At 33.4% G+C, this 57671-nt stretch carries 32 protein-coding genes (1 of these 32 running past the window's edge); all 32 read right to left on the bottom strand.

The window, feature by feature from the left end:
- Positions 1-425: the start of a family 78 glycoside hydrolase catalytic domain gene (locus tag EC396_RS05565; RefSeq protein ID WP_129365713.1), read on the bottom strand. 2338 nt of this gene lie to the left of the window's left edge; only the first 425 of its 2763 coding nucleotides appear in the window; it begins with the start codon at positions 423-425; its stop codon lies beyond the left edge, outside the window.
- Positions 425-3205: an alpha-L-rhamnosidase gene (locus EC396_RS05560; protein WP_240665644.1), complete on the bottom strand. Its 2781-nt coding sequence runs from the start codon at positions 3203-3205 to the stop codon at positions 425-427. Before EC396_RS05560 ends, EC396_RS05565 begins: the two co-directional genes overlap by 1 nt.
- Positions 3206-3226: 21 nt before the next feature.
- On the bottom strand, positions 3227-3664 hold the full coding sequence (locus EC396_RS05555) for a hypothetical protein (protein ID WP_129365712.1): 438 nt from the start codon (positions 3662-3664) through the stop codon (positions 3227-3229).
- 128 nt (positions 3665-3792) lie between these two features.
- Positions 3793-4743 carry an alpha/beta hydrolase gene (locus EC396_RS05550; RefSeq protein WP_129365711.1) on the bottom strand — a complete coding sequence of 317 codons (951 nt, stop codon included), beginning with the start codon at positions 4741-4743 and terminating at the stop codon, positions 3793-3795.
- 124 nt (positions 4744-4867) lie between these two features.
- Complete coding sequence (rhaM, locus tag EC396_RS05545) at positions 4868-5185, bottom strand: L-rhamnose mutarotase (RefSeq protein ID WP_129365710.1); 318 nt, start codon at positions 5183-5185, stop codon at positions 4868-4870.
- A gap of 117 nt (positions 5186-5302) precedes the next feature.
- Positions 5303-6526, bottom strand: coding sequence for an alginate lyase family protein (locus EC396_RS05540; RefSeq protein WP_164975211.1), 1224 nt, complete (start codon positions 6524-6526; stop codon positions 5303-5305).
- A gap of 199 nt (positions 6527-6725) precedes the next feature.
- Positions 6726-8168, bottom strand: a complete 1443-nt coding sequence (locus EC396_RS05535; protein WP_129365708.1) for a sulfatase — start codon at positions 8166-8168, stop codon at positions 6726-6728.
- 384 nt (positions 8169-8552) lie between these two features.
- On the bottom strand, positions 8553-11018 hold the full coding sequence (locus tag EC396_RS05530; protein ID WP_129365707.1) for an Ig-like domain-containing protein: 2466 nt from the start codon (positions 11016-11018) through the stop codon (positions 8553-8555).
- 57 nt (positions 11019-11075) lie between these two features.
- Entirely contained in the window at positions 11076-12539 is a 1464-nt protein-coding gene (locus tag EC396_RS05525) for a sulfatase (RefSeq protein WP_129365706.1), read from the bottom strand.
- A gap of 14 nt (positions 12540-12553) precedes the next feature.
- A complete protein-coding gene (locus EC396_RS05520; RefSeq protein WP_129365705.1) occupies positions 12554-13399 on the bottom strand; it encodes a hypothetical protein in 846 nt (281 codons plus the stop codon).
- 24 nt (positions 13400-13423) lie between these two features.
- The gene (locus EC396_RS17830; protein WP_164975210.1) at positions 13424-14626 is read right to left on the bottom strand and encodes a hypothetical protein; all 1203 of its coding nucleotides are present in this window, start codon (positions 14624-14626) and stop codon (positions 13424-13426) included.
- A gap of 132 nt (positions 14627-14758) precedes the next feature.
- Positions 14759-16525, bottom strand: a complete 1767-nt coding sequence (locus tag EC396_RS05510) for a sulfatase-like hydrolase/transferase (RefSeq protein ID WP_129365704.1) — start codon at positions 16523-16525, stop codon at positions 14759-14761.
- Positions 16526-16571: 46 nt separating this feature from the next.
- Positions 16572-18728 (bottom strand): beta-xylosidase, encoded by a 2157-nt coding sequence (locus tag EC396_RS05505; RefSeq protein ID WP_129365703.1) that lies wholly within the window; start codon positions 18726-18728, stop codon positions 16572-16574.
- A gap of 215 nt (positions 18729-18943) precedes the next feature.
- Positions 18944-20527, bottom strand: a complete 1584-nt coding sequence (locus EC396_RS05500) for a RagB/SusD family nutrient uptake outer membrane protein (protein WP_129365702.1) — start codon at positions 20525-20527, stop codon at positions 18944-18946.
- 12 nt (positions 20528-20539) lie between these two features.
- Positions 20540-23581 (bottom strand): TonB-dependent receptor, encoded by a 3042-nt coding sequence (locus EC396_RS05495; protein ID WP_240665643.1) that lies wholly within the window; start codon positions 23579-23581, stop codon positions 20540-20542.
- Positions 23582-24439: 858 nt separating this feature from the next.
- Positions 24440-25489 (bottom strand): DUF5627 domain-containing protein, encoded by a 1050-nt coding sequence (locus EC396_RS05490; protein ID WP_129365701.1) that lies wholly within the window; start codon positions 25487-25489, stop codon positions 24440-24442.
- 45 nt (positions 25490-25534) lie between these two features.
- Positions 25535-27244 (bottom strand): RagB/SusD family nutrient uptake outer membrane protein, encoded by a 1710-nt coding sequence (locus tag EC396_RS05485; protein ID WP_129365700.1) that lies wholly within the window; start codon positions 27242-27244, stop codon positions 25535-25537.
- A 26-nt stretch (positions 27245-27270) separates the two neighbouring features.
- Positions 27271-30315 (bottom strand): SusC/RagA family TonB-linked outer membrane protein, encoded by a 3045-nt coding sequence (locus EC396_RS05480; protein WP_129365699.1) that lies wholly within the window; start codon positions 30313-30315, stop codon positions 27271-27273.
- 46 nt (positions 30316-30361) lie between these two features.
- Positions 30362-32230 carry a RagB/SusD family nutrient uptake outer membrane protein gene (locus EC396_RS05475; protein ID WP_129365698.1) on the bottom strand — a complete coding sequence of 623 codons (1869 nt, stop codon included), beginning with the start codon at positions 32228-32230 and terminating at the stop codon, positions 30362-30364.
- A gap of 11 nt (positions 32231-32241) precedes the next feature.
- A complete protein-coding gene (locus tag EC396_RS05470) occupies positions 32242-35385 on the bottom strand; it encodes a TonB-dependent receptor (RefSeq protein WP_164975209.1) in 3144 nt (1047 codons plus the stop codon).
- Between the two features lie 542 nt (positions 35386-35927).
- Positions 35928-37577 carry a hypothetical protein gene (locus EC396_RS05465; protein ID WP_129365696.1) on the bottom strand — a complete coding sequence of 550 codons (1650 nt, stop codon included), beginning with the start codon at positions 37575-37577 and terminating at the stop codon, positions 35928-35930.
- A 12-nt stretch (positions 37578-37589) separates the two neighbouring features.
- A complete protein-coding gene (locus tag EC396_RS05460) occupies positions 37590-39020 on the bottom strand; it encodes a BNR repeat-containing protein (protein ID WP_129365695.1) in 1431 nt (476 codons plus the stop codon).
- Positions 39021-39032: 12 nt separating this feature from the next.
- Entirely contained in the window at positions 39033-41906 is a 2874-nt protein-coding gene (locus EC396_RS05455) for an alpha-L-rhamnosidase (protein ID WP_240665642.1), read from the bottom strand.
- A gap of 247 nt (positions 41907-42153) precedes the next feature.
- Positions 42154-43206, bottom strand: coding sequence for an L-rhamnose/proton symporter RhaT (rhaT, locus tag EC396_RS05450; RefSeq protein WP_129365694.1), 1053 nt, complete (start codon positions 43204-43206; stop codon positions 42154-42156).
- A gap of 313 nt (positions 43207-43519) precedes the next feature.
- A complete protein-coding gene (locus EC396_RS05445; RefSeq protein WP_129365693.1) occupies positions 43520-45904 on the bottom strand; it encodes an alpha-L-rhamnosidase C-terminal domain-containing protein in 2385 nt (794 codons plus the stop codon).
- 110 nt (positions 45905-46014) lie between these two features.
- Positions 46015-46431, bottom strand: a complete 417-nt coding sequence (locus EC396_RS05440) for a sulfatase/phosphatase domain-containing protein (RefSeq protein ID WP_129365692.1) — start codon at positions 46429-46431, stop codon at positions 46015-46017.
- Between the two features lie 98 nt (positions 46432-46529).
- Positions 46530-49289 (bottom strand): family 78 glycoside hydrolase catalytic domain, encoded by a 2760-nt coding sequence (locus tag EC396_RS05435; RefSeq protein ID WP_164975208.1) that lies wholly within the window; start codon positions 49287-49289, stop codon positions 46530-46532.
- Positions 49290-49519: 230 nt separating this feature from the next.
- On the bottom strand, positions 49520-50944 hold the full coding sequence (locus tag EC396_RS05430) for a sulfatase (RefSeq protein WP_129365690.1): 1425 nt from the start codon (positions 50942-50944) through the stop codon (positions 49520-49522).
- Between the two features lie 36 nt (positions 50945-50980).
- Positions 50981-54238 carry a glycosyl hydrolase gene (locus tag EC396_RS05425; protein ID WP_240665641.1) on the bottom strand — a complete coding sequence of 1086 codons (3258 nt, stop codon included), beginning with the start codon at positions 54236-54238 and terminating at the stop codon, positions 50981-50983.
- A gap of 110 nt (positions 54239-54348) precedes the next feature.
- Complete coding sequence (locus tag EC396_RS05420; protein ID WP_129365689.1) at positions 54349-56724, bottom strand: family 78 glycoside hydrolase catalytic domain; 2376 nt, start codon at positions 56722-56724, stop codon at positions 54349-54351.
- 205 nt (positions 56725-56929) lie between these two features.
- Positions 56930-57229: a glycosyl hydrolase gene (locus EC396_RS05415; RefSeq protein WP_129365688.1), complete on the bottom strand. Its 300-nt coding sequence runs from the start codon at positions 57227-57229 to the stop codon at positions 56930-56932.
- An 88-nt stretch (positions 57230-57317) separates the two neighbouring features.
- Positions 57318-57671: fibronectin type III domain-containing protein (locus tag EC396_RS05410; protein ID WP_164975207.1), on the bottom strand; the 354-nt coding region annotated here is incomplete at its 5' end.

The following is a 57671-nucleotide window of genomic DNA, read 5'->3' as shown; positions in this document are numbered from 1 at the left end:
TTGTTGTTTAACAAGCCCAATTCAAATGAGTTTATTGCACTCCATTCAGATGCCACATTGTCTTGGTTCCAATACTTTACTTGCCAATATACTTTTTGACGAGAATTTAATGCTTTACCTGCATATTGAATAAATGTTGATTGACTGCTTTCTTGTTTGTTAGAATCCCACAAATCGGCATTGTTTGGTAAAAGCGCTTCACTACTTGCGACTACTATTTGATAAGCTTTTTGATTTTTAACAGCATCAACAACTGGTAATTGCCATGAAAATGTAGGTGTAACATCATAAAAACCCAATGGATTTTTAAATCCTTCTGAAACAATTAATACTTCAGATTTTGAAACATATTGCTCTTTGCAAGATACAAACAAGCATAAAATAGTTAAAAACGTAACTGAGTAAAAAGATGATTTTAAATTCATTATTTAATTTTTGATTGAAATTTATAAGTTCCTGGTTGTGCAACTAATTCAAATGAATTTGTTGCTTTGTTTATTAATTTTATAGCTGTATTATCTTTAAACGTTTTACCATTTAAAAGTAATTTTTCTGAAGTATTTGCTGGAATACTAATTTTTGCTGAAGTATTTGGCGGTATCACAACATCAAGAATAAAGTCCTCATTTTCAATTTTCCAAGACGTAGACACTTTACCATAAGGTGTATTTAAACTTGCAGAAGCCGATGTTAAAAACTCGGTATTTGGTTGTGGTGCAATTCTAATTAATTTATATCCTGGCTCCAAAGGTGCAATACCTGCAATACGCTCATACATCCATTGCCCCACAGCTCCGTAGGCATAATGATTTAAACTATTCATTCTTCCAGGGTTGTAGCCTTCTGTTTTGCTATAACTATCCCAACGTTCCCACATTGTTGTTGCTCCTTGATGTATAGAGTAAAACCAAGATGGATATGTTTCTTTAAAAAGAATTTTATACATTAAATCTATCTCCTCCATTTTATCCAAAACTTTTGGCAGCAATGGAGTTCCCAAAAATCCTGTTCTTAAATGGTTATCTGCTTTTTTAATTTCTTCTAATAAGTGCTTTTCGGCTTTTGCTTTAGTTTCTTCATTTAACAAATTAAAATCCAATGCTAACAAATAGCTTGTTTGCGTACTTTGCCCCTTTTTCAATGCTCCGTTTTCATCAAAAAATTCCTTTTCAAAAGCTAAAGCAATTTTCTTATATAATTCATAATATTTTTTAACATCATCAGGTTTATTTAATACTGCAGCTATTTTAGAAGCCAAATTTGCTGAATGAGCAAAAAAAGCTGTACCAATAAAGCCTTTATCTGTATCTCCTCTTTGTCCATCTTTTCCTGATTTTGCTGGATATGGTTGTAACCAATCTCCAAAAGAATTCATATTTGAAATGTAATCTTTGGCTTGCGTTTCATGAAAACCAATCCATTTCTGCATCATATCATAATTTTCTTCAAGCACGGTTTTATCTCCTGTAATATTGTAAATATCCCAAGGAATTATAACAGCTGCATCTCCCCAGCCCGAACTTGCCATGTTATTTTGTAATACATCTGGCACTATATAAGGAATTAAACCATCTTCGTGTTCCGATTGTGTTTCTTTTACACTTTGCAACCAGGCTGTCCAAAATGCATGAACATCCACATTAAACATGGCTGTAGGCGAAATAACCTGCGCATCACCTGTCCACCCTAAACGTTCATCGCGTTGCGGACAATCGGTAGGAATATCAAAAAAGTTACTTCTTAAACCCCAAGTTATATTGCTTTGTAGTTGATTTAATTTTTCATGTGAAGAAATAAAACTTCCATTAGCTTCAACATTAGAATATTGAACTAGCCCTTTTACCCAATCTAAAGATGGTTCTTTTGAAGCGTCAAAACCACTCAATTCTACATATTGAAAACCGTGAAATGTAAATTTTGGTGACCAAGTAATTGTGTTATCTTCTGAAGCAATATAATAATCGGTTGACAATGCAGAGCGATAATTAGCTGTATAAAAAGAACCATCTGGCGCTAACATTTCAGAAAAACGAATTTTAAGCGTATCACCTTTTTTCATTGGTACATTTACCAAAGGTACCCCCAACATGTTTTGTTTAAAATTAAACACTACTGCTGTATCACTTTTTGAAACAATTTCAGCAGCATTTAATGTGATTTTATGCTTTACCGTTTGATGCCTTTTTGGTTCTAATTTTACTGTTGCATCTATTGCGTCAACCTCAACGCTTTCCCACTGTTTATCGTCAAAATTATTGTAAGTCCAGTTTGGCATTTCAAGATTTGCATCGTAGGTTTCACCATCGTAAATACCCGCCAATCTAATTGGACCGTTGGTAGTACCTTTCCAAGTTTCATCTGAATAAACAACTACTTTAGAACCATCTTTCAATTCAATTTCAAGCTGACATAAAATTTTTGGTGAAGCAAAATTATTGTAAACAGACTTACCTCTACTTATTCTTCCTGAATGCCAACCAGAAGCCAATTCAACCGCTAAGGTATTTTGTCCAGATGCTAATAGTTTTGTAACATCATACGTAATTGTTTCTATACGTTTGTTATAAGGTGTCCAACCCGGAGGCATTACATCATCGCTTACATTTTCTCCATTTAAATGCACATCAAAAACTCCTTTTGCGGTAATGTATAATCTTGCTGCAACCACTTCTGAAGACAGTTCAAAACCCTTTCTAAGATATTGCGGACGGTGCATTAAAAATTTTCTAACGCCTTTTATGCTGTCTTTTGCGGTATTTAATCCAACCCATTTGGCTTTCCAATCGCTATTATTTAACAAGCCTAATTCAAAGGAATTGATTTCACTATATTCTGAAACTTTATTATCTTGATTCCAATAACGTACTTGCCAATAAACTTTTTGACGAGAATTTAATTTTTTTCCTTCGTATTTAATGAAAGTTGATTGATTGCTTTGTTGCTTTTTAGAATCCCATAAATCTGGATTATTTTGCAAAAGAGTTTCACTAGTTGCCACTATTATTTGATACGCCGATTGACTTTTTACCTCTTTTAAAACTGGTAACTTCCAAGAAAAAGTAGGTTGCGCATTGTAAAATCCTATTGGATTTTTAAATCCTTCAGAAACTGTCAATTCTTCAGATTTTAACAATTGTTGTGCTTTAACGTGAAAAGCCATAAACAATACGAATGCACTAAAAATTAAAATGTTTTTTACTTTCATTTTTATAATATATTATGTTCCTTAAACAATTTCAATAGTACAAACATCATCAACAAAACGTACAACACGTGGTGTTAAACAAAAGTCTTCACCAGGTTGAGGTTGTTGATTGTATGGTTCTACCAACAAATACTCAGCCATACTAGCTGTAAATAAAGGCCCTACTGTTTTATCGGCCATATACAAAAATGGAAAAACCGATTCTTGACACCTACCGTGAATATCTCCACAAGCATGGCAATACAAAGCGCCATTAGAAACAGGATCACTTGAATTGTTAATTTGATCACGAATCATAGCGTCGCACCAATTAGTTAATAGGCTTAATGAAGCTATTTCAAATTTGGTTGCGCTTTCCGACTCTCCTTTTTTATGATTAATAGCCATACAAGCATAAGTAGGCAACATCAATCCTACCCCGTCAACTACTGAAAAATGCATAAAAGAGCGTCTTTCCATCTATAAATTCAATATTTATTAATTGCGATAAATATCTTTAAATCTAAGAAAAATTGTATCCTGTACTGTAGGGTTTTACATAAAAACCCTACCAGTTTATGGGCAAAAAAGTGTAGTTATTTTTTTGATTAATTTTTAAACAGATTGGTCTCTGTATATAACCATTTTTCGAGATCAAGCGTCCAATCAACTCCTGTTTTTTCAAAATTTAAACCAAATCCGTGGCCGCCCTTTTCCAATTGTACATATTTGTATTTTATGCCATGTTCTTTTAAACTTTCACAATAAATCAGACTGTTTTCATAAACTACACCTGTATCATCTTTAGCATGTATGATATAAGTTTGAGGTGTATTTTCACTTACTTTATTTTCCATAGAATAATAATCTAACAAAGATTGATTCTCTGATTTATCGGCTAAAAGTCTTTTGTACGAACCTTTATGACGATACGGTAAATTAAACGAAATAACAGGATACATTAAAATAGAAACCGCTTGTTTTAGATCTTCTGAATTTACATTGGGTGCAATAATTTCGTTTTTTAAATTTGCTAAAGAAGCTGCTAAATGTCCTCCTGCCGAAGAACCTATAACAGCTACTTTATTTTTATCTATAGACCAATTGGTTGCGTTTTGATGAATAATTGACAGTGCTTTTTGAGCATCGCACAAGGGTACTTTTTCTTGCGAATTCACAATTAGTGTATCTGGCAATCTGTATTTTAATACCGCAACCACATTAAATCCCATTTTAAGAAAACGTTGCGCCATACTTTCTCCATTATTACTTCCAATAGTTACGTTAGCATAACCACCTCCTGGACAAAATAACAAAGCTGCGCCATTATTTTTTATATCCTTATTTCGATATACATAAATTGCTGGTTCTGAAATTTGAGTATAGCGTATACCCGCTTCATCCAAAGTTTCTTTTAAAGTAATATGTTCTTTATTGAAGGGAATTTCTCCATCTTTCCAAAGATTGATGGTTTCTATTGTATAATCTTGTGAAAAAGTATGTGTACATATAAAAATAAATACAAAAATTAATCGTATTTTATTAATAAACAAGTCCATTTTTTTAATTTTAATTGCGTTGTAGAAGATACAATATAATTTTTACTTATAACACACGTAAATAACTCACAAACAATTTTTTACCAATATTAAAAATAAAACACAAACTTTAAACCCACTTCAATTAAGGCATAAAAAACACCTCTTCTAACGGAATTGAAACTGGTGAATTGTCTGGATTAACTTCCATAATATCAGCCATAAAATCCCACCATTTTTTTACAATTTCATTAGATGCTAAATCTTGAGAGCCTCCCTTTCCTGAAACTTTTTGAAAAGCAAAAAGCGTACTGGTTTCTTCATCTAAAAAAATTGAATACTCGCTTACACCATTATCTTTTAGAAGTTGTCTTAATTCTGGCCACAATTCATTATGACGTTTTGTATAAGCTTCTTTTTGACCTTTATTTAATTTCATTTTAAATGCTAATCTTTGTTCCATTTTAATATTATTTTATGTTTTATTTAATCGATATCTCGTCAACTTCAAACTTAATTTTAAACTCACTTTTTATAATTCTTCTGAAGTTGATTTTTCCATTTTTTATAATTTATAGGTTTAGTTACAAAAATATAATAATGAAGATGCTTCAACATCTTTGTCTAAACCAATTTTACAATACGCTTCAACATTAAATTCACTACCCGCCAATACAAACAGTTGTTTTAATTTATGCTGCGCTTTATCTAAATCACCTATTTGTTTGTAATTCCAATCTTTTTTACCTTCGGCATAAGGCTTTAAAAACTCATAGGCTTTTTTAATACTTGCCCCATTTTCAGCTTCGTAATTCCATAAATCTACATTTACTTTTTTTCCTAAAAAAGCAAGCTCTGTAAATCCTTTTAAATTCATAGTGCTATACGACATTGCCTTTGTACGCTCCAGTTCATGTGGTTGTTCACCGTTTGGTTGAATTTGTTTAGCAATGCGCAATGTTTTAACCGCTTCTAAAACTTCTTTAGCTTCATTATCCCTATTTAAAAACAACAATATACTTACAATTTGAGTGTCATAATGTGTGGCATGATTGTTTTTAGTGTTTTTTTCAAAAATGCCATTTTCACTAGTTTGAAGCCAATTTAAATAATCTGAAAACCACAAGCGAAGACTTTTACTGGTTTCGGCATCCATTTCTTTACTCAATTCTAAAATTTCAATAGCAGCTATTATATTTGTAATTCCAGCAAACTCTATAATACCAATTCCGCGACCTGTATTTAAACCAGGAATACCCTGCGCAAAATCAAGATTTGGATTCATTTTAGTGTCTTCATTTACAAACCAAACTTTTAATAATTCCAATGCTTTTTTAGCATATTGTTTTTTATCTGAAAAAAAATAAGCCATTGCCAACGTATTGGTATTGTGAAACATTTTATCTTTTGTTGTTTCATCAGTACTAGTTCCGCGAGTTAGTGGATTTATCTCTCCATCTCGTCTAATCCACGGTAAACCATCTGATTTATTTGGATCTGGCCACCAATAAGGCCCCAAAGAAATATAGTCGTGTTTACTGCCACTTGGCGGAATTTGAGTTTTATCTACTACCGAAAAAGGACCTTCATGCAATGCTTTATCTGCATCCTCCAGCAATTGTTTGTACAATGAAGAAAACTGGGTTGAATTCTTATTTTCTTTTACATAAACAAGTTTGTTATAATCTAAAACCGACAATGTTTTTTTAGCCGAATTTTGTTCAATTTGTGCATTTGTTTTAAAATTGATAGCTATCAATATAAATAAACTAACAAAGCATATTTTAAAGGTATTTTGAATCATGGTTGTTTTTATTTTTTTCTGAAAAAAAAGCATTCTACTTAAGACATTACATACTTCAATATTACGTATCAACAATAAAAAAACTGTCCTGCACATTACTGTAGCATTTTGCAATAGCATAAAAAAAATCAAAAGAATTTAATTTTACACAAATTCTTTTGATTTTTTAAAATACAAAAATTAACACCTTAAAATTAAACTATTTATCGTTTTGTGGATAAGATGACCTCTTATCTAAAGGGAACTGTATTTCGAGTAATTTCATCATTTTAAGCACCTCATTGTTATAGTTTGGATCTTTTGCTAAGTTTTGTGTTTCTTCCATATAATTTTGCTTACACAAATAAAGCTCTTGATCAATTGCCTTTTGCGCTTTATTATCCCACCATTCGGTATATCTATATTCGCCATTGGTACAAGTAAATCCCATGGTATTTTTTCCTCTTGGATATAAACTATAAGCACCTTTACTCCAATCCGCATTTGGATTGTCTAATAATGGCACAAGACTTTTACCCTCTATGGATGGCGTTTCAAAACAACAGGCTTCTGCAACAGTTTTAAACAAATCAACATTTTCAACCAAAGCATTTGATTTTTGATTTGTTACCCTGTTTTTGTAACTTGTTTCTCTACTAATAATAAATGGCACATTTACATCAATTTCAAAATTGCTATGCTTACACCAAGCACCATATTCGCCTAATTTATAACCGTGATCACCCATCAGAATAACAATGGTATTTTTACGTAAATCAAGTTCCTCCAATGCCTGCATCACTTTACCAATTTGCGCATCGCTATAACTTACAGATGCATGGTAACCATGAATCAATTCTTTTGTAAGATCATCATCTAAAAGTCCTTCTGAAGGTATCCCATAATAACCGCGTAACTCACCCCAATTTGTAAGCGCAAGTCTGTACATATCTTTGGGAGCTAATTTTGCTGGAACATTAAACTGTTCTCTATTGTATAAATCCCAATATTTTTTTGGAGCGTTAAACGGAAGATGAGGTTTGGTTAAACCTACAAACATCAAAAACTTTTCATCTTTAACTTTTTGAAGTATTTCAATAGCGTGGTTTGCTGTACGCCCGTCTTTATAAGCTTCATCAGCAACATCTGCACATTCAAAAGCAGGTCCATTACCATTAATACCTGCACTTTTAAGACTATCTATTAAAGCTAAATTTTCAGGTTTCACCCAAGAATTTGACTCTTTAGGAATATGAATACTCCAACTTTCTGTATCATCAGTAGTATGGTGATATACTTTACCTACACTTACAGTGGTATAACCATGCTCCTTAAAAAACTGAGGCATTGTAACCATATCTTTATACTTTGAACGTAGCGGTGTAAATAAGGAATAGATACCAATAGTTTCAGGGCGTAAACCTGTTAATATACTCATACGTGAAGGTGCGCAAAGTGCCTGTTGAGCATACGCATTCTGAAACAGCACACCTTCATTTGCCAAACGATCAATGTTAGGACTTTTTATCATTGGATCGCCATAGCAACCCAATTCAGGCCGTAAATCGTCCATTAAAAAAACAACCACATTTGGTTGTTCTTGAGCAAATATGGTTGAGCCAAAATTTAGACTGATTATGAATGCTAATAGGTATTTTTTCATCAATATTTATAATTATTTGTTAGTCTTCTTTATTATTCTTAATGTTTAAATTTCCTTTTTCAATATTTACTGCATTACCTTTTTTATTGGGACTTTTTGATATTTTACACCCTAATAAACCACCATTTCTCATTTGGTTATGACTGATGAGGCTTTTTTATGAATTTAGCTATTTAATTTAGCTTTTTGGATATAAAAACCATTTTCTCTTGTCCATTAGTTATTATAAGAAATTCCTTTCCATTTTCTAATTTGATTTTAATTTTATCAAATACTGATGTGGTCAACTGAAAAACAGGATTACGAACTGCAACAGAATAAAGACTCAATGAACAACAACATCCCAACTGTTGCCGTGTTTTATAATTTAAAGAACTACATAATTTAATTAACAATCAGTTTTTTAACATATGATTTTTGATTCTCGCCTACAACTTTAACAATATAAACTCCTGTTTTAAACTGTCCTTCATTGTCTATCCGAATACTTTCATTATTTGTTGTGTATTTATAAACCTCTTTTCCCAAAACATCAGAAATAATGATCGTTCTATTTTCACTTCCTTTAAAAACAATTGTAAATTCATTTTTTGCAGGATTAGGATACAATTTAATAAAAGACGCATTTAAATCTAAATCATCAACACCAAGTGTAACGCTTTTTGATATAACTTGCCATTTACTTCTGGCATCTGTATCCAAAGCCGCACTATTATACACAGTTCCATCAGCATCATGATACAAAAATCTACCATTACTTCCTGCTTCAAATCTATAAGTATTATCAGCCGCTATATAATGTACCGTCCAAATCTTATCTGAATCTGTAGCTGGAGAACCTTTAGTTGTATTTACAGCAGCATAAGGAGGTAAAAAGCTACTACCTGTAGCCCGTAAAATACCTGTTAACTCACTATCAATATTATAAAAATTAGTGCCGGTTTTGACAAAAGACCATTCTTTATCTTGTCCATCACCAGAATTATTCATTAGTACAGGAGTTGCTGATGCTGCCTGAGCCTGCAAGAATTGTCCCGTTGCCACATTTCTTAATCTATAGATATCGCCAGATAAATCGGTTAAATCAACTTCTTTTACTTCAACAGTAATTTCTGAAGAAGAAATCGAAGCACCTTGATCGTCATATGCAATAGCTTTAATGGTATAAAAACCTTTGGCAGCAGCTGTCCAATTTAATGAATAAGGTGATGTTAAATCTTCGGCAAATACAGCATCGTTAATTAAAAATTCAACTTTTGTAATTGAACCATTATCTGTTGTGGCCTTTGCATACAATGATACATCATCTCCTTCACTAAACACATCACTATCTTGAGGTGTTAAAAGTGACACTCCAAAAGGTTCTGGCGTAACGACAATACCTAAATCAAAAATTTGTAAATAAGTAGTACGTTGATCTCCTGTTCCACCAGCTTGTTTTAAATAATAGTATAGTTTACCATTATCTACATATACCACTCCTTTATCAAATGTTGGCCCTGTAGTTTGTTGATAGACTTCTACAAAATTATTAGTACCTCCTTCAGTTTTCACAATATTTACACGACCATTTTTTAAACCAATAACATACACATCATCTCCTGAAGTATATAATTCGCTACCAGCATCGTATTCTTCTGTAGTAAAATCAGCATCTGTAGCTTTACGGTAGGTATGCAATTTTTTTGTTACATTAAATTGGTTATCCTTAACTGTACTTACAAAATGCTCATCTCCACGAGCTGTAACAGTAAAATCAAAACCACCTATAATATAAACCATATCTTTTTGAGTAGTAGCAACAAAATCACCAGGTTCTGCAATTTTAATTAAGTCAGCATTTGCTATTGGTCTCGTAAAACCTACACCCTTATAATCTTTCCATTGCGTTAATCCATTTGGATCATCAGTATAAGCATAATAAATACCATTTTGATACAGGTATTTGTCGTTTCTATCACCATATCTTCGCTGAAAACCAATTCTTAATTTACCATTTAAGTATTTAAAATCGCCATACAATCCCCAATTAAATGCAACTGTTGGATCACTTGAGGCTTGCATTTTATTAAATTCGGTATATCCTTCCCATTTTGTTCCATCAAATTTTGCAAATAAAAATTTACCATTTCTATCGTAACCAAATCTCATTTTCATAAATAAGTCACCTTCATCATTGGTAAAAAATGCAGGATACGTTAACAACTTTGTTGTATTTACATCATCAATACCATCAAATGCCAAATGTTTGAAATTTCCGGCTGGAGAATTTACAAAACGATCTAATGTAAACTCATCATCTGGTACTGTTGCTGCACCATCAACAGTGTAAGAATACCTCAAATAATCATTAGCAAATGCAGCTACATTTCCATTTCTGTGCATGTCATAAAGTAAATGAACGGTTTCATCTTTAGGGCAAATACCAACTGCAATGGTATTGTGGGTTTCACCTATCCACCAATTACCATCAAAACCAGTATGCTGATGAGGAAATTCAATTGTTTTTAGAACACCCGTTTTGGTATTATACCTTGTTAACATTACATGACGATCATCTTTACCACCACGATACCAGGTCATAAAAACAAAATCTTTATAAGTTTTAATACAATCTCCATGAGGCGTAAGCGCATTACCATAAGCGTAATCATAGCCACTTGTAGAATTTGCAGGAAGATTATTTAAATCTGCTACTTTAGTTCCATCAAAAAAAAGTACTTGATTTGAAATTTCCACCTCACTTTCTAAAGTTATTTGCGCATATAAATGGCTCGAATTAATAAAAAGAATAAATAGAAAGGCCCATAAACCTTGTGAATTAAAAAAATGTTTTAAGCGTATTTTCATTTAATAGTTATTTTGATTATTAGGTTATTATATATGAAGTTTATTTATTTTTTAAAACTACCAAGGGTCATTCATACTTTTTAAAAGATTTTGTAATTCTTCTTCCATTTTTTTATCCAACTTAGAATCTTCACCCCATAAATTGGTCATTTGATAAGGATCTTTTTTATCATTGTATAAATAATAGAATTTATTACCATCATCATCTTTTACCACAGCAAAAGTGTAATCCTTATTTCTAAATCCTCTAGTTCCTGAACTTGGGTTAGATGGTTCTGAACCAAAATAAAGTTGCTTATCTGGTTTAGTTACTTGTTTGTTAAAAAATACATTTGAATAATCAATACCTTCAACAGCAGTTGGAACTTTATCTCCAAGTCCCAATAACCCAAGGATTGTAGGCATATAATCAGGAACACTGATTAATAAATCGTCTGTTTTAGGTTTTATTTTTTTTGGATAGTGTACTATAAATGGAATTTCATAAGCCTCACGAAACCATACATTTTTATGCATTAACCCTTGACTTCCTAACATTTCTCCGTGATCTGAAGAAAATACAATAATGGTATTTTCATAAAGTCCCATTGCTTTTAATTGTTCAATCACTCTCCCAATTTGTTCATCTACTCCATTTACAGAAGCAAAATAGTCTGGCGCTTGATTTAATCTCTTATCAACACCTCTATCACCTCTTTTTAATTCTTCATTATTGGTAAATTCAACATTAGGGCGATTTAATAAGGTTTTATAATCTTGCCCAGCATAATGATTCTTATATTTTTCAGGTACTTGATTGAAAGGTGTATGAGGTGGATTGATAGACCAAAACATCGCAAAAGGTTTATCGCTTTCTCTTTGATCATTTTCATTTTTTAAGTAATCAATAATAATATCTGCTTCGTGCTCTGGAGACCATTGTTTTACATCTACAATCTCGTTTTCGCTAGCATTGGTCGTCCAATAATAAGGATTGTTATGTTTATTATGAGTTCCGTATGCATACCAGAATGTAAAACCATGTCGTTGATCAGGTGGACACCAACTATCCCAAACCACCTTTTCTCCTTGTACTGTTGGCTCAGGCCCATCTAAGTGCCATTTACCTACATAACCTGCACTGTAGCCATTCTCAGCCAATACATCTGAAAAAGTGATTTCATCGTTTTTTAAATAATTTCCATATTGAGTTCTAGAAGATTGACAATTTGCTACAACACCATTTGAGAGTGGATATTTACCAGTTAAAAGCATTGCACGGTAGGGACTACAAAGTGGGTGATTGGCAACAGCTTTACTAAAAAAAACACCTTCTTTGGCTAGCTTGTCAATATTTGGAGTAACAACTGGATCTTCATTTAAAAAACCCAATGAAGCCCTTCTATATTGATCTGCAAATATAAAAACAATATTAGGTTTTTGTTTGCTTTCAGATTTAATTATACTTTTTTGAGAATAGCCAACAAACCCAACAAATAGCATTAGTATTACACTTAATTTACTTTTGAAGTGGTATTTCATAATAATTTAATCCCTTAATTATTCTTTTCTATATAGTTAAGTAATAATGTTTTTACCTGTTCAACAGAACCTTGTTCTAAACCACCATTTGTAGCGCCTGTGATCCAATAAAGTACCATTCCAGCATCAGAACAATCCCATTTTCCTTTTTGAAATTTAACCACATTGTCTATTTCAGCCATTTTACCCATTAACCAAACAAATTGCACACGATCATCAGCATGATTCATTGCCCAATCCCACTCAGCTTCATTTACTTTAAGATTTATATTTTGATCTGGAATACGAACTTCTTCAACCCCAAAATCTAAAATTTCTTGCCACTTAAAAAAATCTCCTGCATCATCATTTGCAGGATGGTGCGTAATTACTTTTACATATTTATGTTTTTCTTTTGACGATGCTTGCAATGCAAAACCAATAATATCTGGCTCGCCAGCCTCTACAATCCACAGCGGATCTTCTTCAGTAGATACATTTATCGCTTTTACTAAATCTTTAATAGTTTGTTCTGTTTGCCATTTTGCATCCCAAAAAGTAATGTGATCAAAACCTCCCCAACGACGGGCTGTACCGTCACAAGTGGTTTGCATCATAGCGTGTCTTTCATGTTCAGCTTCTGCCGAAATTCTATGTAAAACTACCAAATCGCAACAATGTGAATAATGCACCAAGCGATCTTCCAAGCCGGCAGCACGAAGCAAAGCCAAGGAAACTGCTGTACCGCCTAAATCATCAGGATCAGGTGAATTTCCATCTGCAACTACTGCTATACGCCCTGCAGGAGGATTTATTTTTTGTGCTGTTACGCAACTTGTTGTAATTAATGCTGCGATAATTAATACTGCTAGTTTATTCATTTTTTTTATTTTTTGAAGTAATTTTTATTTTATAAATAAGTAGGTTGTTGGAGATTCTTGTATTTGCTTACCTTTTCCAACAGGTGTAAAAATAATACCAGCCCATCTTCCGCGAGTAAACTCTTTTCCATCTGTACCTACTTTAGCTGTTACAGTAATTTTATCACCTTTTTTTAGTTTGATATTTCTCCACAAAGCATTAAATTCTCTTCCTTCTTCCCACATTGTTTTGGCCAATGGAGGCGCATAAGTTCCAAGCAATTTATTATTAATTGAAACGCTGAAAGTTGAACTACCGTCATTTTCACCTACACCAACAAAAACCACATCATACTTTCCACTTTCAAAATTAAAAGTCGTACTTGTTTGTGCTTCTTTATGTTCTTTTGGGTTGATGGCTAACCAATTTTTTCCGTTTTTATAAAAATTGGTTTCTTCAACAGGAAATTCTTGAGATGCAATTACTTTATTCTCAGGAAGTGCTTTTGAAATATTGTTAAAATACGATTGTTCTTGAACAACTTTAGCTTCTGCAACAGGCAATTTACCTTGTGCTAAATTTATTGCTGGTCCTTTTTCTGAAGGCACATAATTTTTATCGGTGGTTAAAATAAATTTGTCCATTTCAAAACCATCTTCGCGCATACTAAACTGAATGTTGTGCACACCTGGCTTTTCAATATCTAAATAAATCTCGTGAGCTACCCCGCAGTGTACTTCCTTTGTTCTTTGCTTACTTTCCCAAGTCCACTTATTTTTACCATCACACCATTGCATACGTTTACCGTGTGCTGGCCATTGGTTATTTAAACCAACATGCAAACCATTGTCTTCGCTACCCGTACTCATAGCTCTTACCCAAACAAAATAACGCCCAGGCGTGTTGAATTTTACTTTGTAATGTACAATCGCCATTTTTCCGGCTTCATCTGTAAAATTTTCACCACGAATAAGTTGGTCTGAATGGGTTACTCTTGTATCTGGTAAAATTTCAATATAAGCATTGTTACTAGCATCTAAAAAATGTGGCGCATCTTCATCTCTGCCAACATTAGCCGTTTCAGTTTTTGATGTTCTATACCACGCTCTAACTTCAGCATTGCTTTGTTTGTAAAAATGTTCTGCTTCAACAGCTACAAGTCCGTTTTTTTCTTCAAAAATAACAATACTATCTACTATGGGATTGTTAAACTTTTTTGACTGTGCTTTTGACACAATGCCAAACATTGTTATAAATGTAAATAATGTAAGAATTGATTTTGTATTCAAGTGTTTTTTAATTTTGTTGTTAGTTTATAAAAATACTTGTTCAAATTTCAAATAGTATCCTGTACTATCCGTATAAATTTAAACAAAAAACTACTTTAAATCTAACACCTTTACCTCAACAACTTTACTCGACAAAAAACCAATACGATGTGTTTTAACCATTATTACAGCATCATTACTAAGCGAAAGAGGTTTTTGGTAAATACTCCAAACTTTAGGAAACACTCCGTTTTTAGTTTTAATTTTATAACCTATTGAAGCCCCTTCGGTAGCACAGCTAATAGTTACTTTTTCGTTTGCATATGCTATTTCTGGTAAAGCCGTTATTGGTTGACTATCATTCCCATTCCAAAGATTTTTGATTAATTGTGCTTCAGGCAATGTTGGATCATCATTAATTTCTGTTAACCATCTGTCCATTTCTGCTCTTAGCTCCTGTAATTTATCAGCATAAGCAGGATCATCAGCAATATTATTTAATTCAAAAGGATCTGCTTTACAATCAAATAACTCTTCTTTTGGTTTATGATCTCTAAACCATTGCTTTTGAATTTCATTTAATTTCCCCTCATCACGCAACCTTAGTAATTCTTGCATTGTTGGTATTTTTTCTCTGTATCCTAATGGCAAATAATACCCTTGTTCAGGTCTGTAATTACGAAGATATTTGAACTGACCATCTCTTACTGCTCTTATAGCATCGGTTACTTCATCAAAACGATCGGCTGCACCGTGAATGTAATTTCTTTTATTTTTAGCTTTATATGCTCCTAAAAAAGCTTGACCTTGTAGGTGTTTTGGAGGCTCAACACCAATTAAAGACAATAGTGTTGGTGCAAAATCTACAAAACTAATTAATTGTTCATCTTTTTGACCACTATTAATTTTTTGAGGAAATCTAATAATCATAGGAGTATTTAAACCCGAGTCGTAAATTAAACGTTTTTGTCTAGGTAATGGCCCACCGTGATCTCCGTAAAAAAATATAATGGTATTTTCAAGCAACCCATCTTCTTCCAATTGTTTTAATACTGCCCCAACTTGCTTGTCCATTTCGGCAATATTGTTGTAAACCTTCCACATATCATTGCGAACAACTTCTGTATCTGGTAAATAAGGAGGTATGTTAAATTTGGTGTTTTTAGGCAAATGCACAGGTGTTTCGGCTTCTGTCATTCTATTTTTTGCATCAGGCAACTCATTGTTTTTCCAAACATAACTTGTATCACCTTCATGGTAATGCCTTGTTTCAATTTCTCTAAAACCATAAGGTTCAAACAAACCAGATTCGTGGGTTTCGGTAAAATTAAATACAGCATAAAATGGCTGCTCTGCTGCTCTGTTTCTCCAATGTGCATACTTACTGCTTTCATCCCAGGCAGTTTCAGGTGCTTTAAACTGATAATCTTCTTTATAATTATTGGTACAATAATAGCCATTTTCGCGAAGCAACTCACTAATCATTTTTACTTCTGAAGGCGGAATAGCTTCATAAGCTTTTAAGCCAGTTTCCTTCATATAAGAATTAACTCTCATATGATTTGCTCCAATACCTGAAGGATACATACCCGTAGCAATTGCAGCTCTACTTGGAGCACATACACCTGAGGTTGAATATAGGTTTGGGTAAATTACACCTTCATTTGCCAAACGCGTTAAGTTTGGTGTTTCAACAGTTAAATCTCCAAAAGGCGGAATATAAGCGCCCATATCTTCAGTTACCAGCCATAAAATATTTGGTTTTTTTGGCAATTGCAATGCTGAAGAAATTTCAGTTTCATTTTGATTATCCTGACTTTTTGTTTTACAACTTATTAATGTTAAACAAAACAAAAAAAATACTATTGAAATTCTCATGTTAGATATGGGAGCTTATTAAATTATAATTTAAAATTGTTGGTAATTACTTAACTGTAAGAATTGCCGTATGTAAATCTTTTTCTAAAGAAGAAGTTCCTACAGATATTGTAAATGTACCTGGCTCAACAACCTTTTTCATATCTTGATTTAAAACATTTAGTTCGTTAAAACCTAAATTAAAAGTTACTGTTTTTGTTCCACCTGGTTTTAATGTAATACGCTCAAATCCTTTTAACATTTTAAGGTAACGACCAACAGAAGCATAATCGTCACGAACATACATTTGCACCACTTCATCACCAATAAAATTACCAGTATTGGTAACGTCAACAGATATAGAAGTTGTACCATCAACATTTATAGTTGCACTTTCTAATTTTGGTGAACCGTATTCAAATGTTGTATAACTCAATCCATAACCAAAAGGAAACAATGGTGATTTATCTGAAAATCCATATTGACCTTTACCTGTTCCAATAAAATCTGGACGTTCTAAATAGGTTACAGGAATTTGCCCTACAGATCTTGGAAAAGATACTGTTAGTTTTCCTCCAGGATTTACATCACCAAAAATAGCATCGGCAATAGCATCTCCAGAACGCATACCTAAATACCAAGTTTCTAGTATTGAAGGAATATTTTGAGCAATGTAATTTATAGACAACGGACGACCATTAATCAATACAACAATTACAGGTTTTCCTGTTTTATTTATCGCTTCAACCAATTCATTTTGAACTCCATATAAATCAAGATCATCACGATCAACACCTTCTCCACCAGTTCTACGTGAACCTCCAACAACTAAAACAACAGCATCAGATTTTTTTGCCGCTGCAACAGCATCAGAAAAACCTTCTTTTGAATTATTCATTAATTGACATCCTTGCGCATAATTGATTTTAATTTTTCCTTCTACCTTATTTTTTAAACCATCTAATACAGATACATAATAAGGAGGTAACCCTGAATAACCACCCAATAAAGAATAAGTTCCTTTTGCAGGTCTTTCTTCATGAGCATTTGGACCAATAACTGCCAATGATTTAATTTTATCTAGATTAAGAGGCAATAAGTTATTGTCATTTTTTAATAAAACGATGGCTTTTTTAGCCATTTCATAAGCGTACTCTTGGTGCTCTTTTGTACTAACTACCGTATCTGTTTTAGCTTCTTTTAATTTTGAACCAAACAAACCTAATTTGTATTTTGCAGTTAAAATTCTAGCTGCAGATTGATCTACATACTTAACAAGATCAGGATTTTTTTCTAAAGTATCTTTTAATATTGTTGAATGATACGTATAAAGTGGTAAATGTTTTCCAAGAACCAAATCCATATCAACACCTGCTTTTAAACCTAAAATAGCTGCTTCTGTTCTTGTTTCTGGTATAAAATGCATTGTTTGCAATCTACCAACATCATTATTATCTGAAACTAAAAAACCATCAAAACCCAACTCTCCTCTTAAAACATCATTTAGCAACCAATTATTCATATGGCAAGGCACACCGTTAAAATCTTGATGTCCTGGCATAATACATGCTACTTTGGCTTCTTTTACTGCAGCTTCAAATGGCGGTAAATATATTTCTCTTAAACGACGTTCAGACATATCGCTAAAACCACCATTGATACCTCTTCTATTTTCTGGGTATCCTATAAAATGCTTTGCAGTAGTTATAATGTGATTTTCATCCAATCGTTCGTCTCCCATACCTTGCATTCCTTGAATAAAAGCGACCCCCATACGTGATACCAAATAAGGATCTTCACCATAAGACTCTTCAACTCTTCCATATCTAGGATCACCAGAAATAACATCTAAATTAGGAGAATAACAATGTGTAATATTTAATGCACGTGCTTCCAAAGCTGTTTGTTCTGCCATTTTTTTGATTAATTCTGGATCCCAAGTAGAACCACAAGCAATAGCTTGAGGATATACAGTAACTCCATCGTACCATAAACCATGAAGACCTTCTCCAAATTTCATAAAAGGAATACCTAACCTATCATTGGCTGGGGCATCTTGTGTTAATTCTGCAATCTTTTCATCTAAAGTCATTTGACTTATCAAATTTTCTACTTTTTTTGCAATCTCCAAGTCTTCCTGACTCATTTGACTTGTTGTAGTTTTTTTAGAATCACAACTTATAAATGTTGTTATTACAAAACACGCTATTATTAATTTCTTCATTGTTTGATTTATTATTTGATTTATTACTAACTAGTTAAAATTTTATTGCAGTTATTTTAATACAATTGATGTGCAAATTAAACATTATAAAACCAATATGTATCCTGCACTGTTCTGCCATATTATTGAATATTTAAAAAAGGGTTTTCATAAAAAAAAGGCCGAAATAAAATTATTCCGACCTTTTTCAAACTTAAAATAATTAACTCAAAAAATTATCTATATCCGTTATTTGTAGGATCTGACGCTAACAAATTAGGGTTTAATTCCAGTTCTTGTAAAGGAATTGGCAATAAAACATGGTATGGTTTTATATTTGTATTAGGTGTCCAAAAACGATATTCTAAATTTTGAACTACATCTAACAAAATTCCCCATCTAATTAAATCATATCTTCTTAGAGCTTCCCCTGCTAATTCCCATTTACGCTCATCGTAAATAGCTTCTCTAAATTGTTGTTGCGTAAGACCTGACAATTTCCATTCAGCTTCAGTTGCATAAGCACGTTTTCTTATTGGCTCAATATACTGATATGCATTGGCTGGACCATTTAACTCATTTTCACATTCAGCAGCCATTAAATAGACATCTGCTAAACGAAACACCATTCTATTATCAGAGTGGTTAAAACGTGGCGAAGTATCAATTGCTAAATTCATAAATTTAGGCATGTAAGGGTAGTTTAGCTCAAAACCTAAATAATTATCTAAAACATTTAATGGTCTTCTTAAATCATTTAAAGGGAATTTTTCGGCAAAATCTTTTGAAGCAACTTGTAGTCCTGTGCCATTAAAAGATTCTCCTCTGGCAGTTAAAGCAGCACTTAAAGCAGCTCTTTCTGAAGATTTTTTAGGTTCGTCTCTTAAACGAGGGTTAAACATACTAGGTCTCCAGTTACCATTACCAAAAGCACTAGCCAATGTACCATCTGCCTTTACTGTACCTTCTTCAAACTGACTTCTAATATCTTTAGCAAAATCTAAAGACCAAATAATTTCTGCATTATACTCATTTAAAGGATCAAAAACTTCAGCATAAGTTGGCAATATTTGAAGACCAGATAAAGTCATAATATCTTTACATTTATTTAAGCCTAGTCCCCATTCTTTTTGCTGCATATAAATTTTTGCAGTAATTATAGCTGCTGCCCATTTTGAAGCTCTACCACTATCATTGCCAGTATAAGAATTTTGTAAATTATCTTCAGCAAATTTTAAATCTGCTAAAATACCGCTTATGATAGTTTCTTTATCTGTTCTACCTAAAGTTTTAATCTCATCAATAGTAAGTGCATCAGTATAGTAAGGTGCATCACCCCAAAGGTTGGTAATATGCCAATAACACAAGCCACGTACAAATAATGCATCGGCAATAATATCTGTTTGAGCATCTTCGGTTATTGCATCGTTACCTGTTACTCTTTCAATAATTATATTAACATTGTATATAACTCTATAAAGGTCTTTCCAAGTATCTGAAACACTCATTCTCTGGATAGAAACATCTGCTAAAGCTTCGTTCATTGAATAATTACCAATAGGTTCAACAAAATTTGCAGATCTGTTTGGCTCAATAATATCGGCCCCATTGTCATAAAAATGATCAAGTCCAACTTGTCCATAAATAGAATTATTTTTTAAAATGGCATACACACCATTCATAGCCTGCCTTGCATCATTTTCTGAAGCATAAAAGGTTTCTGGAGCAATAAGCGCTCTTGGATCTTCTTCTAAAAAATTCTCACAACTAAAAAATGAGAAAATTATTAAAACGTATAAAAATATATTTTTTGTTTTCATGTATGTGTTTTTTTAAAAAGTTATGTTTAGACCAAGTGTTAAAATTCTTGGAGTTGGATACTCTCCATCTGAATAACCTTGTGCGATATTACCTAAGCCACTTCTCCCAAATTTACTTGTTTCTGGATCTATTAATCTGAATTTAGAAAACAACAATAAGTTAGACCCTGAAAAATATAGCGTTGCATTTTTTACACCATTCCATCCGTATTTTTCAACAGGAAAATTATATGCCAATCTCGCAGTTTTAAGACGTAAATGTGAACCATCCTCAACATACTCAGAGTTACTAGGAGTATTTGTTACTGAATCTCCTCCTGCTCTTGGAATATTAGATGTAGGATTTTCTGGAGTCCAACGATCTGCTAAATCTGCAAATTTTGTAGTTTCACCACGGTTAAAATAATGGTTACGCATTCTTAAGTTAAACACTTCATTTCCAACAGTTCCTTGAAAGTAAAATGAAAAATCCCAATTTTTATATGAGAACGAATTTTCCATTCCAAATATTAAATCTGGTGTTGGATCACCTAATACCACATTGTCTTCGGTTGAAATAATACCGTCTTCATTTAAATCTTCAAATCTTGCTCCACCAACAACTTGAGGTGAAGTTAAACCTGAAGCATCAATTTCTTCTTGACTTTTCCAAGTACCTAAAAATCTAACACCTGTAAATACAGGGACAGACTCACCTACAATTAGACGTGTATTTCCAGAACCTAAAATTTCATCAACAGTAACATCAATAAAATCTACACCACCAAGATCTAAAATTTTATTTTTATTAGCAGATAAGGTTAATGTTGTTTTCCAATTGAAATTTTCATTGGTAATATTGGTTGAATTTACAAGAAATTCCCATCCTTTATTTTCTAAAGATCCAACATTTTGTAATTGACTTGTAAAACCTGTTTGTCTTGGAATAGTAACATCTAACAACAAATCATTTGTTTTTTTATAGTAATAGTTTATTTCGGCAAAAAGTCTACCATTAAACATTGATGCTTCTAATGCTAAATCGAATGAATTGGTAGTTTCCCATTTCAAATTTGGATTTGCTGGTCTTCCTAGGGTTAAACCTGGCACTTCCAAGCCATTAAGAGATGTGTTTGCTTCAGTTAAAATACCTAAAGTTCTATAAGGATCTATTGCCTGATTTCCAGATTTACCATAACTAGCTCTTAATTTTAAATCTTTAAAAGTGCTTTGATTTTGCATAAATGATTCTTCTGTAATTTTCCAAGCTCCAGCTATTGAAGGATAAAACTCATATTTATTTCCTGGTGCAAAAACAGAACTACCATCTGATCTACCTACTAAAGTTAAAAGGTATTTGTCTTTATAGGTATAATTTATTCTTCCAAAAAACGATGCAATTTGAAATCCGCTATAATCGCTACTAACCACTGATCTAGTTGGATCTGAAAAACCTAAATTATTAAAACCTGTAGCGTCACTGGTAATACCAAACGCTTCTGATTCAGCAATTTCAGTATATACTTTTTGAAATGAAGCACCAGCAAGTGCTGTAAAATTATGATCTTTATTAATTTCAAATTGATATTGTACTGTATTTTCATTGTTCCAACCTGTACTTGCCAATGTTCTTACACTTGCACGACCTAAATCATCTACCACTAACAAATCCGGACTTTGGCTAGACGTAAATCTATTTTGTTTTGTATTGTTAAATTCAGGACTAAAAGTTGTTTTAATTATTAAATTTTCAATAGGACTGTATTCTAAATACAAAGTTCCAAGAAAATTATTGGTAAATGTCTCATTGGTATTTAACTGTGCATTTGCTATAGGATTTGACCAAGGAGCTCCAACAACATCATCAAAACCATTAAATGTACCATCTTCATTATAGATAGGTTGTGTAGGTAGTGTAGAAAAGATATTACCAAAACCAACAACTCCGTTATCTTGTTCTATTCTAGAATAATTTATTCTAAACCCTGCTTTTACTTTTTCACTTAACTTTAAATCTAAGTTAGATCTAAAAATATATTTTTCAATACCAGAGCTAATGATAATACCATCTTGTTTAAAATAGTTTAAAGAGTTGTAATAATTAACATTGTCTGATGACCCAGCAACAGATATATCTGCATTGTAAATTGCAGCCGGATCCATTAACAAATCATACCAATCATTGTCTGGATAAGTAGATGGATCATCAGGAAATGGCTCTGCAGCACCTCTAAATCTTGCACTTTCGTTTGTAAAATCAATTTGTTCAGCTTGAGAAAGCATTTCTGGTTGTTTTGGCACAAGTTGCGTACTTGCATAAAGATTAACGCTTATCTCAGGTTTTCCACCACCTACACGCGCACCATTTTTGGTAGTAACCAAAACTACACCATTAGCACCTCTTGAACCATAAATAGCGATAGACGATGCATCTTTTAAAATTTCTATAGACTTAATATCACTAGAGTTGATGTTGTTTAAGTTAAAATTAGTACCAACAACAATACCATCAATAACCCAAAGTGGTTCATTACTACCTGTAATAGAATTTCCACCTCTTACCCTAATTACTGTACCAGCACCAGGCGCACCACTAACTTGCGTTACCTGCACACCAGCTGCCCTACCCTGCAAGGCTTGATCTACCCTAGAATTAGGTGCTGCTGTTATATCTTCAGAACTTACAGAAGAAACAGATCCTGTTAAATCTGATTTACGTTGCGTACCATACCCTATAACAACAACTTCATCTAAAGTATTGTCTGTTGCTAGCACAATCTCAAATTTTGTTTGATTGCCTACCAAAATTTGTTTTGTACCATACCCAATGTATGATACAACAAGCGTACTTTGAGCATTTGCTCCAATTGTAAAATTACCGTCAAAATCGGTAGTTGTACCATTTGAGGTTCCCTTAATAAGAACTGTTGCTCCAGAAAGGGGTTGACCATCTGCCGTTACTGTTCCCGAAACAGTTTGAGCATTTGATATTGCCACAAAAGACAAGATCAAAATAACACACATCCAAGTTTTTCTAAAACTTAGAAAAACACTTAATGTTGGTTTTAAATTCATAGTAAAATAGTTTATTAGTTAATATATTGTTAAACTATATATTAATATTTTGAAAACTACCCTGCACTATCCTGCAAATATTGAGAATATAACAAATACAACAAGAATAAAAATAAAGAAAACACTTCATGAGAAATGGTAATTTAGCACATATTTATTAAGACAAAAAGTGATAAATTTTAAACTTACAAAACAAGTTAAACAAATAATTTTACACAATTTCAGCATCCTGAAATTTAATAAACTACAAATATCACTTCTTTTAACAAGACATTACATAACCAACTGAATATAATATTATTAAACAATAATTTAGAATTTAATATTTTCGTTTTTTAAACTAGGAGTGAATTCTCTTTTAATGATCAAAAAAAGACTAATTAAACCACTATTTAAATTGCTAAAAAATCGTCAAAATACATTACTCCTTCTACACAAGAATTCTTTCTTATATTCAAAAAAAAATGGATTAAAACAATTGCAATTAAGTAATTATTTTAATCCATTATAACAGTAAATTAGAAAAAAAAATGATTTTTTAGATCATTTACTGCCGAATTAATGCTGTTAATTTAATATTATTTAGTGCTAAATCTACTGTTGACGTGATATTTACATTGGTTGCCTCAACAATAACACCTTTAATTGTTTGAAACAACATTGATAATACTTTATATGTAGGTTAGACAGCATCAAAAACAGCCATTATTTGAAGTTATCCTAAGTATTTAAATTAAGTCTTACCAAGCATTATTTTGATTAAGATGAAAAAAAATATTGTATAAAAAAAATAGCGAAGGCATATGCTTCGCTATTTTTAAAACCTAATTATGTGATACTACTGTGATATCAGTAAAATTATTTTTCTATTAATTCAATTGCGAATTCTTCAAATATAACGTCTCTGTTTCTAATCACTAAAGTGTCTTTTACCTTATGCGTTTCGTTATTAACTGCATCTGTATATTCATAATCTAAATATATCACATCCCGCTTTTCACCACCCCATTCATCACCATTTTCAACAAATGTTCCTGAACCAGATACATTGTAAGGATCGTCTCCTTGACCAGAGATTGCACATGTCTCATTAGTATTAAAAGACAATTCAATATTCACATCTCCAGGACTATCAAGATCCCCTCTTCTTACACGATTAACATATCCAACTTTTAATCTACCACTCGTTAATAAATCAATTACTTCATCTTTTTCAACAAATTCTGATCTATATGTTGAAGTAGTTACTTCTCCCAAAGCATTTGTCATAACATCTTCACCACGACGTAAATATTTACCTTGATACTTGTTCATAAATTTAATACCAAAAAGCGTATAATCTTTAGGTAAAGTACTCCAATCGGCATCTACTATTTTATGTGCATTATCTATAATAGGCACTCCCGTTAATAAAGAATCTAAAGCCTCAATCATAGTAATTCTTAAAGGAATTACATAATGTGTTTTGTTTTTTTCAGCAAAAGAAAGTGGATCATCAAAAAAAGCATCGTTAAGTTGAATAGGAATACGACCATTTATAGATCCTGCCGGAATTGTAACAGGGCTTTGTTGTTCAATAGTATAATAAGAGGCAGGTAAAATTTGTACATTTACAGAATCTACACCTAAAATATTTGCATCTATTAAATCTGGAGCAACTTCAAAAAACACTTTTCGGTCTTTATTATTTTCAAAAACTCCAGACATTACAACACCTATTTCAAAACGGCCGTTGTTGTCATTATCATTAAAACCCAAATCATATTTACCTAAAACTAAAGTTCTAGCAGGTCTTTGATAAGGGAAAAAGACAGAAGTTGAACCAAAATTTTCCTGTTCAATTTCTTGATTTTCACAAGCCATTAGACTAAAGACTAAGGCTATTATTACAATTAATTTTATTTTCATGTTAAATTTCTTTTAATTTCTTTAAATATCTTTAAAATTATGCTTTTACCATCCTGAATTTTGTTCTATCTCAGGAAACTTCAAAACTTCATCATTAGGTATTGGCATATAGGTAGCAAATGCTTGATAATTTCTTGCTTCAACAGAAGGTAGTTCTACATAGTTATTACCATCGTAAAAGTAACCTTTTGCAGTTTCATTTAAAGACAATCCCCATCTTCTAAGATCCCAAAATCTATGACCTTCAAAACTCAATTCTAAACGACGTTCATTTCTAATAAGTTGACGCATAGCTTCTTTAGAGTTAATAGATGCTAAATAAGCATCAGGCTGTGTTATTCCAGCTCTTTTACGTATTGCTGCAATAACATCACGAGCACTCATTCCATTTATGATATTGTCTGGACCACCAATTTCATTAGCTGCTTCAGCAAATATCAAAAATAATTCTGTATATCTAAAATAAACATCGTAGTGTCTTTGACCAACTGTAGAACCATCATTATTCAATCTTACATCAGGACGTAATAACTTTTTAAGGTAATAACCTGTTTTGGTTGAAAATTCAGGGATAGAATCTAACCTGTCAATTTTACCTCCAACACCTGTGTTAATTGTTCCACCTCCAAAAGAACTTCCATTAAACACTACAAACTCAGCCAACCTTGGATCTCTATTAGCATAAGGATTTTGAGGATCGTAACCATTAGCTACTGTTGCTGGGAATCCATTTTTCATAGGGAATGCATCCACAAAATTTTGTGTTGGATTAATTTCACCGGATCCATTAACAGAAGGCGGAAACATACGACTCTCTATTCCTGAACTTATACCACCTATAGTACCTCTCCAAATCATTTCAACATCATTATTTTCGTCGTATTTTTTGTAATAATCAAGTCCATTACTAGCAAGACCAGAAACACCTCCAATAGTATTTAATAATTCACTTGCATCTGCAGCAGCCATATTGTAATAACCTTGATCATTTAAAAATGATGGACTTGCAGCAAATAAGGCTAAACGTGCTTTAAGTGCTTTTACAATTTTACCAGAAATTCGTAAATTATATCGAGAGCCATTAACTACTTGGTAATTATTAAAATCATAATTTTCATACAATGGATCCAACTCTCCCTGACTTAATCCGTAATCTGATGGTAACAAAGCAAGTGCCGCATCAAAATCTGCCATAATAGCTTGTACTGTTGCTTCGAATGATAAACGAGGTGTGTTAAAATTACCATCAGACTCTATAAAATCTGATATGTAAGGTACACCTAATAATTCTCCAGAAGCACCTACACCCGCATGGGCTTGTAAAGTGTAAAAATGGTGTAAACCTCTCAATGCAAGAGCCTCACCTTCCATACGTAGATAAAACATTTCGTTTATCTCTTCGTTTGGAGACCATACAATATCACCTGTTTTGATAATTTTTAAAAATTTGTTTACCCATAAAACACTTTCATAATTATTCCAGCGTGAAGTTGGGTTAAACTGCGCATTTAACTCACCAAGAGCCATACGCTTAAAACTATTAGCTAATTGGTTATTTACAGCATCATCTGTTGCAGCTTCTATGAAAGTAAACTGATCTATTAAACGCGAATAGCCATTTAATAATACACCTTCTGCAGTTGCTGGATCGTTAGTAATAAAGTCGAAGTCCAATCGGTTTTCATCGATAGGGTCACAGGCAATTATACCGGTAAAAACCAATATAATTACTATATATTTTATTAAATTTTTCATTTTATCTATCTATATTTTTATTTTAATTAAAATGACATTCTTAAACCAAAAGTATAAGTTCTAGCCTGAGGATTTCCACCAATATTTAACTGACGGATATCTTTATTTTCACCTACTTCAAAAAGATTGGTTCCAGAAAAGTTCATGCTAAGTTCTCTCATCCCAACACTTTTACAAACATCTTTATCAAAATCAAATGTTAACTGTGCACGATTGATTCTAAAAAAGCTATTATCATACAACCAGAACGATGATGTTCTAAAGTTATTTTGATTCTCTGCAGAAGATAATCTTGGGAAAGTTGCTGTATTAGCAGTTTCTGGTGTCCAACGACCCAATACTTCTTCTGAATATTTATCATTTCCATTTGGACTGTAGTAATTGTCAAAACCTGTTAACTTATTACCATTTCCTCCTGTTTGCCCAGTACCTAAAACAAATAAATTAAAGCTTTTGTATTTTAGATTAAGATTTACACCATAAGTCCATGGACTTGCATTTTGCCCAATAGCAACTTGATCATTTTGATCTATAATATTATCACCATTTTGGTCAGCATATCTAAGATCTCCTGGCTTAACTGCACCACCAAAACTTTGTTCAGGTAAACCTGGATTTAATACCAAATCACCATTAGAATCAGTTGTAAAATCAGATTCTGAATAAAAACCTAAGTCTTCAAATCCAAAAATAGTTGATAACTCTAATCCTTGTCTGTTTTGGTAATCAAACTCGTTAGTTTCAGAACGCTTTGAAGCTTCTGTTTGGCTATACAACACGTTTGCACCAATACCAACTGAAAAGTCTTTAATTGTTTTATTAAAATTTAAACCTAATTCAAAACCAGTGTATAAATTGGCGTTAAAATTATTGTAAGGTCTAAATGTATTATAATAAGATGGATACTGATCGGCTAAAAACACCAATTGCTTATCAAGTTCTGTTCTAAAATAATTAGCTTCTATCCAAAGTGAATTCACTAAGTAACTTTCAAAACCAACATTAAAGTCTATACGCTCTTCAAAGCCCATATTAGGATTAGTACCTTGCGAAATGTTTTGTTTTCTGTTAGAGTACACACCATCTGCCCAAGTAAAATTTGATCCATCAGAATAGTTTTCATCATATAAATAATACCCATCAATACCTCTATCAGTTTTAACAATTCCTCCAGAAGCTCTTAACTTCAAGTAGTTTACAATATCGCTATCTTTTAAAAATGCCTCTTCACTTAAAATATAACCCAATCCAACTGTTGGCGAAAAACCACCTCTATTACCCTCTGGTAATTTAAGAGAATGCACATAAGCACCAGAGAAATCAACATATAGTTTTTTCTTAAAATCGTAAGTAACCTGAAATCCTACATGAGAATCTTTGTCTGTTTGAACTGCACCATCTCTTTTTTCTGAATTATAATACCCCAAAAGCGTTGTATTAATTGAATGATTTTCAGCAAAAGTATTGGTATAATTCACCAATGCGTAAGCACCGATTCGTAATTCAAATCCATTAGAACTAACATTTTCTGATAAATCTCTTCTATCTTGCCCAAACTCTTGCAAAGCTACTATTTTACCATCTTGCCAAGTAGGAGCATAAACTTTATACTGATTTGATATAGATGTTGTATAAGCATCGTAAAAGTCGAAACTTAAATAAGTTTTTGCCGATAAACCATCTGTTATTTTAGAAAGATCAAAATTAATGGCATTATTAAACTGAGTTACACGAAATACCCTATTTTGATAACCACCTGCTATAGATCTTGCAAATGGCGTATTAACACCAAGTTGTTGTGCAGTACCTAATAAATTACCATCATAAACAGAAGCTCCAGCTAATAAAGTTTTAAGATCTGTGTTGTTTTCAACATCAATAGAACTTAAAGGAAGGAAAGGCGCATAATCATAAGGAATAAATGTAGGAGCAGCACTTAATAGGTTTGCTCTAGCACTTTTTGAGTTGCTCATAATAGCAACCCCATCAATACTACTAGTAATCCAATCGTTTACCTTAAAATCTATATTACCTCTCACGTTAAAACGATTAGATCCTGCGTTAATATCATCATTAATATTAATCCAATCTCCAGTATTTAACCATCCTAAATTAACATAAAATTGAGATTTATCATTACCTCCAGAAAATTCAGTAATAATATTATTTGTATTTACAAATGGTTTTACAAGCTCATAAATATCTACATCTGGATATTCGATAGGATATAAACCACTTCTTGTATTTTGAATTTGTTCTTGAGAAAAACCTACTACATTCAGGTCTAAACCATCATTAACAAAAGCCTCATTACGAAATTCCATAAAAGTAGCAGCATCCAAATATTTTGGTAAAGCCAAAGGTACTCCAAAACCAGAGCGTACATTTACATTTACCTCTTTTTTATTTATTTTACCACGTTTTGTATTTATGATAATTACTCCATTTCTACCTTGACTACCATATAAAGCCACGGCATTAGCATCTTTAAGTACAGTTATTTGTTCAACCTCCTCCATATTTAAAAGATTTGGGTCACGTCCAAAAACACCATCAATTACAAACAATGCATTTCCTAAACCTCTAATATTAGATGAGCCGCTAACCCCTAAAGTTAAACCAGTAATATAGTCTCTAACATACTGTGTGTTATCATAAGTTACACGGTCTTCTGTATTAATTGAAGACACTGAACCTACAATATCACGTCTTTTTTTTGTTTTAACACCCATTTCAATTACGTCATCTTCTGAAGCCAAGAAATCTGACTTCACTAACGTAATAGTACCAGAAATAGCTGACAAGCTAATAAGTTGTGACTCGTAGCCCTTCTTTTCTACAACTATTGATTCATCATTAGACAATTTAATGTTAAAAAGTCCTTTGGCATTTGTAGATGCGCGAGAACCTAGTGGGCCATAAATATTAACCTCACTTAATGGGTTTCCTTGTTGATCGATTACGGTTCCTGACACCTCTGCGCCTTTAGACTGTGCTGACACCACACCACTAAAACATAATATGGTGAAGCATACGAGGATGTATAACCTATATAATTTATTTATCTTCATTTTTTTCTATAGTTTTTAGTATTAATTAAAACAAATTTTTCAAGTTTTACCAACCTGGGTTTTGAGGGAAACCTTCATAAAACTGTGTTTGATTTGCTTCAAATGGTAACCAATAATGTTTTGGATACTCGCAAACTCTTTCTACAAGTAGAAATTCATTAAAGAAAGTCCAATCTTTATCAAAATACAATCCTGTTTTCAATCTGTATTTATCCTCATGGGCAACACCCCAACGGCGTATATCCATCCATCTGTGACCCTCGTAAGATAACTCCACAGCTCTTTCACGTCTTAATTCGTCCAAGAATTTATTGTTATCTGCAACAATGTTAGCATTTACATGAGGTACACCTGCTCTATCTCTTAATATATTGATTGCTTGTTCTGCAGTTAATGCAAATGAACTTGATCCTGCAGTTGCTCCTTTAGCAACATGAAGTGCTTCTGCATACATTAAGTAAACGTCTGTTAACCTCATGTGAATTCGCATTCCTGTAAATCTTCTAATAATATTGTTTCCACTTTGTACATGATATTGACCATCAATCTCTGGATAAAACTTCTTATACATATACCCTGTACGTGAAACATTGTTTGCACCACGGTGCGAACCAGTATTCCCTTGACCATCATCATACAACTGCGCTGTTTTATTTGCAGCAGGTACTCCTCCTCTATTTGAAATAACATCTCTATCAGCAAAAACCCATGCGTAAAAGCGAGGATCACGGTTATCAAATGGTCTGTTAGGATTGTACAATGGCGAAGCTGTTTTTAAATCATCTTCAATAGATAGTCCATTGGCCATTCCAAAATTATTGTAAATAAAATTATGAGTTGCGCTATCATTACCTGATGAAGATTGACCAATTGATCTTGGAATACCATTTGCCATAAAAGCAATTGTAGAACCAATATGTGAGCCTCCTGAACCAGCAAAAATTAATTCATGAGCTTCAGGAACTAAACCAGGCCAAGTATTTGCTGGTGTTTCCCAAAGTACCTTTTTATAATCTTCCATGTTTTTTGCCAACGAATATTCACCAGCTTGCTCTAGTTTAAGCACTTCAGCAAAGGCATCAGCAGCCATGGCAGCAAGTTCTGTATCGTAGGTGTAAGTATTGATTCCTGCTTGATTGTTAAAATGCATTAATGGACTAGCTGCAAAAAGTAGGTTTTTACCTTGAAAAGCATAAGCTGCACCTTTAGTTACTCTACCAGCATTGTTACCTAATGTTCTTTGACCATAACTTTCATAATCCCAATTCACAGGTAATAATTCAATGGCTTTTTTGTAATCTTCGTTAATTGACAAAGCAACCTCTTTGTAAGTTTCTGGACGAGGTGTGGTAATAGCTCCGTCATATACTTCTTTTATATGTGGGAAACGTCCCCAAAATTTCATAATCTCATTGTGAAAGAAAGCTCTAAAAAAGTAAGCTTGCCCCAATATAACATTTTTTTCATCTTGGGTTAAACCTTTCATTAAATCTTCATTGGCAATCACTAAGTTAGCCTTACGAATACCTATCATACTACCTCTCCATATTCTTGGTCTTTTCCTAGCCTCATCATCACTTGTGTTCCCATCTTGACCTACGTGTGTATCCTTACCAAGATAAGCATATTTTTGACTCACCCAATTGTTCAATTGACCTCTATCTACAGCTTCACTGAATTGAGCGCTTCTAAATGTATCATCTCCAAAAATATAATCCTGAAATGAATGACCAGAAGTACCATATTCAACTACTAAATTATACATTTCTTCCACAAAACCTTGAGAAGATTGGAAAGTAGCAAATACATCTGTAATGTCAAGTTCCGCTTCCGGAGCTATATCTAAATAATCTTCACAGGAATACGATAAAAGTAAACCCATAAATAATAATATTGTTGTTTTAAAATTTTTCATGATTTTTTATTTTAAAAATTTAAATTAAAACCAAAATTAACACGCGCCATAGTAGGATAATCTCCTCTATAAGAAGAATCTTGTGTTTGACTACTGTTAAACTCCCTATCATCTGGTAAATCTGTCCATAAAAATAAGTTATTACCATTAGCAAAAACACTTATCCCTTCAAAACCAATTTTATCGCATGTGGCTTGAGGAATACTATAGCTTAAAGCTATAGATCTTAATCTTGTTAAAGACCCATCAAACAAGTTTTGTCTTGGATCGCTAGCTCCTTGGTTAAATGCAAAGGTTGGTTGAGTTCTTACTCCAGTTGGGTTATTTTTAGTCCAATATCCTAACTCATGTTCAAAAAACGTATCTATTTGATTTGAAAAAGTTCTACTGCTATAATTTCTAGTTGAATTTTGAGTACCATAGAACTGAACAGATAGCTTCCATTCTTTATATTTAGCTCCTAGTGTAGCAGCCCAAGTTCTTTGTGGACGTGTAGGGTAACCATATGGTATATTATCAAAAGCACCATTATAAGTTCCATCTCCATCATAATCAACTAAATTATAATATCCTGTACGTATAAATCCTTGTCCATCAACTCTTGGTGTTGAACTATACAAATCGTCTAAACTACCTAAAATCCCAGCAGGAATAGCAGATCTTGGTTGACCAATTGGGTAACCTGCTGCTTTTTGGTAAAACGGACGAAACTCTGGATCTTCTCTATCAATTATCAAATCTTTAGCTTGGGTAAAATTAAAATTACCAAAAACATTTATTCCGTTTGCAAACGTATGATTGGCACCTACTACAACTTCAAATCCACGCACTTCAACCTCACCTCTATTAAAGGAAGGAGGACTTGCACCAAACCACTCAGGCACTGCTCTTTGATCACTTGGTATTAAAACATCGCTACGATTTTCCCCAAAATAGTCTAACTCTGCAGTAATTTGGTTATTTAGAAAGCCTAATTCTGCACCAATATTATACTTTACAGCTGTTTCCCATCGAAGATCAGGATTACCAACATTTGCCTCAGAGTAAAACACATATGGAGAAGTGGTATTTGAACCATTAGGGTTTATATAAGCACCCCCACCAATATTCCAAGTTTTTTGATATTCGAATCTCAGTCCTCCACTGTCATCACCAATTAAACCATAAGAACCTCTGAATTTTAATTTATTAATCCAATCAACCTCACTCATGAAAGCCTCGTTAGATACTGTCCAACCTGCTGCCAAAGAAGGGAAAAGATCAAAACGGTAACCTGGACCGTATTTTTCTGATCCGTTGTAAGCACCACTTAAGTCCAAGAAATATCTCTTATCATAATCGTAAGTAACCCTTCCAACCCAATCTTCACGGTATCTAAGAAAACCATTACCTGTACCGCTCTCGTTACGTCTTAGCAATGCCAATGCTGTAACCGAATGCTTTTTACCAAACACTCTATCATAATTAAATGAAAAGTCATATAATATACGACGACCAATAGTATTATCTTGAATATTTGTAGGCTCAAGTGTCCACGCGAATGGCACAAAACCAAAATCATTTACACCATTTGGAGACTCAATTCGCTCCTCAAATAAATCATTATATATACGATATCTAACATTTTCTTGACCATCAGCACCTGGATCTAATAAACGCTGTCTACTTTCAGATATATTATCTAAAGAAAAACGTGCTTGAAATGATAAGCCATCTGTAATAACGTCTAATTTTTGCTTTAAAACAAAATCAGTATTTATATTAAAGGTATTGGTACTAGTATACCCAGTATTTGTTAAAGTAACAAGAGGGTTTGTATTTGCAAAAATATCAGCATCATCTCTACCAAATGCACCATCAGGAAAAACAGGTGTATAAGCATTAGGCGCTAGTTCATAAATAGCATTGGTTACCAAATTTAAGTTACCAGGGTTTTTTTGAATTCCATAAAATCCACCAAGATTTACAGAAAACTCTGTAGTTTTAGTGATATCGAAATCAATATTACTACGAAAGCTAAATCTATCATATCCAAAACCACTATCATATCCTTTTCCATTGTCAAAACTATCACCATCGAAAATATCAGAAACTTTTTGATATGCTAAACTTCCAAAATACCTAGCACTATTTCCTCCTCCACGAACAGATAAATTAACACGGTAATCTTGAGCAAAATCTTTTAAAAGAACATCTTTCCAGTCTACATTAGGATATATTAAACTCTCTGCCTCATTCGCAGGATTAAGGTATCTATCAGCAATAGCTATAGGACGAATTTTATTCCAAGAACTTTCATTATATGGAAGCTCTCGCATAATAGAAGAATTTGCCTCCATAATTGCATCAAAAACACCTAACTTTTCTGGCAACTTAGAAACAAATTTAGTAGTAGTATTAGCCTGTAAAGACAATTGTGCCTTACCTTTTTGACCACGCTTGGTAGTTATTAAGATTACACCATTAGCACCCTGAACACCAAAAACTGCTGTCGCAGAAGCATCTTTAAGAACTGAAAGATTTTCAATATCATTAAAATCAATATTATCAATAGATCTTGGCGCACCATCTACAAGTATCAAAGGCTGACCAGAACCATTCCAAGAAGCCTGACCACGAATGAAAATTTGCATATCATTTCTACCCGGAACACCACTACCATTAATAGCAACAACACCCGGTAAATTACCTTGTAAAGCCTCCTCTACATTGGTAATACCACCGTTTACTGCCTGTAAGTCATCACCCTTTACTTGAGTAATAGCACCCACGACACTCTCTTTCTTTTGAGTACCATAACCAACTAGTACTACCTCTTGTAAACTTTCTACATCACCTTCTAAAGTTACATTAACGGTTGTTTTACCGCCAACTGCAATTTGAGCTGTTTTAAAACCCAGATAAGAAAACACCAAAGTTTTTTCACCTGAAGTTAACTCTATAACATAGTTACCGTCAAAATCTGTTGACGCCCCTCTGCTAGTTCCTTTTTGTACCACACTTACACCTGGTAGTGGCATTCCACCAGCATCTTTTACAACGCCCGAAATCTTGTTTTGGGCCTCTAAATTAATTGCGGCAAAACTGGACAACACCATTGCCAACATTAGCGCTAATCTGGAAACAGGAAATTGTTTTTTTAATTTTTGTTTCATATTTAGTTTAAAGTTTAACATAAATTAGTTTTAATTAATCATATTAGTTTAAGTTAATTTTAATTATTACGCTTTGACACAATTAAGCCAAATCATAATAATATGTTAACAATATTATAAAATACGTTAAAAGAAAGTATCCTGTACTATCTGTTAAACTTAATTTACAACCTATTTCACAATAAAAACAGCAATAAAACCAAAACTCAAAAGACTGATAAACTGTAAGTTAACACCCTACTTTAAGCACAACTTCAATAGAGAAAAAAATAAAGGAATTTAGATCAATAAAAAAATATATATTATGACACTTTACGATAAAAAGAAAAGGCCCTCAAACAATAAAACTAACTAGGTACTCTATTATTTGATAAAATAAGCACTACTTTCCATACATATAGCTATGCCTATTTATTACAAAGCTTATATGAAATATTGATTTTTATTTCAAAAAAAAATGGATTAAAACAATTGCCAATTAGGTAATTATTTTAATCCACTTTAATAGTAAATTAGTAAAAATACAGATCGTATTAATTTGTTTACTGCGGAATTAACTCTATTAATTTAACACTATGTGGTTCTAAATCTACTTTAATGGTAATATTACCATCTTTGGCTTCAACTGCAGCATCTTTAATTGTTTGAGGCAACTCTGCTAACTTCTCATATTTAGATTTGTTGGCATCAAACACAGCTTTCCATCCATCTTCAAAATAATCATCAGGTCTATTTCCATAAATACGCGCACTACTGGTTGTTTTGTTTGCAACTCCTGCCGCTCTTACATCTTTATACAATTCGTGCATAAAAATACCATTATTTTCATCAACAGTCCATTCATTCATTTTCCATTTAGTTGTAGCAGTTATAAGACCCCCTTCAATTTTAGGATAAATAGTTTTACTTGAAGTACTATTTCTTGTGGTATTGTGGTTATAAACCAATAAGTAAATCTTACCGTTTTTAGTAACTGGAATAACCCCTGAAAACCCATTAAGATTGTCTACAGTTTGAAGTCTGTTTCCTCCTTCCATTTTTAAGAACATAGATGTGACATTTCTTCGACCAGTAGCTAAATCGTCTGTAGATTCTTGACCCCAATCATAAATTTCAGCTACATTATATTCATATGCCATGTCGGCAATTGCAGCATACCAACTTGCACCAAACTCAGTTGCATCACTTAAGCTCAAACCTCTTTTTTTATTTTCATCTCTTAAAATTCCAAACTCTTGAATATCAAAAGGAATATCACGAAATTGAGCATAACTATTTAATTTAGCTCTATAAGGCTCTACTGTTTCTTGAAAATTCACGGTATTTTGATCAATTTTTTCATAGTAAGAAAGACAGAAAAAATTCATTCTTGTTCCAATTTCACCAGTTGCAAAGTTTGTACCTGTAGCACAGTGATCGATAATTTCAGTGCGCCAAGTAGCCACACCTTCTGTAAGTAAGTTTCCTGGTCCAACAATAGCATCAGGAATTACTTTTAAAACTTCATCTACAGTAATATCATAATGTTTAAAATATTCATCTCTAGTTCCTCGCCAATGACTAGGTGTATAATTTGGTTCAGTAGCAACTCTAAAACGCCAAGTTTTAACTTCGTTCATACCAAATTCATTAATAAGAGCTTTTAAAAAGGCATTTATATACTGCCTCCAAATACCATAATCTAAAGGGGGTTTTGAATTTCCGTAGGTATCAACTATCCTTTCTCCACTCATATCCCAAGGCACATTATCCAATACAATTCTAGGTTTAAAACCCGTTTGCATAAAGCCACGCATATCACCAATTAATCCACTAAAATCAGTGATTATATTTCCAGATGCATCTACACCTTTGTAAAAATTATTTAAATCATCGGTTCTACCACCTAAGACTCTCACTAAATTATAACTTTTTACATAAGGCTTTATAATACCTAAACTATTTGTAAAGCCAGTACTCGAAAATCGTGTTTGATTAATCATAGGTCTAGTTGACCAAAAGTTATACATTTGACCTACTACCGAACCTGTATTGATAGCTACAATTTTGTTAGGATCAATTATTTCTGGAGTTTCTGGCACTTCCACAATAGGCTCATCAATAATATCTTCTACAGTATCATCAGAACACGCTAGAAATACTAAAAGTACAACCATTGAAATTATGACTTTGCTTATTTTGCTTTTACTCATAAAAATATATATTTAATTATTACTAAAATTTATTGATAAATCAACAACCTTTAATACACTTGGTTGTCTAACTCCAACAGGCTCTTCCTGAAGCATTATAGATAAAACCCCTTCTTTTTTCCAACGATAAATATCTGCCAACATATCATTCATAAAAGATCCTTTTACTGAATGTGCTATTTGCCAATCTTGCCAATTGTTTTTTGCAGTTGCTACTGCTATAATTAAGTCTTCACCATCTGTTTGCCTACTTTTTCCTTTTATTGTTTTATCTGTTGTACCACAATAAATTAGAATTAGGTTGTCATTTTTATCGGTGAAAATTTTAGGACGATTGCCAACTGCCATTGGTAATTGAACACTGCTCCATTTACCTTGCTCATTGCGCCAATAATGAAAATACCGCTGTGCCGCTAAAGGTCCCCAACGGGTTGCTCCTAATGTACTTCCTGCTGCTTCAATTGTTTCTTTAGTACCATGAAACATAACTACATGTACTCGCCCTTTTGAATCAATAACTTGTCCGTGATCGTTCATTAAACCAAATACGCGTGGAATAGATTGCACCACAATACCTGGCGAGTTAACGTTTATAATTTCAGTTAACAAATCTCCATTATTATTTTTCCATGTAAACCCACGATCATCACTATAAACATACATTAAATCGTGGTTAGCTCCTTGACTATTTTCTCGCCAAACAAAGGTTTCATGCAGTCTTCCGTTTGCATCATAATCGTAACCATTTGGATAAGAGCAACGTGTTTCGCTTTTACCTAATTGATCTTCAAACATTCCCAATGCCGAATCAATTTGACGGGTATTTTCCCATTTTCCTGTTTTAGCATTGTAATCAACCAACATACGGTCACCATTACCAGAACCTCTTACACGGTAGTTCATTTGAAGATTGCCTTCAGGAGTTTGCCAAAATTTAGGGTAGGTTATTTTAACTGGTTTATTTTCTTCTAATTCACCTATAATTGGACCGAATGAAGCTGCACTCCACTCCATAGTTTCAGGATTGGTTGCCAAGCCTTTTTTTGAAACACGATAATGTAATGGATGTACATGATGATCAAATGCTAGGTGAATGGTTCCGTCATTGGGGCAAATACCGAATGAAACGACATTATGAGAATCGTCACTTTTAAAATCGTAATCTAAAAATTGAATGGTTTTCCAATCGCCAGAAGGCAATTTTCTTCTAGAAATACAAACTCGTCTATCGCTGTTATAATAAGCTATGTATTGATAACCGTTGTACGAAGCAAGTGCATCTTTTTGATATGTTCGCCCATTTATAGCATTTCCATATTTACCATCAATAGTTAGTGCTTTAGAATCTACTGTTGAAATGCTTTTTTGTTTGATTTTAACTTGTGCATTTAGAGATACAGCAAACAACGAAAAAAGGCACCATATGTATAGCTTATTTTTCATTCCTATTTTTCATTATTGATATTTTAAATATTCTAACAAATACTTTCCAGAGCCTAGTATTACTGTTGAATGATCAATTACTTCTATTGAATTATTTTTTTGAAAAGTTTCAAAATCTGTACCATTTATTTTTAAAGATGCTAATTCGCTTGAAGTTAACATAACTTTAGCTTTTGTATTGAAAGGCACTTCTAAATTTGTAGAAAAATTTGAACCTTCCAACTTCCAACTATTATGAATATTTCCATATGGTGAAGGTACATCAATGGTAGTTTCTGTCATACCCTTTGGAAATATTGGATTTACAGTAAATTCTTTATAGCCCGGAGCTTCAAAAGTTGATTTAACACCTCCAAGAGATTCGAAAAAATAAGCTGCAAAACCACTGTGCATTGGATGATTTAACGAGTTAGATAAACCTTCCATTTTATCCCATTCAAACTGACGCTCTGGCCAAGTTGTAAAACCGTAATTCATGATATACGTTTGACTTGGAAAATCTGGTGTTGTTAAAATTTGATGTGCCAAATCTGCTTTACCATATTTATTTAATACGGTGTAAATGTATCTATTACCATGAATACCTGTGGAATGATGACCTCCTTTAATTTCATTAATATCATATGCCAAACCATTAACAACATTGATTATTTCAGTTTCTGGAACCATCCCAAACTGTAAAGCCTGAACTGTTGCAGTTTGACTACCATACCATTTGTTTTGAGTATTTGGAATTTCTTTTAAAAATGAAGCATTAAATGCAATTTTTAAATCCTGCTTTTCTTTTTTCATTTGTGCCTCATAAGCTTCATCATTATTCATTTTAGCAAATTTTTCCATAATACCTAAAACATCATAAAAATAAGCATTGGCTGAGATAATTGGATCGCACTCCATGGCACTTGGATTTGTTCTTCTGTCCCAATTAGGCGGACACCAATCTCCCATACCATCTTGAATAATTCCGTTTTCATCTTTAAATGACAAATAGAATTGTGTTAATTCTTTCATGTCTTTGTAATATTCTTTAACAATAGCGTCATCACCATAATATAAATAATTATACCAAGGCAAATACATAGTTGCTACACCCCAATCTAACTTGGCATATGTTGAAGTACGTTTACCTGGAGCAATCATAGTTGGCACTTGAAATTGAATTTCAGGATTGTTATGCCCTTTTGTTGGTCGCATTTGTGTACGAATATCTTCCATAAATTTTTTATAGAAATCTTCCATATCATAATTATACAAAGCATACTCACAAAACGCGTGAGCATCACCCAACCAACCACATTTTTCGCGGTGCGGACAATCTTCTGGAATACCATGAACATTGTCTACAATAGTCCATTTACTAATAGTATGCATTTTATTTAACAAAGCATCTGAAGAAGAAAAACCCCCTTTCTCTTTAATATCAGTAGCAACTAAGACAGCTTTTATCATATCGCTATCTGGCTCATTTGAAATACCTTTTATTTCAGCATATCTAAAACCATGATAACTAAATTGAGGCTCCCAAGTTTCTATACCATCACCTTTACAAATATATTTATAAATTTGAGGCATACCATTTGCTCCTCCGCCTGTTGAACCTGGATAAATAGCGGTTCCGTCTTGGGTTAAAGCTTCAGTAGTGGTTATTTCTATTAATTGTCCTTCTTTTTCCTGAACCTTAATTTTTACCCAACCCGCAATGTTTTGCCCAAAATCTACAATCCAATTTCCGTTTGAAGATTTAAAAACTTTTACTGGCTCAAACTCTTTTAACTTCTTAATAGCTGGTAATTGTTGTGCACTAATTTTAGTAACTTTAGGTGAAATCACTTTTGTATTTCCCCAGCTAGCATCATCATAGTCAACGGTGTTCCAACCATTCATTTCAAAACGCGCATCATAAGTATCACCTCCATAAATATTGTTAAAAACAACAGGTCCTGTTGCATCTTTCCAATTTTCGTTGGTATAAAAATCTTCCTGACTTCCATCGGCATAGGTTAACTTAATTATAAGTTTAACTGCAGGTGCTCCATACGATAAGCTTTTATCGGCTTCAGGGTTGTTTTTCCATGAAATATCTTGCCCATAAAACCCATTACCCAAAATAATACCAATGGCATTTTTACCTTTTTTAATTTCTTCTGAAATATTATAATCTACATAATATGCTTGCTTGTCATAATTTGAAGGTGCAGGATCCAACACATGGTCTCCAACTTTTGCTCCATTTAAGTACAATTCATAATATCCCAAACCGCAAATATAAGCTTGCGCACTAGTCACTTCTTTTTCAATATTGATAACTTCTCTAAAATAAGATGCTGCCTGCCCTTCAACCATTATAGGCTCATCCATTTTACCGATTTTATATTCGCGAAAACGATGCTCTGAAGATCTATTATCATTACTTAAACTAATCCATTTTGCAGCACCCCAATTGGTTTCATCTAACAATCCCATTTGAAAAGTTTGAACTGAAGACCAATTAGAAGCTTGCTCTTTTTCATCCCAAATTTTAACTTTCCAATAATAGGTTTGAGTCGCATTTAGTTTACTTCCCGCATATTTTACATAAACAGATTTTGAATCCGCAATTTTTCCTGAATCCCATAAATCTGCATTGTTTTCATCTAATTTATCTAAAGTTGAAGCAACTAAAACTTGATAAGCCGACTGTGATTTATTATATCCTTGCGCTTTTACAACCCAAGAAAAAACAGGTTGTTCACTTTCAACAACCGTTGGATTGACTTTTGAATTACAGGTTAAAGATTCAAATACCAATTCATTTTCATTTGAAACTGACATTAACTCTTTATGATTACAAGATGTGCTTAAAAATGTTATTGATAAAAGCACTAGGAAAAATTGAATTCTTTTCATTTTTTAATATTAAATTATAGCAAAAACCCAAAGTTAGTTTTAGTTTATATTTTAATTGTCCTGCACTATACTGTTTTGTGCTATAATTAAAATAACCAACTTAAAACAAACCAATTAGAGAATAATTTTAAAAAGAAAAAAGATGTTAATTTTTATGGGAATTTTTCCTTAAAAATTAACATCTTTACAAAGGTTTTACCCTTTAATAATTTTATTTTATAAGCAGTTTTTTAATGCTTTTAACTTACTAAATAGAGTTACCTATTCCAACTAAAACTACCGATAACAGAATTACAACAATCCCTGCGGTAATAGTCCATTTTGTTTTAGCAGCAACACCATTCCATTCTTTACGGTAAATACCCCAGAAATTCGCAGTTAAAATAATTGTTGACATGTGTAAAATCCAAGAACTTGCACCGTTTCCTAATTTACTTTCACCCATTCCGTAGAAAAAGAATTGTAAAAACCAGATGAAACCTGCCAATGCTGAAAACATAATGTTTTTTGAAATTGGTGTTTTCTTATTTGTAAAATCTTTGTAAGCTTTGTTTTTAATACTTAAAATAGTTGTCCAAATAAAATTGGTTGTTAAACCACCCCACAAAATCACAACAAAAATAACATTGTTTTGATATAAAGGATTGTTTCCTGATTCAACAGCTGCATCAGCCAAAGGCTTTCCTGCTTCAATCCCAAAATTGAAAAATGAGCTTAATATACCTGAAAGAATAGCCACTACCAATCCTTTTGCCAAGTTAAATTCAGCAACTGTTTTTTTCTTTTCTTCATCAGATAATTCCTTTTCTTTCATGATACCTGCTTTACCAGAAAGTGCAATACCTAACAAACAAACTATAACACCTAAAAACACTACCTGTCCACCTGTTGTAGAAATCATTTCAGTAAAAGAAACCTTTCCTTCAGTAGGAACAATATTGTAATATATAGAAGGTACAATAGCTCCAAAAGCAGCACAAAAACCCAATACTACAGAGTTACCTAAAGACATACCTAAATAACGTACACCAAGTCCGTACGATAATCCTCCTATACCCCAAAACAACCCCATTAAGAATGTGAAGAATAAAATAGTACTAGATCCCGACATTATTATCTCCATAAAATTTGGTATGGTTAAATAAGCGGCAACTGGAGGAGCAATTAACCAAGACATGACACCACCAACCATCCAATAACTTTCCCATGACCATCCTTTTACTTTATTATATGGCATGTAAAAACTACCTGAGGCCACACCTCCTAATGAATGAAATAATACACCTAATAATGCTTGCATAATTTTATTTTAATTTAATTATTTTTTAATTTAAGTTGTAAACTTAACCTATCAATTTAATTTTCCTATCCTGTTCTATCATGCTTATAAAAGAACAATTATTTAAACCATTAATCAACTTTTTATTTATCAATTTATTATTTAAAAAAAGACTTCAAAAACATCAGATTACAATACACAAAAATCGCAACTAACAATTTATAATCACTTTTAAATTTAATAGTTTACCAAGTATCAACTTAAATCTTCATATCTAAAAATTAGAGATTTATTATCCAATACTAAGTGTTTTTTCAATATATTCTATATAGTATTATTTATATTCAGAAACAATTGACCATTTCCCTGGAACTGCTTTAAATATGAGATAATTTGAATCTTCACTTTCGTAATTAAAACCTTTTACCTGATTTTTGTATTTATTATTTTTCCAAACATTTTTTCCATTTACCAATAGCTGACTAACCTTTTTACCTACTTTAGGCACATAAATTGTAGCTGTTGTTTGTTTTGGTGAAATTAAATCAATTGAATAAGTATCTTTTGTTTTATTGACTTCTACGGAAATATCTCCTTTTACAGAAGGAACAATTTGCTTAACATAAGTTAAGTGAGCTAGGTTAGGTTTCACTTCATAAGATTTCCAAGCCACGTCAGTTGCCTTTATTCCTGCAATATAACGAGACAATACATAATTAGGCGCATTCCATGCATGATTTGGTGTACCTGGTTTTTTATCGTCAAATTTTTCATAGAGCGTAGTTAGATCTTTATTATTAACTTGAGATTCATATCGTTGTTTCATTCGTAACAGTCCTTTATCGTATTGACCCGTTAACATGATAGCCTCTTGAGCAATCCATTCCATATGAGGACTTGCTTTTTGAACCGGAACTAAAATATTATCTACTAAAGTGTTATAATAAGCCTTGTTTGCCAAACCACTTATAACAGCCAAGGAAGTAACACGTTCTTCTATTGGTTTGCCTTTTGTACCATAGTGTGTTCCTTGCCAATACACTGTTGCAAAGTTTTTTTCAATACTTATTATGCGTTCATTATACCAATTAATATCGTTTTCTTTTTTTAAGGTTATTGCCATTTTTTTAGCTGCTTTTAAAGCCATATAGTACCAACAAACATTCGTAGGAGTTGAATCTGTATCTACACCCCAATCTACCCAATTGGCATAACCTTTGCGGTGTTCTGGCAAGCCATCTGGTTTCATTTTCCAAATATTTAGATAATTATAAATGGCCGGATATGCATTTGCCAACGTTTCTTTATCTCCAGTATTGTAATAATACTGCCAAACTACTTGATCGATAAATTGTAAACTTTGACAAGTAAGTTCACTACTTTTTCCACGATAAGCACCAAAACCAGGCGCCAACCCTTGAATAATATCACCATCACGATAAGCAATGGTATTGTCAATTCCTTTTTTTAATAACTGTCGTCCTGCCTCGTCCAAGGTATAAAAAATAGCACCTGTTTGATCGGCTACATCACCAATCCATAATCCACGCTCTCTATCCGGACAATCCATATATCCATCACGAGCACATATATATAAGGTATTACGAGCCATCCACCAAAGACGCGTAAAATAATCATCGTTACATTCAAAATTTCCAGTCATTTCTCCAACACCTGTCCATCTGTATTTTAATTCCACAACCTCAACACCCGAAGGAATACTGTAGGTTACCACATGACCATTTATCCAAGAATAGCTCTCAAAAGCTTGCTCACCATCTTTAGTAATATAAGTTCCATTTAACATATTAAATGGATTGTCGGTATCTGCAATAATGGTTTTACCCGCAGTACTATTTACTTTTAAATAAGGCGTAATTTGTTTATTGAACGGTAATTTAGCGTGAATAACTACTGTAGAATCTGTATCATTCTTAAACGGAAGTTGTATTTCAATTTTGTCTGAATTTGATTTAATTTTAAGCGACTCATAATTGGTTAAACCTCTATCATTCCATTGCGGAATAGCTCTTTTCACTAAATTACCCCAAGGCAAACTGTTTGCAAGTCCTTTAACTATAGGGCTACCCCAATTACTATCATCATAATTTTGAGTATACCAAGCGTTATCAGACCAATCTCCCATAGCCAAATTAGCATCAAACTTTACATTGTAAGCGTTTACACGGTTTGCAGAATCGCCTCCACCACCACTGTTTGGATCGTATGCAGGATGTACTTTCATTTTCCAATCCGCATTTGATTCTAAAATCTGCCCACCTAAATCAGCATAAAATAAGAGTCCACCTTTTCCACTATCATCGTGAACTTTTCGGGTTCTTCCCCAATACCAAACCAAAACGGCAATGGTATTTTCACCTTCTTTTAAATACGATTTTAAATCTACTTCATCATAATAATTGGTTTCTGGAGCTGCACCACGAGCCAAACCACCTTCAAACAAAATCATTTTTCCATTTACCCACAGCCAATATTTGGTATCGACGGCTAGATGCGCCAAAGCTTCAGAAGGAATATTTTTAAGGTCAAAAGTTTTACGAAAAGCAACCCAGGTATTTGCAGGTCCTGCCTCTTCTTGCCACATCCATTGTGCATTTCCCCAAATTGGAGTTTGAGCATAACTTAAAGATGTTGTTAAGGTTAAAACTATGATCAAAAGACTCGTAAGTTTTATTCTATTTTGATATTTTATATTCATTTATTTATTTTTAATTCTGTTTTTAGCAAATTTTAAAACTTTATCACTAACTCAATATTCACATTTACCAACGTAGTTTTACCTTAACATTTCTAAATTTAGGTCATTACTTATTTAATACTGTCATTACTATCCCAATGGTAATTCCATTTTTTCATATACTCTTCACCAGGTAAAAATTGATCTCCTTGCTTATCAAGTATGGCTTTCAACTTAACTTCTAAATCAGCTTGGATATTTTTAAACGCTTCGTTGCCTACTACATTGTTCATTTGATATGGGTCATTCAAATTATCATACAACAACCAAGGTCCGTTAAGATCCTTTACATAAGTGTATTTTTCGGTTCTAACACCTCTGTACTCACGACCACCATTTTTATATTTCCATTGATGAAAAGGAACCGGACAAGTAATTAAAGCTGCATCCACATTCAATTCTTGTGTACCTAATAATTGTCCTGTATAATTAAGTCCTTCTACCGATTCTGGAATAGGTAAATTAGACATTCCCAATAATGTTGGCATACATTTAAACACTTGTGTTTCATTTTTTTTATTTTACTTTTTATTCACTTGATAATTGAGATATCTTTACTTGATACATATTTCATATTGCCTAACCACTATAATAGGCTATTAATAACAAATGTATGCGTACCTGCTTTCACTTTCTCTGTCTTGCCTGGCAACACAACTTGTGCTTCACAATTGGCAGGCACTACCACTTTGTACTCATAGTTGTCATTTTCCAGTTTAGTCCATTGGGCTTTTACTTCGCCATAGATAGAGTTGTAGCTTGCTTTCGCAAAATCCATTGTTTTAATAAAATTAGGCTTAAACACAATATTCTGAAACCCGGGAGCGTTTGAATCTGAATTTATACCAGCCATATGACGGTAAAAAAAGTTATCTACAGCCCCCATAAAGTGATGAATATCTGACGATTCAAACTCATAACCTTCGGGCAAGGTAGTAGCTCCTTCTTTAATCAACCATCCGAACGATGGCCAATCTTCGTTAACCACCACCTTGTGCATCAAATCGGCATAACCGTGATTTGGCAAATACTCATAAGCCGAGTGCACGGTGAATACGCCACCCCATAAATGAAAATCTTTTGAAATGGCAATATTATCCACCACTTTCATTTCTAATTGGGCACGGTATTTTTCGGGAACAATACCATAATTTAGTGCCAAAATATTAACAACAGGTAAAAATTCATCAAACGGTTTTAGCCCCACATACTCTATTTTTTCTTCGTCAAAAGCCCATTTTTGAATACCTGCATAAATACGTTCAACTTGTTTTTTCAAACGTTTTTGATCCTCGCTTTTCCCAATAATTCCCGCCATTTTTTCAAGACGTTTTAATACCAAATAAAAATTCATAGAAGCAATCACCTCGTTACCTCCCGGTTTTCCACCACCTTTATAGGTTTTGTCATAAGGAGTTACCCAATCATTAAAACGTTCAGTAAACATACCATCCTTTTCGGCAATGTTATTATGCTCCCAAGAAAAATCAACCCACAGCATCATCTTGTCCCAATACAGCTCAAACAAACGTGTATCGCCATAGTAGTTATACATATACCAAGGAATATGCACACCTGCTGACGACCATAGTGTAGAGCCCCCGAGTCCATAATAATTGCCAGGAGCAATAGATCCTAAAGCACCTTGTTCATTCTGTGTGTCAAAAATATCACGCGTAAATTTGGTCATTAAAGCCGCTAAATCATAATTAGCCATACCAAATTCCATCCCTGTAACGGCATCACCTAGCCAACCGTTTTTCTCACGGTTAGGGCAATCGGTAGGAATACTGTGCAAATTAAAGATGAGTGATTTACGACAGATATCGTGAACGGCATTCACCGTTTTGTCCGAAGACTCAAAATATCCAACACGAGGCACATCAGAGTGAACATACATTACCTCAACATCATCTAACGACAAAGCGTTTTTCTTTAAACCTTTGATTTGTACATAACGGAAGCCTTTGTACGAGAAGTGACATTCGGCAAATTCCTCAGCACCGCCTTTACACCTATAAGCCATTTGTTGTAAACGTCCTGGCTGACCAGATGAAGTTGGGTCTATATGTTCGCCATAGTAAATGGTAACCCGTTGACCTGGTTCTGCATTTTTTATGCGTACACGTACCCACCCTGACATGTTTGTTCCTACATCAAACCATTGGCCATAATTACCCTTGTTTGCAGTAGCAACTGGATGAAAAGTTTTTGTTACACGTATGGGTTGGCACAATTGTGAGAACATTTTACCCTCAGGATCAGGTGCAGGTTTTACCGTTTCCCATGCTGAATCGTCAAGACCAATTTCGCTCCACCCTTTAATTTCTTTTGTAGCATCGTATATTTCGCCCATGTGCGGGCCATCATACACAATAGGACCTCCTGTTATTTTCCAACTTAAATCACTGATGATATCCTTTGAAGTACCGTCGTTATACTTTATATGAATACGGCACTTTAGTTTTGGTTGACCAGTGAAGCCATTCTTTTTGTAAAATCCCCAATGATCATACGCCATCATACCATAAAATCCACGACCTAGCATTACACCCGCTACATTCTCTCCATCTTTAATATTTTCAGTAATATCGTGCGTAGCGTATAGAATCGTTTTGCGGTAGTCCGTCCATCCAGGATCCAATACCGAAGTCCCTATTCTTTCACCATTAATAAACAGTTCGTAGTAACCAAGACCACTAATAAAGGCTTTGGCACTTATTACTTTCTTCTCAACGTCAAAACCTTTGCGCAATAGCGGCGAAGCATCATAGGGTTTCTCATTATGAAAATGATAACGCTCCCACATATTCATGCGTGCACCAAAATAGCTTGGCAAATGAAACTCGGTACATTGTTCTTCGATAGCCTTCTTGCGCCACCATTCAGTAGCCCATTCGTCCTGATCGCGCCAAGCAATCCACTGTGCCCCTTTCCAATCGACATCAGCAAAAAGCCCCGTAGAAAAAGTTGCTATTTCACTCCACGGGGATGCGGTTTTATTTTTATCCCACACTCTTACTTTCCAATAATACTGAGAGGCAGCTTCAAGCATCTTTCCCTTGTAAACGATTTGTGTGCTTTTCGCACTTTTCACCTTTTTAGAGTCGAAGGCATCGCCAATATTATTATCCAAATTAGCTTTAGACGTCGCCACCAAAACTTGATAATACGTTTGACATTGTCCCTCTTCCTCACTGTCCAATTTCCAAAAGAAACGCGGATCCTGCATATCGACCCCTTCGGGATTGGTCAAGTATTCACATTTTAAGCTTACAGCTTGTACTTGTGCCGATAGACAAGCGACGTAAAAAAATGTGAGTACTGTTAATGAGAATTGTTTCATAGTTCTATTTTTAATTTTACAATCAACAACATCAAAATAATTCACTAACATTTAAATACTTAGTATGTTTCACAATGATAAATGAATGTTCTATTTAAATGAATTCTTTTACTATAATTTTACGCCTTTTATAAAAAAATAAAAGCGCCCAAAGGTTCATTTTTAAATAAAATTGTTTGCACCCCGAAACAAAATATTATTATTCTTAATTTGAAAATCTGATTAAATACTTATTTAATACTGTCATTACTATCCCAATGGTAATTCCATTTTTTCATATACTCTTCACCAGGTAAAAATTGATCTCCTTGCTTATCAAGTATGGCTTTCAACTTAACTTCTAAATCAGCTTGGATATTTTTAAACGCTTCGTTGCCTACTACATTGTTCATTTGATATGGGTCATTCAAATTATCATACAACAACCAAGGTCCGTTAAGATCCTTTACATAAGTGTATTTTTCGGTTCTAACACCTCTGTACTCACGACCACCATTTTTATATTTCCATTGGTGAAAAGGAACCGGACAAGTAATTAAAGCTGCATCCACATCCAATTCTTGTGTACCTAATAATTGTCCTGTATAATTAAGTCCTTCTACCGATTCTGGAATAGGTAAATTAGACATTCCCAATAATGTTGGCATTATATCTGGAAATGAAAACATTTTGGTCATTTGTGTACCTGCTTTTAATTTAGCCGGATATTTTAATATAAAAGGAATGTGAATAGACTCTTCCCAAGGTTTTTGTTTTTTAACTTCAGAATGAGAATATAGCATATCACCATGGTCTGAAGTGAAAACAAAAATGGTGTTTTCTTCTAGGCCTAAATTCTTAATTTCTTTTTGTAATTCAGCTACACAATCATCAAGTGCTGTCATATGAGCATAATAACCTCTGATTTCTTCTTTTGCTTTTTCGGCTTTATCTTCTGGCACATTAGGACGTAGTTTAATATCCATATCTTTATACATGTCCTGATACTTTTGAGGCGCTGTATTATAAGGCGCATGCGGTGGTCCATAAGCTACAAATAAAACAAAAGGATTCTCTTTATTAGCCTGCATGTATTTAACAGCCTCTTTTGTTTGAGCAATGGCATCATAACCTTCCCATTTGTGCTTTACGTTGTTTTCGTCAAAATAAATGGAATTATTGTAATTATGAGTAGTCTCACACACTTTCCAAAAATCAAAACCTTGTCGACGATCAGCTGTTATAGGTAATCCTCTCCCTTGCATATTTGTCATTCCTTGGGGATGACCATTGATGTGCCATTTACCAATATAGCCCGTTTGATAACCGTTTTCTTTATACACTTCAGCAATGCAATTTTCATCAGTTCGCAAAGGCTTATCATTGTAAAAAAGTCCGTGACTAAGCGGGTATTTACCTGTCATTAATGAAGCTCGTGCAGGTGTACAAACAGGAATATTTGAGATGGCATTGGTAAACACCACTGATTCTTTTGCCAATTCATCAATTGCTGGAGTAATGACTTGTTCATTCCCAACAAAACCAATATCCTGTGCTCTCCATTGATCGGTTAGTACAAATACTACATTGGGTGCTTTAATGGGTTTCTCTAATTCTTTTTTTGATTTACAAGAAACAATTAGAAGTAAACCTGCGAGTAACAATATATTTTTCATTTTATTTATATTTTTATTTTTATTAGCTAATTCTTATTATTTGATCGTTTCAATAATTACTGGACCTAACAAACCAGAAGATTGTATTTCACTATCAGACTTAATATCATCGGTTACTAACCAAGTATATTTCTCATCTTCTGATCGTTGTTTGTCTTTTATTAACTGGTTTCGCCATAAATTAACCACCTCAATTTCCAGTTTGTTTTTTCCTTTTTTAATGGCATCAGTTATATTCAATCGATAAGGTGCCATCCACACACCACCGATGTATTTTCCGTTTAGTTTCACTTTTGCCATTACCGAAACTTTCCCTAGATTAAGGAATAGATCTTGGTTTTTTGGAAGTTTATCTATATTAAAAGTTGATGAATAAACTGCTGTTCCTGAATAGTACTTTAGTTGCTCATCCTCTGAATTTCTCCAATCAATTAATTTATCAAATACTACAGGATCTTTAGGTGCAATATCTTTGTTTATAAAATCTACTTTAAAAGGCGCTTCAATAGTACTCACCTTTTCGTACACAGGAAAATTAGCAGCATAAGCAGGTTTCACTTCGATATTATTGGCTTCATTAGCAAATACCACAAACCAACTTTGAGCAGCTTCCATTGTTAATGGTACTTTGATACCTGTGCTTGTTATTTCATAGTTGGCTAAAGCTCTTATTTCGCCACTTACCGCATCCCACAATTGTGGTTTTAGCTTTTGATTCACTCTAAAAACTGGAGATAAATCAATGGTCTCATCACTTTGATTACTTATAAAATAGATATCCATACCAGGCATCGTTCTGTGAATCCACAGTACTGGTGCATCAGCAGAAAGCTCCAAATCTTTTGACAGATTAATAGTCTCAAATACTTCTGACAATTGGAAACCATCCATCACTTTTCCTTCGCCATATTGCACCGCCATTTTACCTTGATTGTATGTTCCATTCCACAGTTTGCTAGCCAATGCTTTCACTTGCTCATCGCAGGCTGGGAAATTCTGCAAACTTGGAGATTCTAATGGTTTTGGACCTAAAATAACACCTCCTTGCTGTACCAACGCTTCAATCTTCTTTAGTAATTCAGGACGCATCGTAGTAAATGGAGGTAAAACCATCACTTTATATGACATACCATCAGGTAATACAAATCTGCCATCTTTAACCGTTAAGCGGTTCAAAATCACCTCAGCATTGATGTAATCGTAAGAATTACCTTGTGGAATTTCCGGATTACGAACACCCGTCATTACAGGTGCATCTTCACCAATATAATAGCACACATCGGCAACATATTTACCTTGTTGCAACAAATGCTGACAACGGCGTAGATAGTCGAAATACGTATCAGCTTGACCAAACCAAGTATTGTGTCGGTTGAACTCAGTACCAAACCAAGCGTTCATTCCAGGCTTGCGATTATCGTCAGGTTGTTGAATATACAAATGCAAAACAAAATGATTGATCCCCTCAGTTAATGCCCAATCTCCACGTTTTTTAAGCATGGCAGGATGACGAAGATAAGCTTTGCGCGATGAGGTAAAAGCCTCTGCTGAAGTAATAGGTTTACCATACGTATGTGATGTAGAAGAAGAAGCTTTACATTCAATATTACCAAGGGTACCTTCATTCCAAAACTCGCCACCTATCAAATCCGACTGTCCGCCATACATCATAAACTCACCCGGAAACCCCCAGTGACCATAATTTTCTAACCAAACTTTAAGGTTGTACTTATTACTTGCTTTTCTTAAGCCTCCCACATATTGGTAAGCAATATCATCGGCAATAGCACGGCGTAAATCCCATAAAAAACGTTCAGACAATTCTACACTACCCACAATACGCCCCGAAAGCACCGGCAAGAATGGTATAGGATCATAGCCATATTTTTCTTTGAATTTAATTTCATAACCATCGGTCCAATTTTGAGAACCTTGCTCGTAACTATCGGCCACCACATATTTAAAAGCCGACTTGCTTTCTTCAGGTATACGTTTTAGTAGTTCCCCCACAAAATTATCGAAATGATACTGCGCCAAGGCACTACTCATTTTATCAATCTCATAGCCAACACCCTGTGGCGCTGCTGGTGCATTTTTAGTACCTGTAGGTGTCATTCCCATTCGCATAATGGTCCATTCACCTGCAGGTGCATCCCAGTTTAGCACACCATTTTTATCAAGCTTATTGCTAATATCAATCACCTCATTTGGATTTACACATAGGCTTTTATCTTTCAGCGCTTCTTGTTTTCCATAGATGTACGAATCCCATTGAATACCTGGCGTAGAATTCATTTTACCCAGTTGTTTCTCAATGTATTTATCCAATACAGGCGCTTCAGAAATAGTAATTTCAGCAAAACCATAACCTCCACCTTTGGTTCGAAAATCGGAACATTTTAATATAAACTTTTCAGCTTTAACATCGGGTAAATCTGTAGCATAAGCGCCTGTTTTAATGGACGCTACATTAGGAGCTATTTTAAAACGATCAAAATTAAATTCTTTTACAATTTTTTCTTCACCATTAACCACAGCCATTAAAGTCATATTACATTTAAAAGCCTGACTTGGTGTAATGGCAATAGAACGTGCTGTTATTGCTTCAGAAAGTTCAAAACTAATTTCTAAAAATTCTCCCTTCTTTGGTTCAAAGCTCGTATCTGCTTCTTTATTGCCATCGTTTAACACAGCCACGTCAACATCGTTCCAATTTGCTGTTATTTTAGTGGAAATAAACTGTGTACTTCTTTTTTCAATAGCTGAAGATTTGAATGCAAAGGTGTGGGTGTCTTGAAATTCATCCTTTGGTTTTTCAAGCTGTATGCTAAGTTTTTTACCTCCTGAAACTTTTGTTTCACTATAAGTAAGGTAACGCATAGCTTTGGTATAATCTACCCAAGGACCACCACTTTGACTCCATCCCGGACAGTTGAACACACCAATATCAACCCCAATACGCTTCCCTTCAACCACCGCATGTACCATATGCGACCACCAATCTTCACTTAGCATGGGTACTTTTCCATCTTCGTGAGCCGGATTTATATTTCCAATTAAAGCACCACCAATACCAGCTTTTTTCATGGCTTCCAAATCTTTGGTAATACCATCTTTAGAAATATCATCATTAATCCAATACCAATAACACCAAATAGTGTTGGTATCAGCAAGTGTGGTAAAATTTGATGTTACTTGTTCAAAGTTTTCTTTGCTAATTTGGCTCCAACTTTTACAGGAAACCATTAAAAAAAGCATTATAAAAACGCAACTTAGCTTTATTGGTAATTTCATTTCTTTTTGTATTTTATATCAAAATAAGTTTTAAACACTTCACAATTAGTTTATTAGCATAAAAAATTAATCACAAACTGAAGTATTTAATAAACCTTGATTATTTTTAGTTACTTATAATCTGCTTGAACTTTCCATGTACCAGCTTGAACCCTGAATTTCAAATATTTTGAATCTTCACTATCAAATTCAATTCCTTTTAGTTGTTTTTTCGATTTACCATTTTCCCATATACTTTTTCCATTTACAAATACTTTTTCAACTTTTTTACCTGTTTTAGGAATTCCGATAATGGCTACTGTATTCTCTGGAGAAACTAGATTCATTGCATATACAGACTCCTTAACTTCAATATCTATAACTATATTTCCTTTTACTGTTGGAATGGTTTTTTTTAAAGTGCTAAAATGAAGCAATGTTGGCATAATTTCATATTCACTCCAAGCCAATTTAGTAGGTGCTACACCGGCAATGTATTTTGATAAAATAGTATTAGGCGCATTCCAAGCGTGGTTATAACTTCCGCCATTAGGAAACATCTCGTATAAAGTTGTCATATCCTTCTTATCAACCTGACTTTGATACTGATCTTTCATACGTTCCAACGATTCCTTTGATCTTCCTGCCATACACATGGCCTCTTCAGCAATCCATTCAAAATGCGGACTTGAAAAGCGATTTGGAATTAATACATTGTCTACAATTTGATTGTAATATTCTGGCTTTGCAATACCCGAAACTATGGCGATAGCATTGGCTCTATCGTCCTTTAAACTTTCAGGATTGGAACTGTAAAAACCATTTTTCCAATAAGCTTTATCAAAGGCTGGTTTCATTGTTTCCATTCTATTTGAATACCATTTTATATCTTCATTTTTACCTAAGACTTCTGCCATTTTTTTGGCTTCATTTAAGGCCAAATAATAAAAAGCAGCTTGAATAGGCTCGCTATCGATGGTATTTTTCACTCCCCAATCTACCCAATCCCAAGAGTCTGGACTTTTCCCTTTACGGTATTCAGGCAATCCGTTTTCTTGCATTGGAAATAGCGCTAAATAACCATACATATATGGATACACTTTTTCCAAGGTTTCTTTATCTCCAGTATTTAAATAATAAGGCCAAACACACTGTGCAATAAACTGCAAACTTTGTGCTACCAGTTCACGAACTCTAAGTGGTCCTAATGCGCCAATAACACCATTTTCGTTAAACGACATCGTTTGCAAAATGGCTTTTTTTAACAATTGACGACCAGCATTGTCCATAGAATAAAAGATATATCCCGTTTGATCGGCTACATCACCAATCCACAAAGCACGTTCTCTATCAGGACAATCCATAAAATTATCACGAGCACAAACAAATAAGGTGTTGTTACCCATCGACCACAAACGACTGTAAAATGGGTCGCTCACTTCAAATTCACCAACCATTTCACCAACAGTCATCCAACGATATTTTAAAGCTTTCACCTTAACACCTTTTGGAATTGTATAGCGCACTTCGTGTCCGTTCATCCATGAAAAACTCTCGAAAGATTGTGCTCCTTCTTTGGTAATATAAGTAGCGTTGATTCTATTCAATCGGTTATCTGTAGTGATAAAAATAGTGTCACCCGCTTTGGCTTCAATTTCTAAATAAGGGGTAATTTGTTTGTTAAAAGGCAACTTACAAATAATAGTTTCACCTTCACTAACATATGGTAATTTTAAATCTGTAACATTGGTATAATCTTCCAATCCGTGATTGATTAAATGAGGAACAATATTAGGTTCTAAATTATACCAAGGAGCAGTTCCGGCTATACCTTTTTCTATTGCTGAAGGCCAGGTAGCATCAGAAAAATCTGCTTTGTACCACGCCTTATCAGACCAATCGTTCATGGCGTTTTGCGCATCATATTTTACACTGTACTGAACTGTGGCTTTACTAGCTGGCTCAATGGTATTGTCATATCCGGCATGTTGTATCGCTTTCCATGAAGCATCTGAAACCACTTTCTGACCACCAATATTCGCTAAAAACAAAAGACCACCTTTTTTACTGTCGATATGAGTTCCTTTGTGCGTTTCGCGTCCCCAGTACCATACCAAAATTGCAATGGTATTTTCACCTTTTTTTAAATAAGGTTGAATATTTACAGTCTCGTACCAAGAATTTGCAGGTGTTATATTATTCTTTCTGTCCCATTCACCTGCTTGACTTGGACCTCTTGACAAGCCTCCTTCAAATAGTACCATTTCGCCATTAATCCACAACCAAAATTTACTATCTACAGAAACCAACGCTTCTACCTGTTTGGGTACTTCATTTAATGTTACTGTTTTTCTAAAGCTCATCCATGTATTGGATGGCCCATCTTCTTGCTGCCATATCCATTGTGCGCCTTGCCAATTTGGAGTTTGAGCAAAACTGAATGATGTTAATAAAATCAAACCTAAAGAAGCAATGAATTTTGTTGTTTTTTTACTTATTGTGATCATTTGTGTTTTTTATATTTAAACTATAATTGTATTAATAATAATTTTGCTAATTGTAATGTTTTTAATACTTTCTAATTTTATTAAAAAATTTATTGTTTTTTTTATTATTTGACTATCTGTGTTTTTCTTTATTTAAAAAGAATTTCAAAAAATAAAATTATTTATATGAATTTGTTCTTATAGTAACCGATCCAATTAAACCAACTTAATCTAATTTGGTATGCTTAACTCCAGGAAAAGTTCGTCCGTTTTTACTAAACAAATGAATCCCTTGAATTCCTGCATATTTTATTGCTTCAAGATCAAGCGTTATCCCTTCTTTACTAATATTATTACCATTAAAATGAAACCAAGTTTCAGGGTGATATACCATTTCTGGTGATTTAAATCCTTCACTTAACTTTTGAAAATCAGAGCCTGACTGGTTTTTTTTTATTTCAACATTTTCATTGATTGACTTGCATTGAACACATAATAACAACACTCCTAAAAGTAGAATTCGCATGATTTTTTATTCGATTATTGAATTATTAATTTATTACCTATTAGGTGTAATTATTATTAGCAATTACACCTAACAGGTTTATTTTAAGTTATTTTGTACTAAAACTCCAAACTTGACCTATCGTTTCTCCTCCTTTTCCATCTTTTACAACTACTTTAAAATAGTAGGTAGTTGCTGCAATTAAATTTGAAGCATTGTAAGTGGTTGCTGTTTGGTTTTCAGACACTTTTGTTAAAGGGGTGCTAGCTGTATCTAAATACACATCAAATGTTAATGAATCATTGTCCACATCGCTTGCAGACCATCTTAAACTTGTACTTGTTCCATCTATAATACCATCAAGTTCTGGCGCAATTAAATCTGGTGAAAATGGTAAGTGATTGGTAACACCTTCGCCTTCGGTTAAAAATTGATTTGCTGAAGAAAAATCACTTTGTGCATT

This window comes from Lutibacter sp. HS1-25, from assembly GCF_004121075.1.
GTDB lineage: Bacteria > Bacteroidota > Bacteroidia > Flavobacteriales > Flavobacteriaceae > Lutibacter.
The sequence above is the reverse complement of the archived record's forward strand: the minus strand, read 5'-3'. Positions and strand labels throughout refer to the sequence as shown.

Bases quoted from the DNA above. Each gene is read 5' to 3' on its own strand.
- EC396_RS05560 (WP_240665644.1), bottom strand. From the start codon at position 3,205: ATGAAAGTAAAAAACATTTTAATTTTTAGTGCATTCGTATTGTTTATG.
- EC396_RS05555 (WP_129365712.1), bottom strand. From the start codon at position 3,664: ATGGAAAGACGCTCTTTTATGCATTTTTCAGTAGTTGACGGGGTAGGA.
- EC396_RS05550 (WP_129365711.1), bottom strand. From the start codon at position 4,743: ATGGACTTGTTTATTAATAAAATACGATTAATTTTTGTATTTATTTTT.
- rhaM (WP_129365710.1), bottom strand. From the start codon at position 5,185: ATGGAACAAAGATTAGCATTTAAAATGAAATTAAATAAAGGTCAAAAA.
- EC396_RS05540 (WP_164975211.1), bottom strand. From the start codon at position 6,526: ATGATTCAAAATACCTTTAAAATATGCTTTGTTAGTTTATTTATATTG.
- EC396_RS05535 (WP_129365708.1), bottom strand. From the start codon at position 8,168: ATGAAAAAATACCTATTAGCATTCATAATCAGTCTAAATTTTGGCTCA.
- EC396_RS05530 (WP_129365707.1), bottom strand. From the start codon at position 11,018: ATGAAAATACGCTTAAAACATTTTTTTAATTCACAAGGTTTATGGGCC.
- EC396_RS05525 (WP_129365706.1), bottom strand. From the start codon at position 12,539: ATGAAATACCACTTCAAAAGTAAATTAAGTGTAATACTAATGCTATTT.
- EC396_RS05520 (WP_129365705.1), bottom strand. From the start codon at position 13,399: ATGAATAAACTAGCAGTATTAATTATCGCAGCATTAATTACAACAAGT.
- EC396_RS17830 (WP_164975210.1), bottom strand. From the start codon at position 14,626: ATGTTTGGCATTGTGTCAAAAGCACAGTCAAAAAAGTTTAACAATCCC.
- EC396_RS05510 (WP_129365704.1), bottom strand. From the start codon at position 16,525: ATGAGAATTTCAATAGTATTTTTTTTGTTTTGTTTAACATTAATAAGT.
- EC396_RS05505 (WP_129365703.1), bottom strand. From the start codon at position 18,728: ATGAAGAAATTAATAATAGCGTGTTTTGTAATAACAACATTTATAAGT.
- EC396_RS05500 (WP_129365702.1), bottom strand. From the start codon at position 20,527: ATGAAAACAAAAAATATATTTTTATACGTTTTAATAATTTTCTCATTT.
- EC396_RS05495 (WP_240665643.1), bottom strand. From the start codon at position 23,581: ATGAATTTAAAACCAACATTAAGTGTTTTTCTAAGTTTTAGAAAAACT.
- EC396_RS05490 (WP_129365701.1), bottom strand. From the start codon at position 25,489: ATGAAAATAAAATTAATTGTAATAATAGCCTTAGTCTTTAGTCTAATG.
- EC396_RS05485 (WP_129365700.1), bottom strand. From the start codon at position 27,244: ATGAAAAATTTAATAAAATATATAGTAATTATATTGGTTTTTACCGGT.
- EC396_RS05480 (WP_129365699.1), bottom strand. From the start codon at position 30,315: ATGAAGATAAATAAATTATATAGGTTATACATCCTCGTATGCTTCACC.
- EC396_RS05475 (WP_129365698.1), bottom strand. From the start codon at position 32,230: ATGAAAAATTTTAAAACAACAATATTATTATTTATGGGTTTACTTTTA.
- EC396_RS05470 (WP_164975209.1), bottom strand. From the start codon at position 35,385: ATGAAACAAAAATTAAAAAAACAATTTCCTGTTTCCAGATTAGCGCTA.
- EC396_RS05465 (WP_129365696.1), bottom strand. From the start codon at position 37,577: ATGAGTAAAAGCAAAATAAGCAAAGTCATAATTTCAATGGTTGTACTT.
- EC396_RS05460 (WP_129365695.1), bottom strand. From the start codon at position 39,020: ATGAAAAATAAGCTATACATATGGTGCCTTTTTTCGTTGTTTGCTGTA.
- EC396_RS05455 (WP_240665642.1), bottom strand. From the start codon at position 41,906: ATGAAAAGAATTCAATTTTTCCTAGTGCTTTTATCAATAACATTTTTA.
- rhaT (WP_129365694.1), bottom strand. From the start codon at position 43,206: ATGCAAGCATTATTAGGTGTATTATTTCATTCATTAGGAGGTGTGGCC.
- EC396_RS05445 (WP_129365693.1), bottom strand. From the start codon at position 45,904: ATGAATATAAAATATCAAAATAGAATAAAACTTACGAGTCTTTTGATC.
- EC396_RS05440 (WP_129365692.1), bottom strand. From the start codon at position 46,431: ATGCCAACATTATTGGGAATGTCTAATTTACCTATTCCAGAATCGGTA.
- EC396_RS05435 (WP_164975208.1), bottom strand. From the start codon at position 49,289: ATGAAACAATTCTCATTAACAGTACTCACATTTTTTTACGTCGCTTGT.
- EC396_RS05430 (WP_129365690.1), bottom strand. From the start codon at position 50,944: ATGAAAAATATATTGTTACTCGCAGGTTTACTTCTAATTGTTTCTTGT.
- EC396_RS05425 (WP_240665641.1), bottom strand. From the start codon at position 54,238: ATGAAATTACCAATAAAGCTAAGTTGCGTTTTTATAATGCTTTTTTTA.
- EC396_RS05420 (WP_129365689.1), bottom strand. From the start codon at position 56,724: ATGATCACAATAAGTAAAAAAACAACAAAATTCATTGCTTCTTTAGGT.
- EC396_RS05415 (WP_129365688.1), bottom strand. From the start codon at position 57,229: ATGCGAATTCTACTTTTAGGAGTGTTGTTATTATGTGTTCAATGCAAG.